Source organism: Nocardia pseudovaccinii NBRC 100343, assembly GCF_001613225.1.
Lineage (GTDB): Bacteria > Actinomycetota > Actinomycetes > Mycobacteriales > Mycobacteriaceae > Nocardia > Nocardia pseudovaccinii.
The window spans coordinates 1-42,151 of the sequence record NZ_BDBY01000211.1 but is presented as its reverse complement, the minus strand read 5'-3'; the positions used below and the strand labels follow the sequence as shown (position 1 = coordinate 42,151).

Sequence of the window (42,151 nt, the reverse complement as noted above, 5' to 3'; positions counted from 1 at the left end):
GCGAACACGCAGCGCCGAAGGCGCTGCAATCAGATACAGCATACTGTTCGAGTGATGATCGCTGCGGACCCGTTGACGTCGCCGCCCGTGCCCGATCCCACCGACAACCCGGGCATCGCGCCGTCGCGCTGACCGATGCTCGAAACCACGACCACCCTGACGAAGCTGCGTGCGCGCGGCGTCGTAGTGGTGCGCCGTGCCGAGGACATCATCGATCTGAACTATGTCGGGCTGGTCTTCGCGACGATCTTCTTCGCACTCTCGGTGACGCCGTCGCTGGTACCGCGCGACTGGCTCTTCCAGGGCCTGATCAGCGGCATCAATGCCGCGCTCGGCTACGGGCTCGGCTGCCTGTTGGAGTGGCTGTTCCGGCTTTGGATCCGGCCGCGGCTGGCCGAGCTGCTGCGCGACCGGATCGCACCGCCGCCGACTTGGGTGCGCTATGCGGTGAAATCGGCGATCCTGTTGACCGCCGCCGTCACGGCGGCGTTCATGCTGGTGCAGTCGGCCCGCTGGCAACGTGAGATCACCGCGCTGATGGGTATGGAGGGCACCACGACCCCCGCGTATCTGCGCACCGGATTGCTCAGTATCGCCGTGGGGACCGGGGTGGTCGCGGCGTATCGGACGCTGCGCGAGATCATTCGTTTCCTGGCTCGCCAGCTCAACCGCTGGGTACGGGTGCCGCGCGAACTGGCGCCGTCGGCCGGATTCCTGGTTCTGGTGGTGCTGACCGTCACGCTGTTCAACGGCGTCGCCTCACGCGCCTTCTTCGCGGTAGCCAACTCCGCATTCAGCGTGCAGAACGATCACACTTCGCCGAATGCGGTCCAACCGGTGCAGCCCGAGCGATCGGGCAGTCCGGCCTCGCTGGCGAAATGGGACTCGCTCGGATTCGAGGGCCGCTGGTTCGTCTCGCACGGTCCCTCCGCGGCCCGGATCACCTCGATCACCGGTAAGCCCGCGCGCGAGCCGATCCGCGCGTATGTGGGGCTGGAGTCGGCGCCGAGCGGTGATGCGCGGGCCGAGCTCGCGGTCTCCGAACTGGAGCGCACCGGCGCGTTCGACCGGAAGGTGCTGGTCGTTGTCACCACGACCGGCACCGGATGGGTGAATTCCATGGCGGCCGGGGCAATCGAGTACATGTACGGCGGCGATTCCGCCATCGTGGCCTCGCAGTATTCGTATCTGCCCAGCGTGCTGTCCTTCCTCGCGGACCGCGGCAAGGCATCGGATGCGGGTAGGCAGCTGTTCGAGGCGGTCTACCAGCATTGGTCGGCGCGACCCGAGGGGGCCCGGCCGAAGCTGCTCGTGTACGGCGAGAGCCTGGGCTCGCAGGGCTCGGAGGCGGCTTTCGAAGGACTCGCAGATCTGCGCTCCAAGGTCGACGGTGCGCTGTGGGTCGGACCGCCGAATTCGAATCGACTGTGGGAGCAGTTCGTATCGCGACGCGATCCCGGATCGCGCGAGGTCGAACCGGTGTACGCCGACGGCCTTGTGGTCCGATTCGCCTCCGACAGTGCTGATCTCGCGCGTCCGACCACCGAATGGCGGGCCCCGCGCATCGCCTATCTGCAGCACGCCTCCGACCCGATCGTGTGGTGGTCCTCGGATCTGATTTTCTCCCAACCGGATTGGCTCTCCGAACCGCGCGGCTCCGATGTGTCATCGCAGATGCGTTGGTGGCCGTTCGTCACGTTCTGGCAGGTCACCTGTGATCTGTCCAATGCACAGGGCGTCGCAGACGGGCATGGGCACCGGTACGGCAGTCTGGTATTGGACGGCTGGATCGCCGTTGCCGCACCGCCGGATTGGACCGTGGAACAGTCCGACAAGATCCGGGCCCAGATCGAGGCTGCCGAGGACTACGAGCGCGAGATCAAATGACTTTTATCGGGCGCGTTGCGAAAACAGCGGTCGCCGTTGGTGTTCCGTTGGCCTGGAGCAATTGGCTGTTGCCGCGCTCGAAACTGGATCTGCGCGGTCGCACCGCTGCCAATGCCGGGTTCGCGACCGGTTACGCGCTGGCATTTCGCGGCCGTCCGAACTGGTTGTCCGCGCGGGGGCTCGGTTACGGACTCGCCTCGGCGGGCGTGGTCGCCGCCGGTTATGGTGTGGCCGTTGCCATTCCGGCGCTGCGCGGTCGTATGGGTGGGTTCAGCGACCGGGCTCCGGATGTCCCGCTCGGTGAGTGGGTCGCGGTACATATCCCGATCGGTACGGTCTACAGCGAGGAACTCATCTTCCGGGCAACATTGAACCCGCTGCTGGACAAGTTTTTCGGGCCACGCGGCGGTGCGTTGATCGGAGCAGCCACCTTCGGCCTCTGGCACATCTATCCCGCGCGCGCCGCAAGTGACAGCGTTCCCGCATCGATCGCCGCGACCGCAGCCGGTGGCCTCCTGTTCGACCTGCTGCGCCGCCGCACCGACAGCGCCACGGCCCCCGCTCTGCTGCACTTCGCCGTGAACGCCGGGGGTGCGCTTGCACCGCGAATCGCCGCCCGGTTCGCCTCGACTGCTGCTCGGGGGAGTTGACTCGGGTGTCGGCTTGTGTTCGGGGGAGCTGACTCCGGCCTCGGCGTGTTCCCCCGGAGCAGCTGCCCGCTCGGCCTCGGCTTCTGTTCGCAACAGGTGATCGGCGCGCCTTCACCACCCACCGGCCAGCGCGGCTGCCGACTGAATGCGCTACAGGTGCGGGACCGGGTTCCAACCGACCGCTCCACCAGTGTTGTCGGAGCCCAGCAGTAATCTCGGCACCGTGGCAGGACGAGGAATGGTGGATCCGGCGAAAATGCGAGCGGCGGTCGAAGCAGTCAGCACTTGGCTGCGCGACGACTCGACGCCCGCCCCCGCCCGGCCCGAACTCGCGGCCGCGGTCCGCACCACCGTCCGTACCCTCGCCGCCTCCGCACCCGGCCACTCGGTCGAGGTCCGCGTCCCACCTTTCGTGGCCGTGCAGTGCATCGAGGGTCCACGGCACACCAGGGGCACACCACCGAATGTCGTCGAAACCGACCCGCGCACCTGGCTCCTACTCGCCACCGGCCTGCTCGATTTCGAGACCGCAGTGGCGAACGGCTCCGTGGCCGCCTCCGGCAGCCGAGCCGCCGAAGTCGCCCATTGGCTCCCCATCGCCCGCCCCACCGCGGAATAACGATCGTGATCGGGCAGCAGCGAGAACCGTACCGCCCGTTATGAACTGGTGTTCGAAAGTTCAGTCCCTCGACAACCATGCGGACGAGGATTGGCGCTAGCGGACGCACAGCTAACCGCTCGGGTAAATGGGGGCCACCATGGACACGATCACCGAACTCGACGACCATTCGCACAAGTACACGATGCGGATCAGCCGCCTGACGATCGACAAGCTCGGCATCCGGCTCTACGACCGTGTCTCCGCGGTGCTCGCCGAACTCATCGCCAACTCCTACGACGCTGATGCCACCAGGGTCGAGGTCTCGCTGCCCTGGGGTGTGACGCTCGCGGGCACCATCCATGCCGCCGAACATGAGCCGCATCGAATTATGGTGCGCGACAACGGACATGGCATGACTTCGGCGGAAATCAACGCGCACTATCTGATGGTCGGCTCGGATCGCCGGGTGCGGGTCGGCACCGATCTGTCGCGACGCCTGGAACGACCGGTGATGGGTCGTAAGGGCATCGGCAAACTCGCGCCGTTCGGGATCTGCCGGACCATCGAGGTGGTGTCGGTCGGCGGAACCGATGCCGAACGCACCGAAAAGGGTTGGCCGGTAGCGAATATCGTGATGAATCTCGACGAGATGCTCTCCGATACCGAACGCGACTACCACCCCCGACCTGGACCGCAGGACGGCACCTTCAGCACCGAGCGGGGTACCACGGTCATCCTGCGCGACTTCCTGCGCAAGCGCGTCGGTTCCGGTCCCGAACTGAGTCGGCAACTGGCGGCACGCTTCGGTCTGGAGCGTGCCGACTGGCAGGTGGAGGTGCACAACAGCATTGCCGAACGCGGCGCACCGCAGAAGTTCGTGCTGCGCGATCTGCCCGTCGATGTCATGGAGGAGACCAGGATCGATGTCGCGAAGCGGCCGGTGTGGATCGGCGACCGCTTCCTGCCGGTGACCGGCTGGGCGGCCTATTCCAAACAGCCCTATCGCGACGAGGCCATGGCCGGTGTCCGGATCTACGCGCGCGGCAAACTGGTCGCACAGACCCGCGACTTCGGCATTCCGGCGGGCTTCACCGGCGAATTCAAGTTGCGTTCCTACCTGGTCGGCGCGGTGCATGTGAACTGGTTGGACGACGAGGAAGACCTGGTCCGCTCGGACCGCCAGGACATCATCTGGAATTCCGAACGCGGTGAGGCACTTTCGGTCTGGGGCCGCAATCTCGTGCGCGAACTCGGGCGGCTGGGTGAGAGTTCGGTCAAACGCCGGGTGTGGGAGGAGTTCGTCGAAAAGTCGGGCATTCTGGTGACCCTGCAGTCGATCGCGCCGCAGGATCGGATGTTCCGCAAGTCGGTAATGGATGCCGCGCGGATCCTGGTGAACAACAAGGATCGTGCCGCGCTGGAGGATCCGAGCCATATCGACAGCATTGTGCGCCTGGCCCTTTCGCTCGGCCCGCAGCGCAGCCTGTTGGAAACGCTGAAGGAAGTCGCCGAGGACACCGATAACCGGCTCGATGTCGTTGTCGCCCTCTTCGAAACCGCGCGGGTGGCCGAGGTGTATTCCCTCGGCCAGATCGCCTCCGAGCGGGTGGCCGTGGTCGATCGACTGCAGAGCCTCGTCGATGACCGTCGGTCACTCGAGCGTCCCTTCCAGGAGTTGATCGAACGGGCGCCCTGGCTGCTGGCACCCGAGTGGACACCACTGGGCATGAACGAATCGTTGAAGCGGGTCCGTGCCAGCTTCGAACGGTGGTACAAGCAGAAATTCGGCAAGGCACTGGTGACCACCGCAATCGGCAGCGAGAAGCGGGAGCCGGATTTCGTGCTCCTGCACGATGCGGGCGAGTTGTGGATCGTCGAAATCAAGCGGATGGATTACCACCTCACCGATGAGGAGTACAACCGCGCCATCAACTATCTCTACGCGCTCGACACCTTTCTCAATGAGAATCCGCGCATCGGTGAGCAATTCCCGCGCCGTCGGCTCACCTTCATCGTCGACCACATCGATAAGCTTCGGCCCGCTTCGCTGTCGTCCCTGGCCAGCGACCATCGTATCGATCGGAGAACCTGGCGCGAACTACTCGACTCCACGTTGCGCGCGCACCGCGACTTCCTGGATCGCGTGTACGCCATGCGCCTCGGCGAACAATCCGAGTCCGATGATGCGGGCGCGAGTGTCGGCTAGCAGGTCAGGCAACCATATGGTCCGGCCGGGTGAGGCGGTCGAGCAGGGCTGCTTTGATGGCCGGACGGGACCCGAAGACCAGGGTGAAGGTGGCCTCGCGGACAGAGCGTTCGGCGAGGTTGCCGCGGGTGACGGCCGCGCTGCCGACTGCGGTCACCAGGGCGGTGGCCATGCGGACCGCGAGTTCGGAGGCACGGGCGCGGGCCAGGTAGACATCCGACTGGCCGGTGAGCGCATCGTCGAGTTCGGTTCGGATGCGGGCGGCTTCGGCGGACGAAGCGGTGGTGTCGATGCCGAGCCGTTTGAGTTCGCCGAGGCAGCGCCGCACGATGCCGAGAGCGATCGCGCCGTTGCGCCAGGCGGCCAGGATGAAGGAAGCGTTGAAGCTGCGCAGCGAAAGCCGGTTGTCCACAGCGGAATCGGGCACCTGGACGCCGTCGAAGGTGAGCGTCACGGTCTTGCTCGCGTCGGCGGCGATGAGCGGGAGCGGGGTGGCATGCACCGCAGGGCCCGGTTCGGCGGGCACCAGCACGCTGATCAGCGATCCCTCGTCGTCCGCATCGCGCGCCATCACGCCGAGGACGTCCACCAGACCCCACCCGGTGACGAACGGTGTGGTGCCGTCGAGCACATACCCACCGTCGACGCGACGCGCGATCAAGCCGGGTTGGTCGTTGGCGCCCGCGTAACTCACACCCGCGCGCACCCGGCCGTGCCGCAGGTCCTCGGTAAGTCGTTCGCGCAGTTCGAGATTCGGTGAGGTGGCGATCCGTCGCGCGACCCCCAGATGCTGCGCCCAGACGAAGGTGGTCGTCAGACATCCGGCGACCAGGATCTCACCGGCCTGGGTGAAGGTGGCGATATCCATATCTTCGGCCATGGTCGCGCCGTAGAACCCGTACTCGGCGAGCAGGTCGAAATGGGTGCCGGGAATTTCGCCGGTGCGGTCGACCGCGTCGGCCTGTGGTGCGAATACTTCATCGGCCAGATAACGCGCGTGTTCGATCCACGAATTCACAGGACCCATCTTGGTGCATGCCGCGAACTCGGTCGCAGCCGCCACGGGGCTCGCCTCAGCCGCGCGACAGATCGCGCCGATGCAAGCCCCGGTAGTCGTAGTACCGGGTGATGAAGGTGCCGAGCACCAGCCCGATCGCGAGCCCGAGCGTCGCCATCCACACCCCGCGTGACAACCCCGCCGGGAAGTTCGCGTCGAAATAGAGAATTGCGCGCACACCGACGAACACCTGGTGCATCGGTTCGAATTTCGCCAGCCAGCCCAGATATTTCGGCGTGGCCTCGATCGGCATGGTGCCGCCCGATGAGGGCAGCCCGAGAATGATGAACAGGATCAGGTTGATCAGCAAACCCGCCGAACCGACCGCTGCGAGGATGGACAACCCGGTGATCCCGACCGCAATGATGGCCAGCGCGCTATAGAGAAACAGCGTGAGCGGATGATCGATCGGGATATCGAGCAGCCGAGCCACACCCAGGAATACGCCCGCGACGACATTCGCGGTGATCACCATCACACCCCATTTGATCAGCAACGTATTGAACCGCGAGATCGGAGTGGCCGGAAAATGTACGTACCAGGGCCCGTATTCGGTGGGCACGAATCCGAGTGCGGCATCGATCATCGTGTGGATGGTCATCGAGCCGACCAGTCCGGCGAGCAGAAGTAGCAGCGCGTAGAAGAACGCCGTCAAACCCTGTCCGGTGCCGGACGGTAGCGGACGGAACGGCGAGATGACGATGTGCACCGGATCCGCGAGCGCAACCCGCGTCGCACCCGTCAACTCGGGCGCTGCCCCGCCGCTCGGCGGCGTCAACTGCGCATTCACCTGATCGGTCAGCTTCTTACCGACCTGCTCGTTCACCTGGGCCAGCGCCTGGGTGCCGATGGTCGTGACGATATTTGTGACGAACGCACCAGTGCGCGGATTCGTCTGCAGCGTCAGCGTCGGGCGCTGGATATCACCGGGCACCACGCTGCCCACACCGAGAATTCCGAGGCGCTTACTGAAATCGCTGGGGATCAGGATCGTGCCGTAGACCGCACCGGACTGCATCTTCAGCTCGGCGTCGTTGATGCCGAGCACTTGCAGATCGACCTTGTCCGCCGGAATGCCCTGCCGCAGCGCATCGGTGATCTGTGTGCCGAAATTCACCTGCTGCCCGCCGACCGTATCGCCGACATCCTGGTTCACCAGTGCGATCGGGAAGTCGTGCAGGTTCTTTTCCGGATCGACGACGTAATCCAGATACATCGTGGCCAGCAGCGCCATGAACAGTGTCAATACCGCGATCGGGACCAGCCACATGCGCGCGGTCAACCGGGTAACCGACCCACGGGTGCGCGCACTGTCCGAAGTCGTCACGGCTTGGCACGGTAGCACCGTGCCTTGCGGAAAAACGGCAGCGTCGCTCGGCGATTGCTGTGCCTACCCAGTGGCGGTGATCGCGGCGCATCGTTCACCCGTAGAATGGCCATTGCCCCCAGCCCGCCCGAACAGGGAGCAAACGGTGACCAACGCCGAGATGCCGGTCGAAACTACCCCCGATCAGGTCGAGAACGAACCACGCGAAGAGTGTGGTGTGTTCGGAGTCTGGGCGCCGAGCGAGGACGTGGCCAAGCTCACGTACTACGGCTTGTATGCGCTGCAACACCGTGGCCAGGAAGCCGCGGGCATTGCCGTCTCCGACGGCTCACAAATTCTGGTCTTCAAGGATCTGGGCCTGGTCAGCCAGGTATTCGACGAGCAGACGCTGGCCGCGATGCCGGGTCATATCGCCGTCGGTCACTGTCGCTACTCCACCACCGGGTCCACCACCTGGGAGAATGCGCAGCCGATCTTCCGCACCACCTCGGTCGGTTCGGGACTTGCGTTGGGCCACAACGGAAATCTGGTCAATACCGCCGAATTGAGCGCGCGCGCACGCGAACTCGGGCTGATCGGTATGCCGCCGGTCTCCGGTGGTCGCCCCGCGCCGATCACCGCCACCTCCGACTCGGATGTGATGACCGCGCTGCTCGCGCACGCCGCCGCGGATTCGAGCATCGAGCAGGCCGCGATGAAGCTGCTGCCGACGCTGAAGGGCGCGTTCTGCCTGACCTTCATGGACGAGCACACCCTCTATGCCGCGCGGGACCCGCACGGCGTTCGTCCGCTGTGCCTCGGCCGTCTCGAGCGTGGCTGGGTCGTAGCCAGTGAGACCGCCGCGCTGGATATCGTGGGCGCCGCCTTCGTCCGGGAGATCGAGCCGGGCGAACTGCTGGCGATCGACGCCGACGGCGTGCGGTCCATGCGCTTCGCCAATCCCGAACCCAAGGGCTGCGTCTTCGAATTCGTCTATCTGGCCCGCCCCGACAGCACCATCTCCGGCCGCTCGGTGCACGCCACCCGGGTGGAGATCGGTCGTCGCCTGGCCAAGGAACATCCGGTCGAGGCCGATCTGGTGATTCCGGTGCCGGAGTCCGGCACCCCCGCCGCGGTCGGTTACGCGCAGGGCTCGGGTGTGCCGTACGGGCAGGGCCTGATGAAGAACGCCTACGTCGGGCGCACCTTCATCCAGCCGAGTCAGACCATCCGCCAGCTCGGCATCCGACTCAAGCTGAATCCGCTGCGCGAGGTGATCCGCGGTAAGCGGCTGATCGTGGTGGACGACTCCATCGTGCGTGGCAACACCCAGCGCGCGTTGATCCGGATGCTGCGCGAGGCGGGCGCGGTGGAGATCCACGTGCGGATCGCCTCGCCGCCGGTGAAGTGGCCGTGCTTCTACGGCATCGACTTCGCCTCGCGCGCGGAGCTGATCGCCAATGGCGCGGGCGCCGATGACAGCTACGACGACATGGTGGAAGCCGTGCGCCGTTCGATCGGCGCGGACACCCTCGGCTACATCTCCACCGAGGGCATGATCGCCGCCACCGAGCAGCCGCGCTCGCGGCTGTGCAGCGCCTGCTTCGACGGCGATTACCCGATCCCGCTGCCGACCGAGGCGGCCATCGGCAAGAACGTGCTCGAGGGCATGCTCACCGGACAGTCCGAGGCAATGTTGTTGAGCGAGAACGCGAATGCGAGTGCGCTGAGCCGCCCCTGACAGAATTCGATGATCACGAACCCCTCGGCGAAAACCGGGGGGTTCGATCTTGTCCGGCCGCTTTCGACGCGACCTGTCCGCGGCTGTGCCGTGGCCTACTCGAGACGCGGCGGCGACGCTCTCGGGGCGAACCTGGTCATTCGTCCGGTGATCCGGTGTCACCCGCGCACCATTCGCAACCTCCGCTGACCCGCCCGTGATTTTTTCTTTGAAAACGCAACATCCCAGAAATGGATCCTGGGTACGGTGCCCGACATATCGGAAGTTCACCGTGCCCGCCGCTGTCCTGTGATCCAGCACTTGCGGCGTGGCGCGCTCGAGAAGTGGGGCCTGATGATGAGGGTTTCGAACAAGCCTGGGCGAGGGGACCGGACGCGACGAATCGCGGCGGTCGGGATGGCGGCGCTGGCCGTCTCCGCGATCGCGGGATGCGGATCGGGGCGCACCGGTGGGGGTGGCGACGGGGCCGGACTGGTGGCGGGCACCACGGACAAGATTTTCTCGCTCGACCCGGCGGCCGCCTACGACAACGGTTCGCTGCTGGTCGAAACCCAGATCTATTCGTATTTGCTGAATTTCGCGCCCGGCGATGCCACCCCGAAGCCGGATGCGGCGGAGAAGTGTGACTTCAGCTCCCCGACGGTGTACACCTGCAAGCTGAAGTCGGGGCTGAAGTTCGCCAATGGGAATCCGTTGACCGCCAAGAGCGTCAAGTTCTCCTTCGATCGCATGCTCGGCATCAACGACCCGAACGGTCCCGCCTCGCTGCTGGGCAATCTCGAGAAGACCGAGATTACCGACGACCTGACGGTGAACTTCACATTGAAGGTCGCCAACGACCAGACCTTCCCCGCGATCCTGCCGACCCAGGCCGGTCCGATCGTGGACGAGAAGGTCTTCCCGGCCGACAAGGTGCTGCCGGATGAGGACGTAGTGAAGACCAAGGGCTACTCGGGCCCGTACACGATCGCCAGCTACGACAAGAACAAGCTGGTCGAGTACCAGGCGTTCCCGGACTACAAGGGCATCCTCGGCACACCGAAGACATCGCAGGTCTCCACCAAGTACTACGCGACCTCCGACAATATGAAGCTCGATCTGCAGAGCGGTGCGCTCGATGTCGCCTACCGATCCTTCACGCCGACCGATATCGAATCGCTGCGCAAGGACAGCAAGGTCAAGGTGGCGGACGGGCCCGGCGGCGAGCTGCGCTACATCGTCTTCAATCTGAACACCATGCCGGGCGGTACCCCGGAGCAGAAGCTGGCGGTGCGCAAGGCCATCGCGTCATCGATCGACCGGCCCGCGCTGGCCGAGGGCGTCTACAAGAACACCTATCAGCCCGCGTACGGCTTTGTGCCGCAAGGTATGCCGGGTGCGGCCGAGCCGCTGAAGGACCTCTACGGGGCCAAACCCAATAAGGATGCGGCGGCGAAGTTCCTCTCCGGTGCGGGCGTCGCGACACCGGTGGAGCTGAACCTGCAGTACAACCCCGATCACTACGGTTCGAGCAGCTCCGAGGAGTATGCGGCGATCAAATCGCAGCTGGAGTCGACCGGGCTGTTCAAGGTGAATCTGCAATCCACCGAATGGGTTACCTACCAGAAGGAACGGGCCCGTGACGGCTACCCGCTCTATCACTTCGGCTGGTTCCCGGACTACCCGGACGCCGATGATTACCTGACCCCGTTCTTCGGCCCCAACAACTTCCTGCAGTCGCACTTCGAGGACCCGAAGATCAACGCGCAGCTCACCGCGGAGACGACCGAGCAGGACAAGACCAAGCGTCTCGAGCTGATCGAGGACGTGCAGAAGGATCTCGCGCAGAACTACCTGCCGACCCTGCCGCTGCTGTCCGGTAAGCAGATCGCGGTGTCGAATCCGAGCGTCAAGGGTGTGTCGGACACACTCGACGCGTCCTTCAAGTTCCGGTACACGGTGCTGAGCCGTTGAATGCGGCGTCGCGCAGCGACTCGATGAGGGGCGGTGGTCGGGCGACGGGCGGGCCATCGGGCGAAGCCGGGCCCGAAGCTGTTGCCGCCGCTGAAAAGCAGGCACCGGATCGGGCCCGGCGCTTCGGGCTGCCAAGGGCCGGGAAGCCGAGTGGGGATTCCCGGCAGCTGGCGTTGTTGCGGTACTTGGTGATTCGACTGTTCTTGATCCTGCCCACGGCGTGGATCCTGGTCACCGTCGTGTTCTTCCTGATGCGGGTGATCGGCGATCCGATCAGCGCCGCGATGGGCGGACGGATGACCCAGGAACAGATCGAAGTGCGCAAGGAGGCCGCCGGTTTGAACCGGCCGATCCTGACCCAGTATTGGGAGTACATCTCCGGGCTGATGCACGGGGATTTCGGTCACTCCCAGGACAATCGGCAGATCAGCGAGGTGGTGACAACCTACGGGGCGGCCACCCTGGAGCTGGTGTTCTGGGCGCTGCTGGTCGCCTTCGCGGTCGGCGTGCCGCTCGGCAGATACGCTGCGACACACCGTGATTCGGCAGCCGATGCAGGGCTGCGGTTGTTCGCCATCCTGGCCTACGCGGCGCCGGTGTTCTTCGTCGGTCTGCTGCTGAAGCTGATCTTCGCGGTGAAGCTGGAGTGGCTGCCGGTCGCCGGGCGGGCGAGCACTCCCGTCGAACTGCAACTGCAGCATGTCTCGCCGAAGACCAACATCATGGTGGTCGACGCAATCCTCTATGGGGACAACAGTTATCTGATCGATGTGCTGAAGCATGCGATATTGCCCGCGGTCGCACTCGGTCTGCTGACAGCGGGCATCTTCCTGCGCCTGGTACGCGTCAATCTGATCCAAACGCTGCACAGCGAATTCGTGGATGCCGCACGCGCACGCGGACTTTCGGCGCGCGTCGTGACGGGGCGACATGCCGTGCGCAACGCGATGATTCCGATTATCACGGTGATGGGCATGTATATCGCGACGCTGCTCGGCGGTGCGGTGCTCACCGAGACCACCTTCGAATGGAAGGGGCTGGGTTATCAGCTCGCGGAATACCTGCATCAACGCGATTTCATCGCAGTGCAGGGCATTGTCGCGTTCCTGGCGCTGGCTGTCGCGGTCATCAGCTTCCTGGTGGATGTCATCGTCGCGCTGATCGACCCGAGAGTGAGGTTCTGATGACCGCTCCGGAATTGGCGAACGAGCCACTGGTGATGCCGCCGGTGACGACGGCGAAGCGCAGGCGGATCCCCGGATTGCGGTTGTTCACCATGACAGCCGGATTGCAGCGGGTGACGCTGATCGTCGGACTCGGCCTCGTCGCGGTATTCGTATTCGTGGCGATCTTCGCGCCGCTGATCGCACCGTACGGGCTCGCCCAGAACTCCTCGGACGGAGTCGCTTTCGTCGCACAGCAACCGCCGTCGGGCCAGCATTGGTTCGGTACGTCGGTGCGCAGCGAGGATGTGCTGTCCCGGGTGATCTTCGGCGCCCGTACCGCGCTGTTCGTGATCGCGATCTCGCTGGTGATGTCGCTGGTCGTCGGGGTACCGCTCGGATTGGTGTCCGGGTATATCGGACGTGCGCTCGACCGGGTGCTCGTGCTGTTCATGGACGCCATCTACGCGTTCCCGACCCTGCTGCTCGCGATCGTCGTGTCCATCGTGGTCGCCGGTGGGCAGTCGAGCAGCTTCGGCGGCGTGCTGTCAGCGGCCGTCGCGATCACGGCGATCTATGTGCCGCAATACTTTCGGGTGGTTCGCAACGCGACTGTCGCGGTGAAGAACGAACCGTATGTGGACGCGGCCAGGGTCACCGGTGCGTCAACCACTCGAATCATGTTCCGGCACATCCTCGCCAACGTCACCCAGTCGCTGCCGGTGATTGTCACCCTCAACGCGGGCGATGCCATCCTCACGCTGGCCGCGCTCGGCTTCCTCGGGTTCGGTATCGAACCGACCCAGGCCGCCGAATGGGGTTACGACCTCAACAAGGCGCTTTCCGATGTCTCCAATGGCATTTGGTGGACGGGCATCTTCCCCGGCACGGCCATCGTTCTGGTCGTTCTCGGGCTGACATTGGTCGGCGAAAGTCTCAACGAGGTGCTGAATCCGTTGCTGCGCACCCGTCGTGCCCTCGCCCCGGCGACGGTCGCCAGCGACACCGCCATCGAAAAGAACGTTCCCGCAACGGAACTCACCGCCGCTGAACTGGATCTGCGCGAAAGTGACAGCGCCGCAGATGAAGACAGTTCAGCAGGGGAAGGAGTATCGCAATGACGGAAGCGGTCGCCGAGACCAAACGCCCGGCGCTGTCCATCGAATCGCTGTCGGTCACCTTCGCCACCGACGCCGGTCCGGTGTACGCGGTCAGCGATGTCTCCTACGAGGTGTTCCCCGGCGAGGTGCTCGCCATCGTCGGGGAATCCGGCTCCGGCAAATCGGTGAGCTCGCGCACCGCGATCGGACTGCTGCCGAATACCGCGCGGGTCGACGGCCTGGTCACCCTCGGCGCGGACAAGGTCACCTCGATGAGCGAGCGGCAGCTCACCGCGCTGCGCGGCGGCGCGATTTCGATGATCTTCCAGGAGCCGGGTCGCGCACTCGACCCGCTGTTCACGGTGGGCTATCAGATCGCCGAGGCACTGCGGGCGCACAGCGATATGAGCCGCAAGGCCGCCAAGGCCAGGGCGATCGAACTGCTGCGCATGGTCGGCCTGCCCGATCCGGAGCATCGGGTGGACTACTACCCGCATCAGCTCTCCGGTGGCCAGAAGCAGCGCGTGATGATCGCGATCGCGATTTCCTGCGAGCCGAAGGTGATCATCGCCGACGAACCGACCACCGCACTCGATGTCACCGTGCAGGCCGAAATCCTGGAACTGCTGCGTGATCTGCGCGATCGCATAGGCAGCGCCATCGTGCTGATCACGCACAATATGGGTGTGGTCGCCGATATCGCCGACCGGGTGGTGGTCATGCGCGACGGCAAGGTGGTCGAGCAGGCGCCGGTGGACGAACTGTTCGCGGCGCCGAAACAGGAGTACACCCGCAAACTCCTCGCGGCCGTTCCGCATTTGGGCACCGAGCAGTTGGAGCACGGTGCGGTCGAGGAGGTCGCCGCAGGCGAGCCGGTGCTCGAGGTGACCGATCTCGTGGTGCAGTTTCCCGGACCGTTCGGCCGACCACCGTTCCGCGCCGTGGACGAGGTGAGTCTGTCCATTCGGCCCGGCGAAACCCTCGGCCTGGTCGGTGAATCCGGTTCCGGGAAGTCGACCATCGGCCGCTGCGTCGCGGCCTTGCAGCGCCCGACGTCGGGGGTCGTGAAGGTGCGCGGACAGAACATCGCGGAGCTGTCGCAGCGGCAGCTGCGACCGATTCGCCGCCGCTTCGGATTCGTCTTCCAGGATCCGGCCAGCTCGCTGAATCCACGGCTCACCGTCGGCGACTGCGTGGCGGAACCGCTGATCGTGCACAAGGCGGGCAGTTCGGCGGAGATCCGGGCGCGAGTCCGCAAACTCCTCGATGACGTGCAGTTGCCCGCGGGCACCGAACGCCGCTATCCACACGAACTGTCCGGCGGCCAACGACAGCGCGCCAGCCTGGCCAGAGCGCTGGTCCTCGATCCGGACCTGCTGGTGGCCGACGAGCCGACCAGTGCGCTGGACGTCTCGGTGCAGGCGGCGGTGCTGGAGCTGTTCGGCCAGCTGCAGCAGGAGTGCGGCTGGGCCTGCCTGTTCATCAGCCACGATCTGGCGGTCGTCGACCAGCTGGCCGATCGGATCGTGGTACTGCGCAACGGCGCGGTGGTCGAGCAGGGTGATCGTGATCGCATTCTGCGCCGTCCGGAGCAGGAGTACACCCGGCGACTGGTCGCCGCGGTGCCGGTGCCCGATCCGGTGGAGCAGCGACGCAGGCGTGCGCAAACGGCCGCCCTGTTCGCGACAGAGCAGGAGGGCCGCCGCGAGCACAAAAAACGTGACGACTGATTTCGCAAGTACATGGGTAACTCGGCGGGCACGCCCAGAAGTTGTCCCCTGTCCCAACCGGCGGCCCGGTCGCAAAGCCTCCTGGCACTCACGACCGGCCGAAGTCCCGGGGAGGCGGGGGAGCCCATCCAGCACTACGTCCGGTGCATGCTTGTTATGTGACTCCGGTAGCGTGAGCTGGCATCTATCCGCCGATTCGGTTTGGAGCTTTCCCCGAAAATGACTGAACAGACCCCCAGTGGTGCCGGTGCTTCCTACGCCGCGGCCGGCGTGGACATCGAGGCAGGTGACCGCGCAGTCGAGTTGTTCGGGCCATTGGCGAAGAAGGCCAGCCGACCCGAGGTGCAGGGCGGGCTCGGCGGATTCGCCGGGCTGTTCGCACTGAAGGGTGGCTACCGCGAGCCGTTGCTCGCGGCCTCCACCGACGGGGTCGGCACCAAGATCGCGGTCGCCCAGGCGATGGACAAGCACGACACGGTCGGCCTCGACCTGGTCGCCATGGTGGTGGACGATCTGGTGGTCTGCGGCGCCGAGCCGCTGTTCCTGCAGGACTACATCGCCATCGGCAAAGTCGTCCCCGAGAAGGTGGCCGAATTGGTCTCCGGTATCGCGGAGGGCTGCGTGCGGGCGGGCTGCGCACTGCTCGGCGGCGAGACCGCCGAACATCCCGGCCTGATGGATCCCGACGACTACGACCTGTCCGCGACCGGTGTCGGCGTGGTCGAGGCCGATTCGGTGCTCGGTCCGGATCGGGTGCGCCCAGGCGATGTGGTGATCGCCATGGGCTCCTCGGGCCTGCACTCCAACGGCTACAGCCTGGCCCGCAAGGTGCTGCTCGATATCGACCGGATGTCGCTGACCGGCCACGTCGAGGAGTTCGGCCGCACCCTCGGTGAGGAGCTGCTGGAGCCGACGGTCATCTACGCCAAGGACTGCCTCGCGCTGATCGCCGAAACCGATGTGCGCACCTTCGCACACGTCACCGGCGGTGGCTTGGCCGCGAATCTGGGCCGGGTGATTCCCGCTGGCATGGTCGCCGAACTGGATCGCGGCACCTGGAATCCGGCGCCGGTATTCAAGATGATCGCCCAGCGCGGCCGGGTCGATCGGGTCGAGATGGAGAAGACCTTCAATATGGGCGTCGGCATGGTTGCCGTGGTGGCGCCCGAGGATGTCGACCGGGCACTGGCGGTGCTGACGGCACGGCACATCGCCTGCTGGACCCTCGGCACCGTCAAGAAGGCCAAGGATGCCGACGCGGTCCGCGCCGTACTGGTCGGCGAGCACCCGCGCTTCTGAGAGTTGTTACGACACAACAGCGTCCCGCATCGTCGGATGCGGGACGCTGTTGTTGTGCAAGCCTCGAATGGTTAGTCCGGTCACGCGGCGTCAACGGGTGAAGGGGGAGGCCCGTCGGCCTCCCCCTTCGTCGTCTACCGAGTCAGCGGCGCCAGTCGTTGTAGTCGTTGTCCTCGTCCCAGCGGGATGAGGATTCGTCCGCATCGTGCTCATCGGACAGCACACCACCACTCCGCTGGGAGGTGGGGCTACCCGAAAGCTCGCGCTGAAGGCTCGCGAAGTCAGTCGGCGCGGAGCTGTACTTCAGCTCGCGTGCGACTTTGGTCTGCTTTGCCTTAGCCCGGCCACGGCCCATGGCTGACCCCCTCGCGTCACTGCGGGGCGGCCTGGGGTTTGTTGGCGGCCCCGTTCGAATTAATACTCTTCCTGACAGACACTTTAGCGTGTGTCAGGCGGTCGCGCTTCCAGGAGTGGGGGAAGAACTCCGGAAGTGGCGCCGTTTGCCCGGTTGTCGCCGTCGGGCCGCCCCCTCAGACGACCCCGGGAATCGCTCGGACGACCCCGACCCTGGCACCGCCGCCGAGCACCGGCGGCGCCGCGAGGTCGGCATGCGCGGCGGTCCATTCGACGCCCATGCGATGCAGAATGGCCAGCGTCAGGGGGATTCGCGCACGGTCGTGACCATCGGCGATCTTGTATGCGAAGGCCGTTCCGTCCGGTAGCGCACCCGCGTGCACACCGTCCGCGCCGATCTTGCAGACCAGGCCCGGGGTGGCCCGCATGGTCAGTAAATCGGGTGCGTTGGTGCCGGAAATCACTCGCGGATTGGCGCGAATCGCGTCGGCGACGCGCCGCTGCGACGAACCGGGCGCGGCGGTGGCCATGGCCGCGAACGCACGGGCCAGATTCACCAGTGAGACCGGAATGATCGGTAGTCCGCAGCCATCGATGCCGAGGTCGGTTTCGGGCTCGCCGGTGAGGTCGGTGATGGTGGCGATCACCGCCTGTTGCAGCGGATGCGCCTGGTCCAGGTAGCCCTCGATCGGCCAGCCGTTGACGGCGCAGGTGGCGAGCATGGCCGCGTGCTTACCGGAGCAGTTCATGTATACGCGGCGGGGTTCGGGTAGCGCCTCGGCCCGTGCGCGCTCGTCCTGTGGTAGGTCGGGCGGACATTCGAGGGACTTCTCGTCGAAGCCGAAACGGTCGAGCAGGCGCTCGACCAGGGCGACGTGATCCGGTTCGCCGTAGTGGGATGCGGTCGCGATGGCGAGCTCGGCATCGTCGAGCGGTTCGAAGCCGTTGCGCAGCAAGGTGATCGCCTGCATGGGCTTGTTGGTGGAACGCGGGAAGATCGGGACGTGCACCTCGCCGAGCGCGAGGGTCGGTTCGCCGTCGGCGCCGAGGATCACCACCGAACCGCTGTGCACGCATTCGCGGAAGCCGGAGCGGACGACCTCGACCAGTTCGACGGTCATAGCTCGGCTCCTGTCGGTTCGGCCCGCTGCTCGCGCACATTCGCCACATCGACCCGCTGTTCGCGGGCACGTGCGGCATTGGCGTGGCGGCGGCCGTGACGCTCGATCTGCATCCGCACATCATCGGAGATGGTCGGTTCGGTCGCGAGCAGAATCGCGAGAAGATCGGGATCGTGGCCGGTGAACAGGTCGCGGACGGTGATGCCGTGCTCGGGTGTGTGCACGATGCGGACCTCGTCGCCCGCGCCGATCGTGCCCCCGGTGAGTACGCGCAGGTAGGCGCCGGTATCGCTCTGCAACGTGAACCGCTTGACCCAGTGGGACTCGCCGGACCAGTGCTGGAAGGTCGAGCACGGCACGCGGGGCGCGCTCACCTCGAGCAGGGTGTCACCGATGGTCCAGTGCGCACCGATCACCGCATCGCTGACCGGGAGTCCGGCGATGCGCAGATTCTCGCCGAACCAACCCGCGGGCAGTTCGCGGCCGAGTTCCTCGCCCCAGCGCCGCGCGTCTTCCTCGGCGTAGGCGTAGACGGCCTGATGTACGCCGCCGTGATTCTTGGTGTCGCACACATAATCGCCCTCGAGACCGTGGGCACGCGCGGCGACGCGATGGGGAACAGGTCGCTTGTCGATGGCCGTCCGGCCGACGCGGGTCGGCACCTCCAGTTCGGCGTGGACGACGCACACGGCAAGCACCCGAGCGCTATCGGGCTGCATCAACGGCCACGCAACCGGTCGACGGCGATCCGACCCGCCTGGGGTGCGTCGTCGGCGGGGACCGAATCCGGATCGATGGCGGCGGCGGTCGGGCCCGCGACCAGTTCGGTATCGGCCGGGATGGTGCGTTTGATCAAAGCCAGTGCGATGGGACCGAATTCGTAGTGGTCGATGACGGTGCCGAGTCGGCCGACAGCACGGCCGCCCGCGGTGACGTCCTCGCCGGTGGCCGGACGTTCGTCGGCCGAGCCGTCGAGATGCAGCAGCACCAGGTGGCGCGGCGGCTTGCCGAGGTTGTGCACCCGGGCCACCGTTTCCTGGCCGCGATAGCAGCCCTTGTCCAGGTGCACCGCACCGTGTTCGGCGATGCCGCCGATCCAGCGTGCCTCGTGCGGGATGGTTCGTTCGTCGGTGTCGAGTCCGATCCGGGGGCGAAGTGCCGCGACGCGCAATGCCTCGAAGGCCCACATACCCGCGGGTTCGGCGCCTGCGGCGGTGAGGCGGGCCCAGCGGTCGGCGAGTTGGTCACGCGGGATGACCACGTCGAAGGAATCCGCGGTTGGCCACGGCATGCGGCGCAGGAAACCGCCGTCGGGCAGCGGCACTGCTTCGTAGGTGTCCGGGAGGGTGGAAATGCCGAGCGCTTCGGTCAACTCGGTGATGCGTGGGCCGAGCAGGCTCAGCACCGCGTGATCGGCGGCCCCGACCGGTTTGGCATCGGCCCAGAAGACCATCTTCGCCAGGAACTCCAGCAGCGCCGGTCCGTGCTCGCCTTCGGTGTCGATCCACACGGTGCTGTCGAGTTCGGTCAGCACGAAGTGGTGCAGCACCCGGCCGTTGAGATCGAGGTCGAGGTTCTCGGCGGAGCGACCGTCACCGAGGCTCGCGATGTGCTGGCTGCTGATGGTGTGCAACCAGGTCAGCCGCTCGGCCCCGGTGATTTTCAGGACGAAGCGATGCGACCGGTCGACGATCGCCACCCGCTCCGCGGCGGCACGCTGCTCTCGGAAGGGATCCCCGTAATGCCAGGCGACGGCGGCGTCCGGCGTACCGGCCGCGCCCGCGACGGCGCCCGGGACAGCGAGGATGGGACTGGGTGCGACGACCACGGACACGTAAACCACTCTAAGCGCGAATCAGATCGGTTGCTGTCAGCGGCCCATTGAGTAGACGAAACGTGTGCTGCTGAGGAACCACTACGGAGCGAGTCTTACGAGCGACGTTCGCGGCCCGTCTCGTGGCCGAGTGGCCGAAGCGCATGCGCCGTAGGCGCGAGTCTCGGCCGCTCGGCCACGAGACAGAAGGGGGCCGCGAACACGCGGCGCCGCAGGCGCCGCAAATCCTACACAGTCCTAGGCGCGGTCAACGAACAGCGCCTACGCTCGTCCCATGGTGGATCGAGTTCTTGTAACACTCGACGGCGCCGTCCAGGATCCGGACGCGCCGTTGTTGTTTGCCGACGACATCGGCGTACTGCGCGGTGACGGTGTCTTCGAGTCGGTTTTGGTTCGCGCCGGTGACGCGTGCGCGATCGAATTTCATCTAGGCCGACTGCGTCGTTCGGCGCAGGCGCTCGATCTACCCGAGCCCGAGCTGGGGAAATGGCGAGACGCGGTCGAGACGGCGACGAAGGAATGGGGTATCGACCGCGAGGGCCTGATGCGGCTGGTCCTCACCCGTGGGCGCGATACCGAGCTGTCGGCCCCGTCCAGCGTCACCTCGGGTGATCTCGCGGCCGCGGTGCCGGTGCCGACTTCCTATGTACTGGTGCTGCCGGTGCCGGAGCGGGTGCAGAAGGCGCGCACCGATGGCGTCGCGGTGGTGTCGCTATCGCGTGGGATCTCGGTCGATCTGGCGCAGGCCGCGCCGTGGCAACTGCTGGGTGCGAAGACCCTCTCCTATGCCACCAATATGGCGGCGCTGCGGTTCGCGCAGCGGATGGGCGCCGATGACGTGATCTTCACCAGTACCGAGAACCGGGTGCTGGAGGGGCCGCGCTCGTCGGTGGTGATCGTGCGCGACAAGCAGTTGATCACCCCGCCCGCCAAGAACGGCGTACTGCCCGGGGTCACTCAGCGCGCGCTTTTCGCCGAGGCCGAGAAGGCCGGGTGGAAGTGCAGCTACGACTCGTTGTTCACCGCCGACCTGTTGACCTGCGACAGCATTTGGCTGCTGTCGAGCATCACCCTCGCCGCCAGGGTGAATTCGCTGGATGGATTGCGCATGATGGCGCCGGACAATGCGGCCGAAATCATCGAATTGGTGGACCGAGGAGTGGAGCGGGCCGGGGCCATCGGCGATTGGTGAGTTCGCCGGGCCGTGATCTTCGTCCTACTACAGCGTGTAGGAGTACTCGGCGAGCTCGGAAAACGGGTCGTTGAGGGTCGGTTGCGCCAGTGTGTCGTGGCGTACGCCTCCCTGATGGACCCATTCCCGGGCGTACTCTTACTACGTAATGTCGTAGATCGGCGGGAGGTCGGTTTTGAGCGTCCTGGACTTATCGCGTTGGCAGTTCGGCATCACGACCGTCTATCACTTCATTTTCGTACCGTTGACGATCGGTCTGGCTCCGCTGGTGGCGGGTATGCAGACCGCCTGGGTGATTACCGGCAAAGAGCATTGGTACCGGCTGACCAAATTCTTCGGGAAGCTGTTCCTGATCAATTTCGCGCTCGGTGTCGCGACCGGCATCGTGCAGGAATTCCAGTTCGGCATGAACTGGAGCGAATACTCCCGCTTCGTCGGTGACGTCTTCGGCGCACCGCTCGCGCTGGAGGCGCTCGTCGCATTCTTCCTGGAATCGACCTTCATCGGCCTGTGGATCTTCGGTTGGACCAGGCTGCCGAAAATGGTGCACCTGGCGACGATTTGGTTCGTCGCGATCGGGGTGAATGCCTCCGCGTACTTCATCGTCGCGGCAAATTCGTTCATGCAGCATCCGGTCGGCGCCAGATACAACCCGGAACGGGGACGCGCCGAACTCACCAGCATTTGGACGGTGCTCACCAATAACACGACCCTGGCGGCATTTCCGCACGTGGTGGCCGGAGCATTCCTGACCTCGGGAACTTTTGTGGTCGGCATCTGCGGCTGGTGGATGGTGCGCAATGCGCGCAGCGGTGACGAGACCAAAGTCGCTGAGGCGCGAACGATGTGGCGCTCCGGCGGACGCGGCGGCCTGTGGGTGATCGTCATTGCCGGTGTCGCGCTGTTCTTCACCGGTGATGTGCAGGGCAAGCTGATGTTCGAACAGCAGCCGATGAAAATGGCTTCGGCGGAATCGCTGTGCAATACCGCAACCGATCCGGACTTCTCGGTGCTGACCATCGGCACGCACAACAACTGCGACAGTGTGACGCACGTACTCGAGGTGCCGTACGTGTTGCCGTATTTGGCCAAGGGCAAGTTCAGCGACGTCACCTTGGACGGTGTCTCCGATCTCCAGCACGCGTACAACGCGAAGTTCGGGCCCGGCGACTACCGGCCCAATCTGTTCGTCACCTACTGGTCCTTCCGGGCCATGATCGGCCTGTCGGCCGGTGCGATCCTGCTCTGGTTGGTCGGCCTCTGGCTGACCCGCGGCGGCCGGATCACCGACAAGCGCTGGTACTCGTGGCTGTGCCTGATCGCCATCCCGACTCCGTTCCTGGCCAATAGCGCGGGCTGGGTCTTCACCGAAATGGGTAGGCAGCCATGGGTTGTCGCGCCGAATCCGACCGGTGACCAGAGCCTGCGGCTGATGGTGCAGCAGGGCGTCTCCGACCACGTCGCGGGCACGGTGATCACCTCGCTCGTGGTGTTCACCCTGCTGTACGGCGCGCTCGCGGTGGTGTGGTTCTACCTGATGCGGCGCTACACGGTCGCCGGACCCGAGCCCGCGAAGATTCCGACCGGCGGACCAGACGATACGGGCAGTCGTCATCAGGCCGAAGAACCTGCCGTCGAACAGCTTTCGTTCGCCTATTAGGAGCCGACGATGAATCTGCAACAGTTCTGGTTTCTGCTGATCGGCGTCTTGTTCACCGGCTACTTCGTGCTGGAGGGCTTCGACTTCGGGGTCGGCATGCTGATGCCGATCCTCGGCAAGGGCAGCGATACCCGAAGGCGGGTGGTGCTGAATACGATCGGGCCGGTATGGGACGGCAACGAGGTGTGGTTGATCACTGCGGCCGGTGCGATGTTCGCCGCCTTTCCGGAGTGGTACGCGAGCCTGTTCTCCGGTTTCTACATCGCATTGCTGCTCGTGCTGATCGCGCTGATCGCGCGGGTCTGCGCCATCGAATATCGCAGCAAGATCGACGATGCGCGGTGGCGGGCCTGGTGCGATGCCGCGATCGGAATCGGTTCCTGGGTACCGGCATTGGCATGGGGCTGGATATTCGCCAACGTCGTGCGGGGGGTGCCGCTGAACGAGAAGAAGCACATCGCGGGCTCGGCGTGGGATCTGCTCGGGCCGTACGCCTTGCTCGGCGGACTCGCGACCGGATTGCTGTTCGCGCTGCACGGTGCGGTCTTCTTGGTGCTGAAGACCGGCGGCGAGGTGCGCGCCGATGCGGCGAAGACGGTGCGATTGTTGCTGGCGCCGACCGCGATCGTGGTCGGTGTGTTCGGCGTGTGGACGCAGTTGGCCTACGGAACCGGATGGACCTGGATTCCGTTGGCGCTGGCGGTAGTCGGGCTGCTGCTCGCGGGCGCGGCGAGTTTCGCCGACCGCGACGGGTGGGCGTTCGTCGGCACGGCGGTCACCACCGCGGCGGCCACGGTGCTGCTGTTCGGGTCGCTGTATCCGAATGTGCTGCCGTCCACCATCAGCGACATGTTCAACCTGACCATCGACAACGCCTCCTCGACGCCGTACACGCTGAAGGTGATGAGCTGGGCGGCCGTGGTCGTCACGCCCGTGGTGCTGGGCTATCAGGGTTGGACGTACTGGGTGTTCCGCAAACGGATTACGGTCGAGCAGATTCCCGCGCCGATCGGCCTGCCGTTCGAAGCCGTCAAGGACTGATCATGGCTCGCCCGCCCGTCGACCCCCGGTTGTGGAAGTACGCGCGCTCGGCCCGCCGCTACCTGGTGCTGAGTGTGGCACTGTCCGTGATGATCACGGGTTCGATCGTGGTCACGGCGGTCGCACTGGCGACGGTGCTGGCCGGGGTCGTCACCGATCCCGGTCGGCGCAGCTTCGGGGCGTGGACATTCGAGTTGGTTGTGCTCGTGGCCGCCATCGGCTGTCGGGTGCTCGCCACCTGGGTGCAGTCGCGGATCGCGCATCGGGCGGGGGCCGCGGTGGTCGCGGAACTGGAAACCGCGGTGCTTGCCGCCGGGGCTCAGCTGCCGCCGCGCGAACTCGAAACTCGGCGAACCGAATTGGCGGTTGTCGTGAGTACCGGGCTGACCGGGCTGCGGGCGTATCTCACCGGGTATCTGCCCGCGCTGCTCCTTGCTTGCCTGGTGCCGCCGATTGTCTTGGTGGTCATCGGGTTTCATGATCCGGTCTCCGGTCTCATCGCCGTGGTAACGCTGCCGTTGATTCCGGTGTTCATGGTGCTCATCGGTCTGCTCACGCAGGGCAGGGCGGAGGCAACGCTCGTCGCGACCACACGGCTGTCGGATCAACTGCTCGATCTCTTTGCCGGAATGCCGACGTTGCGGGCCTTGGGGCGGGAGGGAAGCGCGGGGCGGACGGGTTCGATGGAACACCGGGTACGCGCGCTCGGGGATGCGTTGCGGCAGCGCACTATGCGTGCGCTTCGGATCGCGTTCCTGTCGTCGATGGTGCTCGAGATGCTTGCCACGCTCAGCGTTGCGTTGATCGCGGTGTCCATTGGACTGCGGCTCGTATACGGCGAGATGAGTCTGTATGCCGGGCTGGTGGCGTTGATTCTCGCACCGGAGGTGTATCTGCCGCTGCGGATGGTGGGGGAGCGGTTCCATGCGGCGCAGGACGGAATGGCGGCCGCGGACAAGGCCTTTGCCGTTCTCGAGCCGTCTGCGCAGGTTCGGGCCGAATCGGGTGCCGATGGTCAGGCGGCCGACGGGGACGCTGTCCGGTCGGTCTCCGGGACTAGTGGGGCTGGTGCTGCGGTTGGCGGAGCGGGCGTTGTCCGGGCGGCGGCGCCCGGGTGCGCAGGTGCTGTTAGGCCGGTTTCGAGCACCAATGGTGTTGATCCTGTGGCCGTCGTCGGCTCCCATCACGGGATTCTCGGCGGTGCGGGTGCTGTGGCGAGCGGGGACGACGGCAGGGACAGTGAACTCGGTTCAGCGGCATCGAATGGCGATCCCGCCGAGACGAGGCAGGAAGTCGGCAGAGATGGCCGGGGCCTCATCGAGATATGCGATCTCTCGGTACGTGCCAGGGACGGGTTTGCGCCCGCCGGGCTGACGGCGGTGTTGCGGCCGGGGTTGGTGACTGTGTTCACCGGACCCAACGGGAGCGGGAAATCGACTGCGCTGCAAGCAATCCTGGGTTTGATCACGCCGGAGTCCGGCGCGGTGAAGGTCGATGGCACCGACCTGCGTGCGCTGGATCAGCAGGCTTGGTGGTCGCGCGTGGCCTGGCTGCCGCAACGTCCGGTCCTGGTCCCGGGAACGCTGCGGGAGAATCTCGAATTACTCGGCGCGCACACACCCGACACCACGGCCAAGGGTGCGGCCCGAGTGCTCGACGAACTCGAAGCCGCCTGCATCGCAACCGGATTCGACGTGGTTCTCGACGAACTCCCCGACGGCTGGAACACGATCGTCGGCGCGGGCGGCATCGGCCTCTCGCTCGGCCAGCGCCAACGCCTGGCCCTCACCAGAGTGCTCGCCGCCGATCGCCCGATCCTCCTTTTGGACGAACCAACCGCCCATCTGGACCACGCCGCCGAAGCCACCGTCCTCACTGCGCTACAACAGCGAGCTCGCACCGGCGCAACCGTAATCGTCATAGCCCACCGCCCAACTGTCCTCGCCGCCGCCGATCACATAATCCCCATCCACTCGACCGCACCTCAGGCAGTCGTCTCATGAACCGCGCGGGAGACACTTCGGTGCCGAGCACAACGGCTCGTCGCGGACCAGCAGCGGATCTGCGGCGCATGTGGGGGCTGCTCGAGTTGTCGCCGTGGCGGGTTGCCGTGGCGATCGGGTGGGGTGTGGCGGCGCTGGGTAGCGGTCTCGGGCTGGCGGCCCTGGCGGCGTGGTTGATCGCGCGTGCCTGGGAGATGCCTCCGGTGCTCGATCTGAGCGTTGCTGTCGTCGCGGTGCGGGCGCTCGGTATCTCCCGTGGCCTGTGCCGATATCTGGAACGCCTTGCGACCCATGATGTCGCGCTGCGTGCGATGACGACCGCTCGGACAACCGTTTACCGGACCTTGGCTCAATCGGATGTCTGGATGCGGCGGGATATGCGAGGTGGTACTTCGGACGGTCCAGCCGACGGCCGTGATGGTTCCGGCGGCTTACGTGCCGACAAGTTCGACAGGGCGTTTCGTCCGCTCCGGAGCGAGAATGTGTCGGCTGGCGCGGCTGGCCTCAGTTCTCGGCGTGGCCGGGGTGTCTCGGTCGAATCGGCTCGGAACGTCGGCGAGGTGTCTGCGTTCGGCCGAGGCGACACTTCGGACGGCAGTCCGGTCGCCGAGACGGATTCGACGAGCGCGGATGGTGCTGCGTCGCTGCGGCGCGGAGACCTGCTGGTGCGAATCGGCAGCGATATCGACGACCTCGGAGCCGCTGTGGTCCGTGTGTTCGTGCCGATCGCGGTCGCGATTGTGCTGTCGCTGGCCGCGATCGGACTCATGGCCACCATTTCGGTTGGGGCCGCGGCCATTCTGGCGGTATCGCTCGGCATTGCCGGGATCGTCGCACCGTGGCTCTCGGGGTGGGCCGCCCGTGCGGCCGAACGTGCGGTGCGCGCCGACCGCGCCGAATTCACCGCGCAGGCGCTCACGGTCCTCGACCACGCGGCCGAACTCCGGGTCGCGGGCAAGCTGGATGCCGCGCTGGCGGCCGCCGACCACGCCGGACAACGCGCGGTCGCCGCCGAGGATTCCGCGGCCGCACGCAGCGCCTGGGCCGCCGCGGCGACGCCACTCTCGATCGGCGCCAGCGTCCTCGGCGCCCTGCTGATCGGCATCGCGATCTACGGCACCAACCCGCCCGCCATGACCCCCATGGCCCTCACCATCCTTGTCCTGCTCCCCCTCTCGGCCTTCGAAGCAGTCGCCCCCCTGCCCGCCGCCGCGCAGGCCCTCACCACCGCTCGCGCGGCCCTGCACCGCCTCCCGCTGCTCGAAACCACCCGAAACCCGATGACGCAGCAACGCTCCGGCCGCGCGATCACCGACTCCGCCATGAACCGCCCCAACGACTCGACGCGAGATCATCGGCTGCGCGATGCCACCGGACGAGCCGAGGGCAGCGGGCAGGGCTCGTCGACAGCGGGCGCACCAGCGACACCCGACCGCATCGGTGTTGACGCGGGTATCCGGTCGACAGAGGGCGAGCCAGCGACAACTGACCGCATCGGTGTTGACGCGGGCATCCGCTCGTCGACAGAGGGCGAGCCAGCGACAACTGACCGCAGGGGCATTGATGCGGGCATCCGCGACACACGAAATCTATTGCCGGGCAACCTACCCGAGCGTCCGGCGGGAAAGCGGATCGCCGTCGTCGGACCGAGCGGCGCGGGCAAGACCACGTTGCTCATGGCGTGGGCGGGGTTGTTCGGTACGCCCGTGCCCGGGGTGACGTTCTTTGCCGAGGATGCGCACATCTTCGGTACCTCCGTGCTCGAGAACCTGCGCGTCGCGCGGGGGGATCTGACTGTCGAAGCGGCCGAGAAGGCTTTGTGCGCGGTCGGTCTCGGGGATTGGCTGGCATCCCTGTCGGATGGTGTGCACACGGATCTGGTCGGAGGTGCGGCCGCGGTTTCGGGCGGGCAGCGGCGGCGGATTCTGCTCGCCCGCGCGCTCATTTCGCCCGCGCGGGTGCTGCTGCTCGACGAGCCGACCGAACATCTGGAGGCCGAGGCGGGCGCCCGACTGCTGCGCGAGCTACTCGATATCGGCAGCGGCCTGGTCGAACCCGACCGAACTGTGGTCGTCGTCACACATCAGCTGCCATCCGATCATCGCGCCGAAGCGGTGTTGCATATCGATGGATCAGGCCAGGTCACGACCACTGGAGGAGTTGATGAGCGCACCGGTTCAGCGCCCAGCGAAATTCCGTTGCCGACGCACTGACCGCTGACTAGATTCGTTTGTACACAAGGAAGGAGGTGGTTCGAAGAATGTATGTTCATAGGACTCGTGAGGTGGCTGTCCGCTAGCGCCACCGCTGCAACGGATTTCCGTTCGCGCGAGCGCTGAGCGAATTCCAGGCAGCCACCCGGCCCCCGAGCTACCGGTCTAGTCCGACCGGGACCCATGCAGGCTTCACCGCCTGCGGGGTATGGCTCGGGGGCCGTTCCTTTTTCGGCACAATTCTCTCAGACGGTAGAGTCCGGCGACCGGGTTCGACACGAGGGGTAGCCGATGCCATCGGAGGGTCTCGCGGCAGTGGTTGGGCGCCGCATCAGGGCGGTTCGCCGCATGTTCTACGTACAGGGCAGTGATGTCGACCGCACCGAAGGCCCTATCGAATTGACCTTCGAGGACGGTTCGGTGCTGCTGCTGGACGCTGGAACCGACGGTGAGGAACTCCTCGTCGCATCGACCCCGTGGCGCGACCCTTTCGCAGGCCTTACCGAACCCGAATACATCGAATACGTCGCCGAATCCGGCAAATACACCGCCTTCGACGTCGGCTCCGAACTCCCGTACTCACACCTGATCGGCTCCCACATCGCCGCCGTCTCCGAATCCCGCCTGCACGACGACCGCCTCCGTGCCGCCGTCCTCGAGGTGAACGGCTCCAAACTCGCCGTCGAAACCCTCGCCGACGAACTCCTCGTCACCTGGCACCCAACCTGATTCGCCCCGCTGTCCTAGGCGTCCCTTTTCCAGTGAAGTTCTACCTCGGCAGGCGCTACGCTGGGGCAATGACCGTTGAGCCGTTTCCTGACTGGGTGATTCCACCTGCTGGTGGGTTCACAGTCGAGGACTTTCTGGAGCTGCGCGGCCTTCCGAAGCATACCGAGTTGATCGATGGTGGTCTGGTCTTCGTGAGTCCGCAGGAAATGTGGCACAGCCGGTGCGTGTCGGTTCTCTGGCGGGACCTCGATCAACAAACTCCGCCGGATCTCTATGCTGACCGTGAAATGGCCGTCAAACTCGGACCGCGTCAGATGCCGGAACCAGATGTCCTGGTGGTCAGCAAAGCGGCGACTCGTCGAGCAGGTCTATCCACCTACTACTTCGCTGAGGACGTTGTTCTTGCTGTCGAGGCAGTGTCTCCGGATTCCGAAGAACGCGACCGGGAGACGAAGCCAACCAAGTATGCGAAGGCAGGAATCCCGAACTACTGGAGGGTCGAGCGTCGTGACGATGAAGCCGTTGTCTACGTCTACGAACTCGACCCCGCCACAGCAACTTACGGCCTGGTCGGTATCTTCCACGACCGCCTGAAGATCAACGTGCCCTTCCCGATCGACATCGACCTGACATCGATCTGGCCGCGCGACTAACCGATGTAGCGCTGCAAACGGGCCGAGAGGCGGGGTTCGAGGGGGCCATCGGCGACTACCCGCTCCTCGACGTACGCGAGATCACCGCCCTCGACGATGCCGTACAACCGTTTGGCTCCGCCGACGACGATGCCGGATTGGCTGCGGATGACGACATCGGTGGCCAATTCCCAGGAGGACTGGGTCAGGGCGGTGCCGTAGAAGAGTTCGACGATGCCGGTGCTGTGGGTCAGCAGCAGTTCGATGACCTCGTCATCACCGTCGATGCCGACCCGCCAGAAGCCGCTCTCACGCAGATCGGGTCCGCCGTAGGAGCCGTCGGATTCGATGACCCAGGAACGCGAGTCCCAGGCCAGGTAATCGCCCCCGTCGTGGGAGACGATGATCTGCTGGCCGAAGCGGTAGTCGCCGCGAGCGGGATCGTTGCCCTCGCCCTCACCGCGCCACACGCCGACCATCGGCAGCAGCGCGAGCATCGACGAACTCAGATCTGGGCCGAGCCGCAGATTCGCGGTGTCCTCGGGCAGCGGCAGATCCGGTAGCACCGGAATATTGCGCGCACCAGTCCATTTCGCCCGTTCGGCAGCCTCGGCCACGGCCTCGTCGCCACTGCGGCGCGGCGCGGACTCGGCCGGACCGTTGCCGTTCAGTTGTTCACTCGCTCGCTCGGCCGGGTTGGAACCTTCGCTCGCGAGTTCACTCATGATTCGGTGAACAACCGGTAGAAGACGTACAGGCCGAACCAGCCGATCAGAACGGCCACGGCCACCAGCAGAATCTCGAAGAAGAGGACCACAACTGGAGTCTAACGAGTTGCGTCCCGCCCAGCACAACGGCCCCGTTGCTTCCCAGCTACCGGGAAACGACGGGGCCGTCGGCGCAATTACTTACTTGGCGACTGCCACATCCACGGCGTGGATGCCCGCGCCCTCCGGACGAACCTCGGCCGAGCCGTTGCCCGAGGAGGACAACGCGCGCACGGTCCACGCGCCCGGCGCCGCGAAGAAGCGGAAATCACCGGTGCCCGAGGCCACGACCTCGGCGGTGAAGTCACCGTTGCCGTCGAGCAGGCGCACGAACGCGCCGCCGACCGGCTGACCGTCAGTGCTCAGAACACGGCCGGTGATGACCGTTTCCTTCTCGACATCGACTCCGGCCGGAATGGCCTGTCCCTGGGTAGGTGCTGCGCACATGTGATTACTCTCCCAATTCGATCGGTGCACCGACGAGCGAGCCGTATTCGGTCCAGCTGCCGTCGTAGTTCTTGACATTCTGGTGGCCCAGCAGCTCCTGCAGCACGAACCAGGTGTGCGAGGAACGCTCACCGATGCGGCAGTAGGCGATGGTGTCCTTGGATCCGTCCAGCCCGGCCTCGCCGTAGATCTCGGTCAGCTCGGCATCGGACTTGAAGGTGCCGTCCTCGTTCGCGGCCTTGCTCCACGGCACGTTGATGGCGCCCGGGATGTGGCCGGGACGCTGGCTCTGCTCCTGCGGCAGGTGCGCCGGAGCCAGGATCTTGCCGGAGAACTCGTCAGGGGAGCGCACGTCGACCAGGTTCTTGATGCCGATGGCGGCAATGACCTCGTCGCGGAACGCGCGGATGGTCAGGTCGGGTGCGGCGGCCTTGTACTGGGTGGCCGGACGGTTCACGGCGTCGCGGGACAGCGGCCGACCGTCGAGCTCCCACTTCTTGCGGCCGCCGTCGAGCAGCTTGACGTTGTTGTGGCCGTACAGCTTGAAGTACCAGTAGGCGTATGCGGCGAACCAGTTGTTGTTGCCGCCGTAGAGCACGACCTCGTCGTCGTTCCCGATGCCGCGCGCCGAGAGCAGATCGGAGAACTGCTCCTGGTTCACGAAGTCGCGACGAACCTGATCCTGCAGGTCCTTCTTCCAGTCGAGCCGAACGGCACCCTCGATGTGGCCGCTGTCGTAGGCGGAGGTGTCCTCATCGACCTCGACGAAGACGACGCCGGGGGCGTTGAGGTTCTCTTCGGCCCAGTCAACGGAGACCAGGACATCGGAGCGAGCCATGTTGTTCCTTTCGGGGTGGTGACTTGCAGTGTCAGTTCGCCGGGGACGGGTTCCGGCGGAGTCGGGCGACCAGCGGATAGATCTGGCAACCCAGGCAGATCCCGAACGCCGCATTCAAGAACGCCGCGAACAGGGCGAAGCCGGCGAACACCGCGCCGACGACGGTGGAGCCGACCAGGAAACCCAGCAGGCTGACGGCACTGAAGACCAGGCCGAGTAATTGGGCGAACCGCAGCGGTGCCACGGGTTCGGTTTCGAGGGTCGGACCAACGCGCGGCGCGACGAACGCGGCGAAGATCCGGCCGTAGGGATGCCGCCGGGGCCCGTAGGCCGCGCCGATCGCGAAGACCACCGCCTGTGCGGCGACGAGCACCGCGGCGACCGGCGTCGAAACGGCCGCTGCGAGCAGGATCAGAACGAGGACACCGATGGTGACCCACGCGGCGAAGCGTGGCCCGCGCACATCTACGGCGGCGGGAATCCCGTTCTCAACGGCTATGTTTCGGGAATTTGTGGACATTGTGCGTACTCCTGCGCTGAATTTCGCTGTTGGCGGGAAAAATGCCAGTTCGCCGGGGGATCAAAAGATCACTCGCACGACGGACGCAGGTCGGCATCAGGAAATCTGACGGAGCCGACCGCTCAGCCACACAGGCAGCAACAACCACCGAGGCGACACAGATCAACTGTGCGGCGTCGGGTGAGCATCAGCTCGTGGTTGGCTTGCACGCAGAGGAGTTTACCTGGTTCTGCCGGAGAATTGGACCCGGGGTTCGTCACAGTTGCTATCAACCCTTGTCACGCCCGGTTTTTCCACCGTCAGGGGCGATTCACCGGAAGAGTTACCCCACCGTCAGCGGCTCGAGTGCGGTACGCAGGTCCGCGGACTTGGGGACCCCGGAGATCCGGAATCGTTCCCGCCCTTCGATATCGAAGACGAAGGTGGTCGGCAGCGAGAGCACGTTCAGTTCTTTGGCCAGCGCGGGCTCGGCATCGATATCGACCTCGATATCCAGCGGCGGGCGCGGCGATCCGGACAATTCCTCGGTCACCCCGGCGACTACGCGACGCACCGCATCGCACGGTCCGCACCAGTCGGCGGAGAAGTGCAGTACCGCCGGGCCCGAGTTGTCGGCGCCGACCGATGCCAGCAGACCGGTGCGCGCCGATTCATCCTGTGCCTCGGTGTCGCTCGCGCGCAGCTTGCCGTTGCGGCGCTGCAGCACCACTCCGACGGCCACCGCGGCAAGCACCACCATCAGCAGGATTGTGATTTCAATCATGGTCGCCGCAATCTGTCCAGGTCGATGGTCACGTTCTCGGCCTTGGCCTCGATGACGATCTGGCCGCCCTGTGCGGAGACCTTCGTCGGCCGTAGCCCGAACGGGAGTTCGTTCGTATCGATTGTCCGGGTGAACTGCTCGAGCACCTTCGGACGCTCGGTATCGGTGACGACCGCGGTCGTCGTGGCGTCACCCGTACCACGGTAGATGCTGGTCGCGATGATCTTCACCTGATCGCCGTCGACCACGAGGTCTGCGGTCACACTCACATTGTCACCGCCGAGCGGTGCACCCGGCTTACTCGGAGTCTTACCCGGCATGGTGCCGGTGAGCAGGAGCTGCCCGCCGGTGGTCATACCGGACCCGCCCGATCCGCCGGTTCCGTCGGATTTGTTCCCCGGCGCCGAATGTACTTGCAGGTCCGGGATTTTGAACAGCCTGCCGAGTTCGGTCGGCTCGAGCCGCATCTGCCCCTCGACCCGATCCACCGGAATCGCGCGCACGTTCCCGTCGGTGAGGTCGCCGATGGAGAGGTGAGCTCCGGTCAGCGTCGCGCCGACCGAGATTTCGCCGGGGATATCGGGTCGCATGACGCGCGCGCGGATATCGACGGTCTGGTATCGGCCGTCGAGGGCCTGGGTGAGAAAGGGGAACCCATAGATGACCACGTCGGGGTCCGCGGTGAGGTCGGCGCCGACACGCAGGGCACGCGACACGCGGTACTCGGAGTAGGCGGCGGCGCCGAAATCGATGACTACCGCCAATGCCGCGAGGCACAGCAGCCCGATGATCAGCTTGCGCATGCGGGCAACACTACTTGGCGGTGTCTTTCGGGTATCGCACGTCTGCGCCGAGGTGCCACACTAACCCCGGATAGCGAGGTCATCGGCGTTCACGCGCTAATCTTGCACCGATTACCTGTGATCAAGCGACGTGGCCCCGGCGGTGTGGCTGATGTCCGGAGCTACTAGATGGGAGGAGGGCTTGTGGAGCTGCTCCTGCTGACCTCCGACCCCAACCCCGAGTCGGTTCTGCCCGCGTTGTCACTGCTGGCGCACAATGTGCGCCCGGCGCCGACCGAGGTGGCGTCCCTGCTCGAGGCGGGGACCGCGGATGTCGCGCTGGTCGATGCGCGCACCGACCTGGCCGCGGCCCGTGGCCTGTGCCGACTGCTCGGCAGCACGGGGTCGTCGGTGCCGGTGGTCGCCGTGCTGACCGAGGGCGGGCTGGTCGCCGTCAATGCCGACTGGGGCCTGGACGACATTCTGCTGCCCGGTACCGGACCGGCCGAGCTGGACGCCCGGCTGCGCCTGCTGGTCGGCCGCAACGGCGGTGTCGCGAGCCCGGAGAACACCGGCAAGATCACTCTCGGCGAACTGGTGATCGATGAGGGCACCTATACCGCCCGGCTGCGCGGTCGCCCGCTGGATCTCACCTATAAGGAATTCGAACTCCTCAAATACCTCGCGCAGCACGCGGGCCGGGTCTTCACCCGGGCCCAGCTGCTGCAGGAGGTCTGGGGTTACGACTTCTTCGGTGGCACCCGCACGGTCGATGTGCATGTGCGCCGCCTGCGCGCCAAGCTCGGCAGCGAATACGAATCGTTGATCGGCACCGTGCGCAATGTCGGCTACAAGGCCGTACGCCCCGCGCGCAACAGCACCAAGGGCGACCACGTCACCTTCCCCGACGACGAATCCGCCGAGGGCACCGACGATTCCCCGCCCGTCACCGTCAACGGATCCGTCCCATAGCGGATGGAATGGCGCGCGGTATTCGCGCGTTCGTCGCGATGACGGATCGACGAGGGAGACGCTGATGGGTGAGACGACGCTGCGGTGGAGTACGGAGCTCGATGCCGAGGTGGCGCGGGCGGTGCGCGAACTGCTGGAGCGGGCGAGTGCCGAAGACGGCGTCGCGCCGGTCTCCGAACAGGCTGTCCTCTCGCTCGTCGCGACCGATTCCGGGGCCGAACATCTGGTGGCGCTGCGTGACGGTGTCGTCGCCGGTTACGCGAATCTCGTTGCCGCGCATGGCGAACACCCCGCAATGGCCGAGGTCGCCGTCGATCCGGCTGCGCGCAACCATGGCATCGGTGCGGAATTGGTCTCGGCCGTGCTGACAAAGGGTGGATCGGCTGCTCGGGTCTGGGCACACGGAAATCGGCCCGCCGCCCAGGCGCTCGCGGCCCGGCTCGGACTGCGCGTCGCACGGGAGTTGTGGCAGATGCGGCGGCCACTGGCAACGCCGGAGCTACCGGAGTTGGTCGTTCCGGGAGATAACGCGCTGCGGACCTACGAAGGCGCCGCCGACGACGCCGAACTGTTGCGCGTCAATAACGCGGCCTTCGCCTGGCATCCGGAACAGGGCGGCTGGACCGAGCGGGATATCGCCGTCCGCCGCGAAGAGTCCTGGTTCGATCCGAAGGGGCTGTTCATCGCGGTGGATCCGGCCGATCCGGACCGCATCCTCGGATTCCACTGGACGAAGGTGCATTACGAGGAGAACCCGCCGGTCGGCGAGGTTTATGTAGTGGGCATCGACCCGGCGGCACAGGGCCGGGGCCTCGGCCGTCTGCTCACCCTCGCGGGCCTGCGTTACCTGCGCGAACGCGAGCTGCCAGAGGTTCTGCTCTATACCGAGGCCGACAACACCGCGGCCGTGCACACCTATACGCGACTCGGCTTCGAACCGTCACATATCGATGTCGCTTATTCGGCCGCTGACTGAATAACAGGCGGCTCACCGGGGTTGCTCGAGTAACACTGGGGCAAATGTCACACATAACGGGACTATTAGCGCCGGGCTGTTCACCCTCCGTTCACTCAGCCTGGTCCAAATGTCAACCGAGCGACCTTACGTTACATAAGGGCGGCACAGTTGCCGCCTGGTGCGCAAGTTCCCCGCGAACGGCACCACGAAACCCGCCCGGGCCGGTGAGGGACCGGGCGTGTCGAACGCGATTCCCCGGAGGAATAAGTGAACTTCAAGCGCAGCAGCGCCCTGATCGGTGTGCTGGCCGCCGTCGCCATGCCCCTGGCCGCCTGTGGCAGCGACGACAACAGCACCTCGTCCAGTGGCGATTCCACCGCCAAGGTCGATGTCGCCTGTGGCGGTAAGAAGGCCCTCAAGGCCAGCGGTTCCTCGGCTCAGAAGAACGCCATGGACCGCTTCGTCGCCGCCTACGAGGCCAACTGCAGCGGCTCCACGCTGAACTACACCTCCAGCGGTTCCGGCGCCGGTGTGAACGAATTCCTCGGTGGCCAGACCGATTTCGCGGGTTCGGACTCCCCGCTGAGCGACAAGAAGGGCGAGCCCGCCAAGGCGCAGGAGCGCTGCGGCGCCCCGGCGTGGAACCTGCCGACCGTCTTCGGCCCGATCGCCATCACCTACAACATCGACGGTGTGAGCGATCTGGTGCTCGACGGTCCGACCGCCGCCAAGGTGTTCAACGGCACCATCGCCACCTGGGACGCGCCGGAGATCAAGGCGCTGAACCCGACCGCCAAGCTGCCCTCGGACAAGATCTCGGTGATCTTCCGCAGCGATGAGTCGGGCACCACCGACAACTTCCAGCTCTACCTGGACGCCGCCTCCGACGGCGCGTGGGGCAAGGGCGCGGGCAAGACCTTCAACGGCGGTATCGGTGAGGGTGCCAAGGGCAACGAGGGCACTTCGGCCGCCATCAAGAGCACCAAGAACTCGATCACCTACAACGAGTGGTCCTTCGCCAAGGCACAGAACCTGTCCATCGCGCAGGTCGTCACCTCGGCCTCCAAGGATCCGGTCAAGCTGACCCCGGAGTCCGCGGCCAAGGCCGTCGACAGCGTGAAGATCAAGGGCGAGGGCAACGACCTGGTGCTCGACACCTCGTCGTTCTACAAGCCGACCGCGGCCGGTGCGTACCCGATCATTCTGCCGACCTACGAGATCGTCTGCTCGAAGTACGCCGACGCCGACACGTCCAAGGCGGTCAAGGCATTCCTGACCTCGGCCGTCAACAACGGTCAGAAGGGTCTGGACACCGCGGGTTACGTCGCGATCCCGGACAAGTTCAAGACCAAGCTGACCACCGCGATCAACGCCATTTCCTGATAGCTGCCACGCCATGACCGTGCACCCTGAGGTGACCGCCGCGGGCCAGTCGGATTCGACTGGCCCGCGGGCGGCTGGAGATACTGCCCCTATGTCGAGTGAACCGAGCACCGAACCGGCCTCACCGAAGGCCCGCCCCGGCCACAGCCAGCGGGCCGAGGTCATCTTCCGGTCGCTTGCCACCGCCGCCGGTGCGACGGTCGTGGCGGCCATCGCACTGATCGCGCTATTCCTATTGATCCGTGCGTGGCCCTCGATCATGGCGAACGAGGCGAACTTCTTCACCACTAGCGAGTTCAACACCACCAATGCCGATCACCTGCGATTCGGCATCCGGGACCTGCTCATGGTCACGGTGTTGAGTTCGATACTCGCGCTGGTGATCGCGGTGCCCATCGGTGTGGGCATCGCACTTTTCTTGACCCACTATTCGCCGAAGCCGATGGCGCGTCCGTTCGCGATGCTCGTCGATCTGCTCGCGGCGGTGCCGTCCATCGTGTTCGGTCTCTGGGGCTTCCTGGTGCTCGCACCGCGGCTCGAACCTGTCGAGACCTTCCTGAACAAGAACCTCGGCTGGTTCTTCCTGTTCTCCGACGGCAATGTGTCGATCTCCGGTGGCGGCACGATCTTCACCGCGGGCGTGGTGCTGGCGGTGATGATCCTGCCGATCATCACCTCGGTTTCTCGCGAGGTCTTCAACCTGACACCTCTCTCGCATATCGAGGCCGCGCAGGCGCTCGGCGCGACCAAATGGGAGATGGTCCGGATGACGGTGCTGCCCTACGGCCGCAGCGGTGTGATCGCCGGTTCCATGCTCGGCCTCGGTCGCGCGCTCGGTGAGACGATCGCGGTATTGGTGATCCTGCGCACCTCGGCACAGGCCGGTCACTGGTCGCTGTTCGACGGCGGCTACACCTTCGCCTCCAAAATCGCCGCGGCCGCATCGGAATTCAGTCAGCCTCTGCCGACCGGCGCCTACATCGCGGCCGGCTTCGTGCTGTTCGCGCTGACCTTCATCGTCAATGCGCTGGCGCGGCTCGTGTCCGGTGGAAGGGTGAACGGGTAATGACCACCACGACGACTCTCGACAAGCCGGTCAAGGCGCCCACCTTCCGGCATGTGAGCGCGGCCCGCCGCCTCAAGAACAACATCGCGACCGGAGTGGTCTGGGCCTGCTTCGCCATCGCGCTCGTGCCGCTGATCTGGGTGCTGTTCATGGTGGTTTCGAAGGGCCTCGAGTCCGTCGTCTCGCCGGACTGGTGGCAGAAATCGCAGAAGGGCATCCTGCCGGACCAGACCGGTGGCGGTGTGTACCACGCGATCTACGGCACCATCGTGCAGACCGTCGTCGCCGCGATCCTGGCGGTGCCGCTCGGCATCATGGCCGCGGTTTACCTGGTCGAATACGGGCGTGGCGTGCTGGCCAAGGTCACCACGTTCATGGTCGACATCCTCGCGGGTGTCCCGTCGATCGTCGCGGCGCTGTTCATCTTCGCGCTGTGGATCGCGACCTTCGGCTTCCCGCAGAGTTCCCTGGCGGTATCGCTGGCGCTCGTACTGCTCATGCTCCCGGTGGTGATTCGCAGCACCGAGGAAATGCTGAAGCTGGTTCCCGACGAGCTGCGCGAGGCGTCCTACGCGCTCGGAATTCCCAAGTGGAAGACCATCGTTCGGATCGTGGTGCCGACCGCCGCGCCCGGCATGATCAGCGGCATCCTGCTCTCGCTCGCCCGCGTCATGGGTGAGACGGCGCCGGTGCTGGTGCTGGTCGGCTACAGCAAGTCGATCAATACCAACCTGTTCGACGGCAATATGGCGTCGTTGCCGCTGCTGATCTACCAAGAGTTGGCGAACCCGGAACCGGCCGGCCGAGCCCGGGTGTGGGGCGCGGCGTTGACGCTGATCCTGCTGATCGCCCTCTTGTACGCGGCGGCCGCGGTCGTCAACAAGCTGCTCACGCGGAACCGATAGAAGCGAACGGAAAAATGGCCAAGCGGATCGACGTCAAAGACCTGAATATCTACTACGGCAAATTCCATGCGGTTGCCGATGTCAAGCTGTCGGTGCTGCCGCGCAGCGTGACCGCCTTCATCGGCCCGTCGGGTTGTGGTAAGTCCACCGTGCTGCGTTCGCTCAACCGGATGCACGAGGTGACCCCGAATGCCCGCGTCGAGGGCGCGGTGCTGCTGGACGGCGAGGACATCTACGGCTCCACCGTCGACCCGGTCGGCGTGCGCCGCACCATCGGCATGGTGTTCCAGCGCCCGAATCCGTTCCCCACCATGTCGATTCGCGACAATGTGGTGGCCGGACTGAAGCTGCAGGGTGTGCGCAACAAGAAGGAGCTCGACGAGGTCGCCGAGCGTTCGTTGCGCGGCGCCAACCTGTGGAACGAGGTCAAGGACCGGCTGGACAAGCCGGGCGGCGGCCTCTCCGGTGGTCAGCAGCAGCGTCTGTGCATCGCGCGCGCCATCGCGGTATCGCCCGATGTGCTGCTGATGGACGAGCCGTGTTCGGCGCTGGACCCGATCTCCACCCTGGCGATCGAGGACCTGATCACCGAGCTGAAGAAGGAATTCACCATCGTCATCGTCACGCACAATATGCAGCAGGCCGCGCGCGTGAGTGACCAGACCGGCTTCTTCAACCTGGAGGCACAGGGCAAGCCGGGCAAGCTGATCGAGATCGACGATACCGAGAAGATCTTCTCGAACCCGGGCCAGAAGGCGACGGAGGATTACATCTCCGGTCGCTTCGGATAAGAAGCAAAACCAAAAGGCCCGCACTGTGGTGCGGGCTCCTCCGCCTCCCCGCACCTTCAGGCGCCAGACTCATGTGCCCGAACGCGCGGGGAGGCGGCTGGCGGTACGAGCGCATCACGTCAGCCCGTACCCGGCGTTACCCATGTGCTCACGAAATCAGTTGAGCCAGCTGGAAACAAAAGGCCCGCGTGCAGACGCGGGCCTTTTGAGTTTCACAGCTCGGCGTCGGGGTCCGGCGGCAGCTCACCGGTAACAAGGAAGATCACCCGGCGGCCGATCTCCACGGCGTGGTCGGCGAAGCGCTCGTAGTAGCGGCCGAGCAGCGTCACATCGACGGCCGCGGCGACGCCGTACTTCCAGTCGCGATCCATCAGCAACGTGAATAGGTGACGGTGCAGATCGTCCATCGCCTCGTCGTCCTCGTTGAGCTGCGCGGCGCGCTCCGGATCACGGGACTCGAGCACCTCCTTGGCGCCCTCACCCATATTCACCGCGATGCGGCCCATTTCCGCGAAGTAGCCGTTCACCGCCTCGGGCAGGGCGTGGTTGGGGTGGCGGCGCCGGGTCACCTTGGCGACGTGCAGCGCCAGCGCGCCCATCCGGTTGACGTCCTGGACGATCTGGATCGCGCTCACTACCTGCCGCAGATCACCCGCCACCGGCGCCTGCAGCGCAAGCAGGGCAAACGACTTCTCCTCGGCATCGGTGATCATTTCGGCGATCCGGTCGCCTTCGCTGATCACCGACTCAGCCAGAGTGAGATCGGCCTGGAGCAGTGACTGGGTGGCCCGTTCCATCGCCGAACCCGCCAGACCGGCCATCTCGCCCAGCAGGTGGGCAAGGTCGGCCATTTGCTCGTTGTAGATGACACGCATGAAAAGAGACACTAGTGCCAGGTGCTGACCTAGTCACCAACTCTGGGTTAATGGGTGGTGCCGAACGTTAGCGAGGGCGTTGCCCCAGCTCGCGGCGGCACTACTTGCAGGTTTCGTCGGCGGCGTTGACGTGCTCCAGGTCCGAGGGCAGTGTGACCGGTTCCGCACTCGCCACGGTGACCGAGACATTCGAGATCGGATCGCCGACCGGCGTGGGAGTGCGAATGGTCGGGTTGTCGGCGCCGATCACTACCTCGACGATGCCACCGAGACTGTTCGACTGCTCCATCGTCGCCCCGGGCAGGGAACTGGCCACCGTGGCCGCCTCGGCCTCGTGGCCGGGCCCGAAGCGCACCTTGGTGGCGACCTCGGAATTGCCGCCGGAGTAATTGCCGGTGTTGTAGATCTGGAAGCCCTGATTGCCGAGCTTGGTCGCCGCCTTGTTGGCCGCCCCTGCCGTCTCCGACCCGTTGGAGACCAGCAGCGATACCGAACTCGGATCGACCGCGGTCAGCTTCGGCGGCGCCGGCTGGGCCGATGGGATCGAACCGGGGGCCGGGGTCGACTTCTTCTCGCCGGGCAGCGGCTGGTCATCGATGATGGCGCGGAAGATCGCCTTGATATCCGAATCGCGCGGGATCTCGTTGCCGTAGGAGGTGGTGCCCGCGGTCGGGATGGTCAGGAAGGTCACCGCGCCCGCGTCGACCTTCTGCAGCGAGCGGCCCAGGGTCAGCAGGTCGGTCGGTTGCACCTTGTCGACGAAGGTGTGGCTGGTGAATGCGGAGATGAAGCCGTTCAACTTGCCGGGATCGAAGAGCACCCGGCTCGACAGTGCGCCGCGCAGCAGCGAGGCCAGGAAGCGCTGCTGCCGGTTGATCCGGTCGTAGTCGCTGCGTTCCTCGCCGTAGACGTGCCTGGCGCGCACGTAGTTGAGCGCGGTCTCGCCGTTGATGTGCTGATGGCCCGAGTTTCCCAGCACGGTGCCCAGGATGCCGTCGATGATGGGCTTGGGCGTGCAGACATCGACGCCGCCGACCTGATCGACCATCGCCTCGAATCCGGCGAAGTCGATGCCGATGAAGTGTCCGATGCTCAGACCCGTCATCTTGCGGATCACATTGACCAGACACTTCGGTCCGGCGAGCGCGTACACAGCATTGAGCTTGTCGCCCATGGCCGAGGGGAAGACCTCGTTGGTGTATTCGGCCTTGTCGTTGTCCCAGCCGTTGCACTGCGGCCGGGTGACATCGAGGTCACGGGGGAACGAGACCACCACGACGCGCGAACGGTTCTTGGGGATGTTCACCAGCATGACGGTGTCGGCGCGGGAGCCTTCGGCATCGTCCAGAGTCCCGGCACCCACCTGGCCGTTGACGCCCGCGCGGGTGTCGGTGCCGACGAGCAAGTAATTCTCGTCGCCGAGCTGCGCGCCGGAGTCGACCACGTCTTCCGGATGGTCGTCGAGCGCGGAGACCTGGGTGAAGCCATTGGCGGTCGAACGTAGATAGCTCCAACCGCCGCCGGTGACCAGCAGCGCGACCACCGCACAAATTGTCAGGGTGGCCCGGCCCGCGACCTGCAGCCGCTTATTGCGGCGCTGTCGGCTCGCGGC

37 protein-coding genes are annotated in these 42,151 nt (G+C 65.6%); 23 read left to right on the top strand and 14 right to left on the bottom strand.

The genetic code is table 11. The annotated features are described in order from the left end of the window. Positions 1 to 135 precede the first annotated feature (135 nt). From NP3_RS27355 to NP3_RS27340, 4 genes are all read left to right on the top strand, one after another. Entirely contained in the window at positions 136 to 1,887 is a 1,752-nt protein-coding gene (locus NP3_RS27355; RefSeq protein ID WP_063044477.1) for an alpha/beta hydrolase, read from the top strand. Continuing rightward, complete coding sequence (locus NP3_RS27350; protein WP_063044476.1) at positions 1,884 to 2,537, top strand: CPBP family intramembrane glutamic endopeptidase; 654 nt, start codon at positions 1,884 to 1,886, stop codon at positions 2,535 to 2,537. The genes NP3_RS27355 and NP3_RS27350 overlap by 4 nt, the downstream gene beginning before the upstream one ends. A gap of 238 nt (positions 2,538 to 2,775) precedes the next feature. Beyond that, on the top strand, positions 2,776 to 3,156 hold the full coding sequence (locus NP3_RS27345) for a sterol carrier family protein (RefSeq protein ID WP_063044475.1): 381 nt from the start codon (positions 2,776 to 2,778) through the stop codon (positions 3,154 to 3,156). A gap of 139 nt (positions 3,157 to 3,295) precedes the next feature. Beyond that, on the top strand, positions 3,296 to 5,344 hold the full coding sequence (locus tag NP3_RS27340; RefSeq protein WP_063044474.1) for an ATP-binding protein: 2,049 nt from the start codon (positions 3,296 to 3,298) through the stop codon (positions 5,342 to 5,344). Positions 5,345 to 5,348: 4 nt separating this feature from the next. Here NP3_RS27340 and NP3_RS27335 read toward each other — a convergent pair whose 3' ends face one another. Both NP3_RS27335 and NP3_RS27330 read right to left on the bottom strand, forming a co-directional pair. After that, positions 5,349 to 6,362: an acyl-CoA dehydrogenase family protein gene (locus tag NP3_RS27335; RefSeq protein ID WP_063044482.1), complete on the bottom strand. Its 1,014-nt coding sequence runs from the start codon at positions 6,360 to 6,362 to the stop codon at positions 5,349 to 5,351. 55 nt (positions 6,363 to 6,417) lie between these two features. Then, complete coding sequence (locus tag NP3_RS27330) at positions 6,418 to 7,671, bottom strand: YhgE/Pip domain-containing protein (protein ID WP_063044473.1); 1,254 nt, start codon at positions 7,669 to 7,671, stop codon at positions 6,418 to 6,420. A gap of 217 nt (positions 7,672 to 7,888) precedes the next feature. Here NP3_RS27330 and purF point away from each other — a divergent pair, with 217 nt between their 5' ends. The 6 genes from purF to purM all read left to right on the top strand — a co-directional run bounded on the left by purF (position 7,889) and on the right by purM (position 16,693). Beyond that, positions 7,889 to 9,448 carry an amidophosphoribosyltransferase gene (gene purF, locus NP3_RS27325; RefSeq protein WP_063044481.1) on the top strand — a complete coding sequence of 520 codons (1,560 nt, stop codon included), beginning with the start codon at positions 7,889 to 7,891 and terminating at the stop codon, positions 9,446 to 9,448. Between the two features lie 396 nt (positions 9,449 to 9,844). Further along, positions 9,845 to 11,401, top strand: a complete 1,557-nt coding sequence (locus tag NP3_RS27320; protein ID WP_063044472.1) for an ABC transporter substrate-binding protein — start codon at positions 9,845 to 9,847, stop codon at positions 11,399 to 11,401. A gap of 23 nt (positions 11,402 to 11,424) precedes the next feature. Further along, on the top strand, positions 11,425 to 12,585 hold the full coding sequence (locus NP3_RS27315; RefSeq protein ID WP_084509045.1) for an ABC transporter permease: 1,161 nt from the start codon (positions 11,425 to 11,427) through the stop codon (positions 12,583 to 12,585). A 35-nt stretch (positions 12,586 to 12,620) separates the two neighbouring features. Next, the gene (locus tag NP3_RS27310; protein ID WP_084509043.1) at positions 12,621 to 13,685 is read left to right on the top strand and encodes an ABC transporter permease; all 1,065 of its coding nucleotides are present in this window, start codon (positions 12,621 to 12,623) and stop codon (positions 13,683 to 13,685) included. Then, the gene (locus tag NP3_RS27305; RefSeq protein ID WP_063044471.1) at positions 13,682 to 15,394 is read left to right on the top strand and encodes an ABC transporter ATP-binding protein; all 1,713 of its coding nucleotides are present in this window, start codon (positions 13,682 to 13,684) and stop codon (positions 15,392 to 15,394) included. Before NP3_RS27310 ends, NP3_RS27305 begins: the two co-directional genes overlap by 4 nt. A gap of 219 nt (positions 15,395 to 15,613) precedes the next feature. Next, positions 15,614 to 16,693, top strand: coding sequence for a phosphoribosylformylglycinamidine cyclo-ligase (purM, locus tag NP3_RS27300; protein ID WP_063044470.1), 1,080 nt, complete (start codon positions 15,614 to 15,616; stop codon positions 16,691 to 16,693). Positions 16,694 to 16,835: 142 nt separating this feature from the next. Here the strand turns inward: purM and NP3_RS27295 are convergent, their stop codons facing one another. From NP3_RS27295 to ygfZ, 4 genes are all read right to left on the bottom strand, one after another. Continuing rightward, positions 16,836 to 17,048, bottom strand: coding sequence for a DUF3073 domain-containing protein (locus NP3_RS27295; protein ID WP_063044469.1), 213 nt, complete (start codon positions 17,046 to 17,048; stop codon positions 16,836 to 16,838). 175 nt (positions 17,049 to 17,223) lie between these two features. Further along, complete coding sequence (locus tag NP3_RS27290; RefSeq protein ID WP_063044468.1) at positions 17,224 to 18,168, bottom strand: asparaginase; 945 nt, start codon at positions 18,166 to 18,168, stop codon at positions 17,224 to 17,226. Next, positions 18,165 to 18,887: an MOSC domain-containing protein gene (locus NP3_RS27285; RefSeq protein ID WP_063044467.1), complete on the bottom strand. Its 723-nt coding sequence runs from the start codon at positions 18,885 to 18,887 to the stop codon at positions 18,165 to 18,167. The genes NP3_RS27290 and NP3_RS27285 overlap by 4 nt, the downstream gene beginning before the upstream one ends. Beyond that, a complete protein-coding gene (gene ygfZ / locus NP3_RS27280) occupies positions 18,887 to 20,002 on the bottom strand; it encodes a CAF17-like 4Fe-4S cluster assembly/insertion protein YgfZ (RefSeq protein WP_063044466.1) in 1,116 nt (371 codons plus the stop codon). The genes NP3_RS27285 and ygfZ overlap by 1 nt, the downstream gene beginning before the upstream one ends. 274 nt (positions 20,003 to 20,276) lie before the next feature. On the opposite strand from ygfZ, the gene NP3_RS27275 reads away from it, so the two are divergent. From NP3_RS27275 to NP3_RS27245, 7 genes are all read left to right on the top strand, one after another. Continuing rightward, positions 20,277 to 21,194 carry an aminodeoxychorismate lyase gene (locus NP3_RS27275; protein ID WP_063044465.1) on the top strand — a complete coding sequence of 306 codons (918 nt, stop codon included), beginning with the start codon at positions 20,277 to 20,279 and terminating at the stop codon, positions 21,192 to 21,194. Positions 21,195 to 21,369: 175 nt separating this feature from the next. Further along, positions 21,370 to 22,854 carry a cytochrome ubiquinol oxidase subunit I gene (locus tag NP3_RS27270; RefSeq protein WP_063044464.1) on the top strand — a complete coding sequence of 495 codons (1,485 nt, stop codon included), beginning with the start codon at positions 21,370 to 21,372 and terminating at the stop codon, positions 22,852 to 22,854. A gap of 9 nt (positions 22,855 to 22,863) precedes the next feature. After that, positions 22,864 to 23,895, top strand: a complete 1,032-nt coding sequence (cydB, locus tag NP3_RS27265; protein ID WP_063044463.1) for a cytochrome d ubiquinol oxidase subunit II — start codon at positions 22,864 to 22,866, stop codon at positions 23,893 to 23,895. A gap of 2 nt (positions 23,896 to 23,897) precedes the next feature. Further along, positions 23,898 to 25,898: an ABC transporter ATP-binding protein/permease gene (locus NP3_RS27260; protein ID WP_063044462.1), complete on the top strand. Its 2,001-nt coding sequence runs from the start codon at positions 23,898 to 23,900 to the stop codon at positions 25,896 to 25,898. Positions 25,899 to 25,966: 68 nt separating this feature from the next. Beyond that, on the top strand, positions 25,967 to 28,111 hold the full coding sequence (locus NP3_RS50675; RefSeq protein ID WP_245721126.1) for an ATP-binding cassette domain-containing protein: 2,145 nt from the start codon (positions 25,967 to 25,969) through the stop codon (positions 28,109 to 28,111). 291 nt (positions 28,112 to 28,402) lie between these two features. Continuing rightward, positions 28,403 to 28,840, top strand: coding sequence for a hypothetical protein (locus NP3_RS27250; RefSeq protein WP_063044460.1), 438 nt, complete (start codon positions 28,403 to 28,405; stop codon positions 28,838 to 28,840). Positions 28,841 to 28,908: 68 nt separating this feature from the next. Continuing rightward, positions 28,909 to 29,493, top strand: coding sequence for a Uma2 family endonuclease (locus NP3_RS27245; protein ID WP_063044479.1), 585 nt, complete (start codon positions 28,909 to 28,911; stop codon positions 29,491 to 29,493). Here NP3_RS27245 and NP3_RS27240 read toward each other — a convergent pair. From NP3_RS27240 to NP3_RS27215, 6 genes are all read right to left on the bottom strand, one after another. Next, positions 29,490 to 30,197, bottom strand: a complete 708-nt coding sequence (locus NP3_RS27240) for a heme-binding beta-barrel domain-containing protein (protein ID WP_063044459.1) — start codon at positions 30,195 to 30,197, stop codon at positions 29,490 to 29,492. The two genes, NP3_RS27245 and NP3_RS27240, sit on opposite strands and share 4 nt — an antisense overlap. 183 nt (positions 30,198 to 30,380) lie before the next feature. Continuing rightward, positions 30,381 to 30,686: a DUF1416 domain-containing protein gene (locus NP3_RS27235; protein WP_062988334.1), complete on the bottom strand. Its 306-nt coding sequence runs from the start codon at positions 30,684 to 30,686 to the stop codon at positions 30,381 to 30,383. 4 nt (positions 30,687 to 30,690) lie between these two features. Beyond that, on the bottom strand, positions 30,691 to 31,524 hold the full coding sequence (locus tag NP3_RS27230) for a sulfurtransferase (RefSeq protein WP_063044458.1): 834 nt from the start codon (positions 31,522 to 31,524) through the stop codon (positions 30,691 to 30,693). Positions 31,525 to 31,555: 31 nt separating this feature from the next. Then, positions 31,556 to 32,044, bottom strand: coding sequence for a DUF4395 domain-containing protein (locus tag NP3_RS27225; protein WP_063044457.1), 489 nt, complete (start codon positions 32,042 to 32,044; stop codon positions 31,556 to 31,558). 322 nt (positions 32,045 to 32,366) lie between these two features. Beyond that, complete coding sequence (locus NP3_RS27220) at positions 32,367 to 32,807, bottom strand: thioredoxin family protein (protein WP_063044456.1); 441 nt, start codon at positions 32,805 to 32,807, stop codon at positions 32,367 to 32,369. Further along, entirely contained in the window at positions 32,804 to 33,610 is an 807-nt protein-coding gene (locus NP3_RS27215) for an LmeA family phospholipid-binding protein (protein WP_063044455.1), read from the bottom strand. Before NP3_RS27215 ends, NP3_RS27220 begins: the two co-directional genes overlap by 4 nt. A gap of 183 nt (positions 33,611 to 33,793) precedes the next feature. On the opposite strand from NP3_RS27215, the gene NP3_RS27210 reads away from it, so the two are divergent. The 6 genes from NP3_RS27210 to pstB all read left to right on the top strand — a co-directional run bounded on the left by NP3_RS27210 (position 33,794) and on the right by pstB (position 39,664). Then, complete coding sequence (locus NP3_RS27210) at positions 33,794 to 34,561, top strand: winged helix-turn-helix transcriptional regulator (RefSeq protein WP_063044454.1); 768 nt, start codon at positions 33,794 to 33,796, stop codon at positions 34,559 to 34,561. Between the two features lie 64 nt (positions 34,562 to 34,625). Then, positions 34,626 to 35,537, top strand: coding sequence for a mycothiol synthase (mshD, locus tag NP3_RS27205; RefSeq protein ID WP_063044453.1), 912 nt, complete (start codon positions 34,626 to 34,628; stop codon positions 35,535 to 35,537). Between the two features lie 249 nt (positions 35,538 to 35,786). Beyond that, positions 35,787 to 36,902, top strand: coding sequence for a phosphate ABC transporter substrate-binding protein PstS (gene pstS / locus NP3_RS27200; protein WP_157124569.1), 1,116 nt, complete (start codon positions 35,787 to 35,789; stop codon positions 36,900 to 36,902). A 91-nt stretch (positions 36,903 to 36,993) separates the two neighbouring features. Next, the gene (gene pstC, locus NP3_RS27195) at positions 36,994 to 37,968 is read left to right on the top strand and encodes a phosphate ABC transporter permease subunit PstC (protein ID WP_174566266.1); all 975 of its coding nucleotides are present in this window, start codon (positions 36,994 to 36,996) and stop codon (positions 37,966 to 37,968) included. Beyond that, positions 37,968 to 38,873, top strand: a complete 906-nt coding sequence (gene pstA / locus NP3_RS27190; RefSeq protein WP_063044451.1) for a phosphate ABC transporter permease PstA — start codon at positions 37,968 to 37,970, stop codon at positions 38,871 to 38,873. Before pstC ends, pstA begins: the two co-directional genes overlap by 1 nt. Positions 38,874 to 38,887: 14 nt before the next feature. Next, the gene (gene pstB / locus NP3_RS27185) at positions 38,888 to 39,664 is read left to right on the top strand and encodes a phosphate ABC transporter ATP-binding protein PstB (protein ID WP_040686399.1); all 777 of its coding nucleotides are present in this window, start codon (positions 38,888 to 38,890) and stop codon (positions 39,662 to 39,664) included. A gap of 212 nt (positions 39,665 to 39,876) precedes the next feature. Here pstB and phoU read toward each other — a convergent pair whose 3' ends face one another. Together phoU and NP3_RS27175 are read right to left on the bottom strand one after the other, a co-directional pair. Continuing rightward, positions 39,877 to 40,539 (bottom strand): phosphate signaling complex protein PhoU, encoded by a 663-nt coding sequence (gene phoU / locus NP3_RS27180; RefSeq protein WP_063044450.1) that lies wholly within the window; start codon positions 40,537 to 40,539, stop codon positions 39,877 to 39,879. Positions 40,540 to 40,639: 100 nt separating this feature from the next. Beyond that, positions 40,640 to 42,151, bottom strand: a 1,512-nt coding sequence (locus NP3_RS27175) for an LCP family protein (RefSeq protein WP_063044449.1), incomplete at its 5' end; no start/stop codon positions are given.

Bases quoted from the DNA above. Each gene is read 5' to 3' on its own strand.
- NP3_RS27355 (WP_063044477.1), top strand. From the start codon at position 136: ATGCTCGAAACCACGACCACCCTGACGAAGCTGCGTGCGCGCGGCGTC.
- NP3_RS27350 (WP_063044476.1), top strand. From the start codon at position 1,884: ATGACTTTTATCGGGCGCGTTGCGAAAACAGCGGTCGCCGTTGGTGTT.
- NP3_RS27345 (WP_063044475.1), top strand. From the start codon at position 2,776: ATGGTGGATCCGGCGAAAATGCGAGCGGCGGTCGAAGCAGTCAGCACT.
- NP3_RS27340 (WP_063044474.1), top strand. From the start codon at position 3,296: ATGGACACGATCACCGAACTCGACGACCATTCGCACAAGTACACGATG.
- NP3_RS27330 (WP_063044473.1), bottom strand. From the start codon at position 7,671: ATGTGGCTGGTCCCGATCGCGGTATTGACACTGTTCATGGCGCTGCTG.
- purF (WP_063044481.1), top strand. From the start codon at position 7,889: ATGCCGGTCGAAACTACCCCCGATCAGGTCGAGAACGAACCACGCGAA.
- NP3_RS27320 (WP_063044472.1), top strand. From the start codon at position 9,845: ATGGCGGCGCTGGCCGTCTCCGCGATCGCGGGATGCGGATCGGGGCGC.
- NP3_RS27315 (WP_084509045.1), top strand. From the start codon at position 11,425: ATGAGGGGCGGTGGTCGGGCGACGGGCGGGCCATCGGGCGAAGCCGGG.
- NP3_RS27310 (WP_084509043.1), top strand. From the start codon at position 12,621: ATGCCGCCGGTGACGACGGCGAAGCGCAGGCGGATCCCCGGATTGCGG.
- NP3_RS27305 (WP_063044471.1), top strand. From the start codon at position 13,682: ATGACGGAAGCGGTCGCCGAGACCAAACGCCCGGCGCTGTCCATCGAA.
- purM (WP_063044470.1), top strand. From the start codon at position 15,614: ATGACTGAACAGACCCCCAGTGGTGCCGGTGCTTCCTACGCCGCGGCC.
- NP3_RS27295 (WP_063044469.1), bottom strand. From the start codon at position 17,048: ATGGGCCGTGGCCGGGCTAAGGCAAAGCAGACCAAAGTCGCACGCGAG.
- NP3_RS27290 (WP_063044468.1), bottom strand. From the start codon at position 18,168: ATGACCGTCGAACTGGTCGAGGTCGTCCGCTCCGGCTTCCGCGAATGC.
- NP3_RS27285 (WP_063044467.1), bottom strand. From the start codon at position 18,887: ATGCAGCCCGATAGCGCTCGGGTGCTTGCCGTGTGCGTCGTCCACGCC.
- NP3_RS27275 (WP_063044465.1), top strand. From the start codon at position 20,277: ATGGTGGATCGAGTTCTTGTAACACTCGACGGCGCCGTCCAGGATCCG.
- cydB (WP_063044463.1), top strand. From the start codon at position 22,864: ATGAATCTGCAACAGTTCTGGTTTCTGCTGATCGGCGTCTTGTTCACC.
- NP3_RS27260 (WP_063044462.1), top strand. From the start codon at position 23,898: ATGGCTCGCCCGCCCGTCGACCCCCGGTTGTGGAAGTACGCGCGCTCG.
- NP3_RS50675 (WP_245721126.1), top strand. From the start codon at position 25,967: ATGTGGGGGCTGCTCGAGTTGTCGCCGTGGCGGGTTGCCGTGGCGATC.
- NP3_RS27250 (WP_063044460.1), top strand. From the start codon at position 28,403: ATGCCATCGGAGGGTCTCGCGGCAGTGGTTGGGCGCCGCATCAGGGCG.
- NP3_RS27245 (WP_063044479.1), top strand. From the start codon at position 28,909: ATGACCGTTGAGCCGTTTCCTGACTGGGTGATTCCACCTGCTGGTGGG.
- NP3_RS27240 (WP_063044459.1), bottom strand. From the start codon at position 30,197: ATGAGTGAACTCGCGAGCGAAGGTTCCAACCCGGCCGAGCGAGCGAGT.
- NP3_RS27235 (WP_062988334.1), bottom strand. From the start codon at position 30,686: ATGTGCGCAGCACCTACCCAGGGACAGGCCATTCCGGCCGGAGTCGAT.
- NP3_RS27230 (WP_063044458.1), bottom strand. From the start codon at position 31,524: ATGGCTCGCTCCGATGTCCTGGTCTCCGTTGACTGGGCCGAAGAGAAC.
- NP3_RS27225 (WP_063044457.1), bottom strand. From the start codon at position 32,044: ATGTCCACAAATTCCCGAAACATAGCCGTTGAGAACGGGATTCCCGCC.
- NP3_RS27220 (WP_063044456.1), bottom strand. From the start codon at position 32,807: ATGATTGAAATCACAATCCTGCTGATGGTGGTGCTTGCCGCGGTGGCC.
- NP3_RS27215 (WP_063044455.1), bottom strand. From the start codon at position 33,610: ATGCGCAAGCTGATCATCGGGCTGCTGTGCCTCGCGGCATTGGCGGTA.
- mshD (WP_063044453.1), top strand. From the start codon at position 34,626: ATGGGTGAGACGACGCTGCGGTGGAGTACGGAGCTCGATGCCGAGGTG.
- pstC (WP_174566266.1), top strand. From the start codon at position 36,994: ATGTCGAGTGAACCGAGCACCGAACCGGCCTCACCGAAGGCCCGCCCC.
- pstA (WP_063044451.1), top strand. From the start codon at position 37,968: ATGACCACCACGACGACTCTCGACAAGCCGGTCAAGGCGCCCACCTTC.
- pstB (WP_040686399.1), top strand. From the start codon at position 38,888: ATGGCCAAGCGGATCGACGTCAAAGACCTGAATATCTACTACGGCAAA.
- phoU (WP_063044450.1), bottom strand. From the start codon at position 40,539: ATGCGTGTCATCTACAACGAGCAAATGGCCGACCTTGCCCACCTGCTG.